The sequence below is a fragment of the Streptomyces kanamyceticus genome (assembly GCF_008704495.1).
Lineage (GTDB): Bacteria > Actinomycetota > Actinomycetes > Streptomycetales > Streptomycetaceae > Streptomyces > Streptomyces kanamyceticus.
This window is the reverse complement of sequence record NZ_CP023699.1, coordinates 8,903,530-8,957,438: the sequence shown is the minus strand read 5'-3', so window position 1 is coordinate 8,957,438 and position 53,909 is coordinate 8,903,530. Positions and strand designations below refer to the sequence as shown.

Sequence of the window (53,909 nt, the reverse complement as noted above, 5' to 3'; positions counted from 1 at the left end):
CACCGCGTACTCGGCGAAGCCGCCGTACGGCAGGGCGGGGTTGGCGATCACACGGCGGCCGCCCTCGGTCTCGCCGCAGATCTCCAGGCCGGGCGTGAACGGCAGCGGCGGCCTGATCTGGTACTGACCACGGCAGAGCAGCGCGTCCGGGAAGTTGATGTTCGCGGCACGGACCTTGAGGAGCAGCTGCCCCTCGCCCGGCTCCGGCCTCGCCACCTCCGCGAGGCGCATCACCTCGCCCGGCTCGCCGTTCTCGTGCACTTGCCATGCCTGCATGCGGGGCCTCCACGGGGCTGTCGTAGACCGGGCTCCACCGCATACTAAGCGGTCGCTTGCCCTTGGGGGAACAGCCGGAGGGAAACCGTCGAAGTCAGCCGGAAACCGTCAGTCCCCCTTCTCCTTACGGGTGGGTCGCGCCCGGACGTGCATCCGCTCCCCCTGGGGCCCGAACAGGCTGATGAACTCCGCTCCCCCGCCCCCCGTGGCCCCGAACCAGTGCGGTACCCGGGTGTCGAACTCCGCCGCCTCACCAGGGCCGAGCACCACGTCGTGGTCGCCGAGGATCAGCCGCAGCTTCCCGGAGAGGACGTAGAGCCACTCGTACCCCTCGTGCGTCCTCGGGTCGGGGGCGGGCGTCGTCCGCGGCGGCTCGACCACCTTGTACGCCTGCAGACCGCCCGGCTGCCGGGTCAGCGGCAGCATGGTGCGCCCGTGCCGGACGATCGGCTTGGCCCGTACGCGCGGGTCGCCGACCGGTGGCGCGCCGACCAGCTCGTCGAGGGGGACCTGGTGGGCGCGGGCGATGGGGAGCAGCAGTTCGAGGCTGGGCTTGCGGTGGCCCGACTCCAGCCGCGAGAGGGTGCTCACGGAGATGCCGGTGGCCGCGGAGAGCGCGGCCAGGGTGGCGCCGCGTTCCTTGCGGATGCGGCGCAGCCGGGGCCCCACCTCGGTGAGGACCTGGTCCATCTCCTCCGGGGCACTGGCCGCCCCCTCTCCTGCTTCTGCTTCGGCTTCTCTCATGCCGACATCATGGCGCAGTTCTTGCTGCTTCGGCAATCCCACTTGTCGATATCGCACTAGTGGAGTGATGGTGTCCGTGGAGGTGGTCACCATGACCCGAAAGAACAGCAGCCAGGACAACGCGTACGAGGTCGTCGTCGTGGGAGGCGGCGCGGCGGGCCTGAGCGCGGCGCTCGTGCTCGGCCGGTCGCGGCGCCGGGTCCTCGTCGTCGACGCGGGCGAGCCGCGCAACGCGCCCGCCGCGCACATGCAGGGCTATCTCTCGCGGGACGGCATGCCGCCTGCCGAGTTCCTCGCCGTGAGCCGCGGCGAGCTGGCGCAGTACGGCGTGGACGTCGTGCGGGACCGGGTGACCGCGGTGGCGCCGGACGGCGCGGGCGCGTTCACGCTCTCCCTCGCGGACGGCGCCCCGGTCCACGCCCGCAGGGTGATCGTCGCCACCGGACTCGTGGACGAGCTCCCCGAGCTGCCGGGACTCGCCGAGCGCTGGGGCCACGACGTGCTGCACTGCCCGTACTGCCACGGCTGGGAGGTGCGGGACGAGGCCTTCGGGGTGCTCGCGTCGGAGCCCTTCAGCAGCCACCAGGCCCTGCTCGTCACGCAGTGGTCCAAGGACGTCACGCTCTTCCTGCACACCGTGCGGGACGTGCCGGACGCCGACTGGGAGCGCCTCGCCGCCGCGGGCGTCTCCGTGGTGGAGGGGGAGGTCGCGGGCCTGGAGGTCGAGGACGACCGGCTGACGGGGGTCCGACTCGCCGACGGGCGCGTCGTAGCGCGCTCCGTCCTGTTCGTCGCCGCGCGGCCGGTGCCCCGGTCCGGCCTGCTCACGGCGCTCGGCGCCGACACCAAGGACACGCCGTACGGCCCGTACCCGGCGACCGACGAACTGGGCCGCACCAGCGTCCCCGGCGTCTGGGCGGTCGGCAACACGGCGAGCGCCATGGAGCAGGTCATCAACGCGGCCGCCATGGGCTACCGAGCCGGACTGACGATCAACGCGGAGCTCCTCATGGAGGACATCGACGCGACGGCGGAGCGGCGGCGGGCCGGGGTGTTCACGGCGGAGGCCGAGGCGGCGGTGTCGCGCGCGGTGACGGGCGAGCGGGCGCACGGTCTGCCGGTGTAGCGGTGCGAGCAGTGCATAGGCCATGGAGCTTTGGAGCCGTACGCGATATCGATGCGCACACCAGTAGCCCGGGCCCGTGAACGGGCCCGGGTACGAGGGAGGGATGCGCGGATGACGGATCACGCGGAGGGTGTGGCGGGGGCGGCGGGGGCGGCGGGGGCCGTGAGTGCGGAGGGAGCGGTGAGCTCGGCGGGCTCGCCAGGCACGCCGGGCGCGGCAGGCGCGGCAGGCGCGGCAGGCGCGGCCGGTGGGGCGGGCACAGCCAGTGCGCCACGCGCGGCGGGCGTGGCAGGCGTGGCAGGCGCGGCCGGTGGGGCGGGCACAGCCAGTGCGCCACGCGCGGCGGGCGCGGCGGGCGCGGCAGGCGCGGCAGGCGCGGCAGGCACAGCCGGTACGGCGGGCACAGCCGGTACGGCGGGCACAGCCGGTACGGCGGGCACAGCCGGTGCGCCACGCGCGGCGGGCGCGGCGGGCGTGCCGGGCGCGGCAGGCACCGCGAGCGCGGCGAGCCCGCCGGGTACGGCAGGCACGGCGGACGTGGCAGGCACTCCGAACACGGCACACACGGCCGGTACGGCGCGTACAGCCGGAACGGCGAGCACAGCCGGAACGGCGAGCACCACCGGAACGGCGAGCACAGCCGGTACGACAGGCTCGGCGGGTGCGGCGGGCACGCCGGGCACGCCGGGCACGCCAGGTGCAGCCGATGCGGCTGGCGCAGCCGGTGTCGCAAGCTCGGTGCCCCGCCGGGCCGTTGATGGGCCGCCCGGCCTGCCCTCCCCTCCCCCGCCCGGCGCGAGCGCCCTGCCGCCCGGGACGTTCGCCGGGACGGTCGTACTCGTCACCGGCGGCGGGACCGGTCTCGGCAAGGCCGTCGCCGCGGAGTTCGCGCGGCTCGGCGCCGACCTGGTGATCGCGAGCCGCAAGGAGGACCGGCTCGCGGCGGCGCGGGACGAACTGGCGGCGCTGGGCGGGCGGGTGACGGCCGCCGCGTGCGACATCCGCGACCCGCTGCGCGTCGCCGAGGTCTTCGACGCGGCCGAGGAAGCCCACGGCCTGCCGGACGTCCTGGTGAACAACGCGGCCGCCAACTTCCCCGTCCCCTCGGAGGACATGTCCCCCAACGCGTGGCGCTCGGTGGTGGACGCCACGCTCAACGGCACGTTCTACATGACGCGGGAGTTCGGCCGCCGCCACCTCGCCGCACGCACCCCCGGCTCGGTCATCAACGTCGGCGCCTCCTACGCCTGGACGGGCGGCCCCGGCTTCGCGCACAGCGCCGCGGCCAAGGCGGGCGTGAAGAGCCTGGTGGAGAGCCTCGCGGTGGAGTGGGGGCCGTACGGCATCCAGGTCAACGGCCTGGTGCCTGGCCTGATGCCGCACGACGACATGACCGAGGACATCCGCGGCAATCTCGACCGCGCCCACGACAAGGACGCCCGGCAGCCCGCTCTGCGCGTCGGCCGGCCGCGCGAACTCGGCTGGGCCGCCACCTTCCTCGCCTCGCCCTACGCCCGCTTCATCACCGGCCACACGCTGGTCGTCGACGGCGCCAACTGGCAGCGCCGCGCCCTGGTGAGCCCGCCCGTGGTGACGGTCCGCGAGCAGCTGGGGCGTGGCCCGTTCGCCGAGTGACCCGCCGCGCCCCGGCCGCTCACACCCGTTCCCCCTACTTCCCCTCGAACACGGCCGACCGCCCCGCCCCCTTCGCCCCGTACCCCTCACGGGAGTCCTCCGACGTGAGCGTGATCGCCGCGTTCATCGCGACCCGGTCGAGCGCCCCCGCCATCCCCGCGTCCGCGTACGCGTCGATGCCACGCTTGACGCCCTGCACGGCGAGCGGCGCGTTCGCGGCGATCTCGGCCGCCACCGCGCGGGCGGTCTTCGCCAACTCGCCGACGGGCACGACCTGTTGGAGCAGGCGTAGCCGCTCGGCCGTCGGCGCGTCGACGCGGCGGCCGGTGAGCGCGAGCAGCTTGGCCCAGCCCGCGCCCGCCTCGCGCGCGATGCGCAGATCGCCGCCCGCGTCCACGGCGACGCCGAGCCGCGCCTCGGGCAGGGCGAACACCGCGTCGTCGGCGGCGATCCGCACGTCCGCCATCAGCGCGAGCTCGAAGCCGAAGCCGAGGCAGTACCCCTGCACGGCAGCGACGATCGGCTGCGGCAGCTCGGCGAAGGTGCGGAAGCGCTCGTGGACCCAGCGCATCGCCTCGTAGTAGTTGCGGGCGCGCTCGGCGCCGGAACGGCCCGTGATCGCGCCGCCCGGTGCCGTGATGTCGATGCCCGCGCAGAACGCCCTGCCCTCGGCGCGAAGGAGCACCGCCCTGATCGAGTCGTCGAAGCGGATCCGGTCGGCGAACAGGCCGAGCTGCCGGGTGGACTCCCAGCTCCACGCGTTGAGCTTGCGCGGGCGGCAGAGCGTGAGGATGCCGAGGCCGTCCTCGACGTCGAGGCGCAGCCGCTCCTCACCGTCCGGGATGTCCGTGCCGATCGTGTCGATCATCGGGCCCCAACTCCTCCACGGTCATACATTTCTGATGACCCGTCAGAGTAGGGGCGGCGGCCTACCGGCTGAAGACCTCGAACGGCACCGCGGGCCGCCCGCCGAAGCGCGACGCCACCGACTGCGCGTTGCCCAGGAGGAACGTCCTGCAGTACGTCTCCGGGTCCTCGTCCGTCAACGCCTCGATGTAGGTGCGGTGTTCGAGCAGGGAGAGCACGGAGCGCTCGAGCCCGGCCGTGGCGTCCGCCGCGTGGGTCGGCGACGCGGACCCGGCGACGGCGACCCACCGCACGCCGTTCCACGGTTCGAGGCCCTGCTCCGCTATCAGCTCGGGGAAGATCCAGCGGTTGCCCGCGTCGGACGCCGCGTCGAGCGTGGCGCGGCCGACCGCCACGTGGTCGGGGGTGTTCCAGGCGACGCCGCCCCAGGTGTCACGGTGGTTGAGCGTGATGACGAGCTCGGGCCGGTGCCTGCGGATCGCGGCGGCGATGTCGCGGCGCAGCGCCGTGCCGTACTCGATCACGCCGTCCTTGTGGTCGAGGAACTCCACGGTCCGCACGCCGACGACGGCCGCGCTCGCCTGCTGCTCGCGCTCGCGCAGCGGCCCGCAGGTGGCCGGGTCGACGGTGTCGATGCCCGCCTCGCCGCGGCTCGCCAGGAGGTAGGCGATCTCGCGCCCGCCGTCGGTCCAGCCGGCTATCGCGGCCGAGCAGCCGTACTCCAGGTCGTCCGGGTGGGCGACGACGGCGAGCGCGCGCTGCCAGTCCTCGGGCATGGGCGTGAGGTGCGCGTGCGGTGCGGAAGTCTGCGGCTCGGTCATGATCCTCAGCCTAGCGCCGGGGTCCGACAACGGGCAGGGCTCGGGGCGCCTGCCCCTGGCGGACGGCCAGGGGCGGCACCGGGAGCGGCGCGTGCGTCACGCGTCCCCGCGGGCGAGCGCGAGCAGCCGGTCGAGCACCCGGGGCCCCTCGGCCCTGAGCCCGTCGTGCTCGAACTCGTCGGTGACCCAGGTGCGCAGGCCCCGGATGGCGCGGGCGGTGGCCAGGGAGTGGTCCGTGTCGACGTACATGTCGTCGTGGTAGATCGCCGCGGCCACGGGCACCTCGTTGGCCGCGAGCCGCTCCGGGTCGTACAGGCGCGGCCAGTCGGTGCGCGCGGCGAGCAACTCGGCCGTCTCGCGCAGCGGGCGAAGGGCCGGGTCGCTGTCGAACATCCAGCGCTGCACGGCCTCGCCGGTGAAGAGCAGCGGCGCGTTGTCCGCCAGGCTCTTGCCCGCGTCGAACCGCGGGAACTCGCCGCGCACGCGCTCCGCGGACCAGTCCGTGGGCCGCTCGCCCTGGCCGTAGACCGCCTCGTGCAGGACGGCGTAGAGCGGGCCCGCCGCGTAACTGAGGACCGAAAGGACGTTCTCCTGGAAGGCGTCGGAGAGCACGGGCCCCGACGGAGTCCGTACGAACGCGTCCTCGATGAGGTAGTGCAGCCGGTGGCTGCCGCTGCTCGCGCCCAGCAGGATGCCGAGCGACTGGAAGGCCGGGACGGTCAGCCGGTAGCCGCCGGGCAGGACCTGCTCGTGCTCGGCGAGGTACTCGGCGATCTCCCTGGCACGCTCGACGTCCTGCGGGTAACGGGCGTAGTGCGCGGCACTCTTGCGCTCCATCCGCGGGTAGGCGGCGCGGTACACGTCGTCCGCGTGGCCTTCGAGCGTGGGCAGACCGCCGGTGATGAGCGCGGTGTGCAGGCCTTCGGGGGCGTACGAGAGGTAGTGCGTCACGCAGAATCCGCCGAAGCTCTGCCCGAGGACGGTCCAGGGGGCGCCGCCGGTCACCTCGGGGCGGATCGCCTCGCAGTCGCGCACGATGGAGTCGGCGCGGAAGTGCGCCAGGTAGTCGGCCTGTTCGCGGGGTCCGCCGCGCAGCGGGAGCGTCTGCCGGTTGGCGGGCGTGGAACCGCCGGTGCCGCGCTGGTCGATCAGGAGCACCCGGAAGTCCTCCAGGGCGCGGCCGAGCCAGGACTCCTTGCCGTTGAAGCGGGTCGCGCCGAAGCCGGGGCCGCCCGTGAGGTACACCAGCCACGGCAGTTCCGCGCCGCCCGGGGCGGTGGACACCACCTCGCGCGCGTAGACCTCGATCCGCTCCCCCGCCGGTGCGTCGTGATCCAGTGGCACGCGGAAACGGCGGTCGGTGAGGACGACTCCGGGCTGGCGGTACGTGGCGGTCAATGCGGCTCCTGGGCCAGGTCGCGCGGGGCGACGTCGCGGACACGGGACGGTCGCCCCAGTTCAGCACACGTGCCGCGACGGCAGGCCGGGGGGCGTGCGGTCAGCGGCCCGGCAGGCTGGAGCGTCGTACGACGAGCTCGGGTGTGAACACCACGCGGCGGTGCTCGTGCGCCGCCGGGTCCCCCGACTCGGTCTCCTCCATGAGCAGTTCCGCCGCCATCGCGCCCATGGTGACGGCGGGCTGGCGCACGGAGGTGAGCGGCACGACGGCGGCCGCCGCGAACTCGATGTCGTCGTAGCCGACGATCGCGATGTCCTCGGGCACGCTCACCTCGGCCGCGTACATGGCCTGGAGCACGCCGAGCGCGAGCAGGTCGTTGGCGCAGAAGACGGCGGTGGGCCGCACGGCGAGGCCCAGGATGCGGGCGCCCGCGTCACGGCCCGCGGCCACGTCGAGCCGCTCGGTGGGCAGCTCCCGAAGGACCGACGCGGGCAGGCCCGCCTCGGCGAGCGCCCGCAGCGCCCCCACGCGCCGGTCCCTGACCTGCTTGAGCTCGGGCGGGCCGCTCACGTACGCGATGCTGCGGTGTCCGGTGTCGACGAGGTGGCGCACGGCGAGCCCGCCGCCCAGCACGTCGTCCACGGACACGGAGCACTCGGTGGTGCCCTCGGCAACGCGGTCGACGAGGACGAAGGGGATGCCGTGCCTACGGAAGGCTGCGATGTTCCGCCCGGTCGCGTCGGCGGGCGTCAGGAGCACGCCCCGCACCCGCTGCTCGGCGAAGAGCGACAGGTAGTCGGCCTCTTCGGCGGGGCTCTGGCCGCTGTTGCAGACCATGACGCAGAGCCCCGCCTCGCGCGCGGCGCGCTCGGCGCCCCGCGCGACGTCCACGAAGAACGGGTTGCCCATGTCCAGGACGAGGAGCGCCATGATGCGGCTGCGCCCCGCGCGCAGTTGGCGTGCGGACTCGCTGCGGACGTAGCCGAGCCGGTCGATGACCGCCCGCACCTTGTGCCGGGTCCCTTCGGAGACCGTGTCCGGGCGGTTGATCACGTTCGACACGGTGCCGACCGACACGCCCGCGTGCTTCGCCACGTCTTTGATCCCGACCATGCGTTCCCGCTGCTCCATCCCGCCGTTCGGCCGTCACCGGCCGTGAGGACAAGCCTACTTAAGGCTCGGAAGCCGTACGGGTACCCTGCATCCATCCGATGATCGACGAGGAGGAACCCGCGATGCGCGTCGCCCTGTTCCTGACCTGTGTCAATGACACGCTCTATCCGGACACGGGCCGCGCCGTGGTGAAACTGCTGACCAGGCTGGGAGTTGAGGTCGACTTCCCGATGGCGCAGACCTGCTGCGGGCAGGCCCACTACAACACGGGCTATCGCCATCAGGCGGAACCGCTGGCCCGTCATTTCTCCGATGTATTCGGTTCGGACGCGTACGACGCGATCGTGACGCCGTCCGGATCGTGCGGGGCGATGGTGCGCGAGCTCTACCCCCGCATGGGCGAGCGGGCCCGCGCGGAGGGCCGCGGCGACGGCCTGGCCCGCACCCTCGCGCCTGTGGTGCCCAAGACGTACGAACTCACCGAGTTCCTGGTGGATGTCCTCGGCGTCACGGACGTCGGCGCGTACTACCCGCACAAGGTCACCTACCACCCGACCTGCCACGGTCTGCGCTCCCTCGGCCTCGGCGAGCGGCCGACGCGGCTGCTGCGCGCGGTGAAGGGACTCGAACTCGTGGAGCTGCCGGGCGCCGAGGAGTGCTGCGGCTTCGGCGGCACGTTCGCCGTGAAGAACTCCGATGTCTCCGCGGCGATGGGCACGGACAAGGTGCGCCACGCCGAATCGACGGGCGCCGATGTGCTGTGCGCCGCCGACAACTCCTGCCTGATGCACATCTCGGGCACGGCGGCCCGGCTGCGCACGGCGGTGCGTCCCGTCCACATCGCGGAGATCCTGGCCAGCACGGAAGAGGAGCCCCTGTCATGAGCGGCGGCACATTCGTCGGCATGCCCGCCTTCCCCGAGGCCGCGCACGAAGCCGTGGGCAACACGACGCTGCGCGCCAATCTCCGGCACGCCACCCACACCATCCGCGACAAGCGGGCCCGCGCCGTCGCCGAGCTCGACGACTGGGCCGAGCTGCGCGCGGCGGGACGGCGCGTGAAGGACCACACGCTGCGCCATCTCGACCGCTATCTGGTGCAGTTGGAGGAGTCGGTCGTCCGCGCGGGAGGCACCGTCCACTGGGCGGCCGACGCGGACGAGGCCAACCGCATCGTCACGGACCTGGTCAAGGCGACGGGCGAGAGCGAGGTCGTCAAGGTCAAGTCGATGGCGACGCAGGAGATCGGTCTCAACGAGGCCCTCGAAGCGGAGGGCATCCACGCCTACGAGACCGATCTCGCCGAGCTGATCGTGCAGTTGGGCCGCGACCGGCCCTCGCACATCCTGGTTCCGGCGATCCACCGCAACCGCGGCGAGATCCGCGACATCTTCGCGAAGGAGATGGCGGGTTGGGGCCGCCCGGCACCGGAGGGACTCACCGACACCCCGGCCGAACTCGCTGAGGCGGCCCGTCTCCACCTCCGCGAGAAGTTCCTGCGCGCCAAGGTCGGCATCTCCGGTGCGAACTTCATGGTCGCCGAGACCGGCACCCTGGTCGTCGTGGAGTCGGAGGGCAACGGCCGCATGTGCCTCACGCTCCCCGAGACGCTGATCTCGGTGGTCGGCATCGAGAAGCTCGTGCCCACCTGGCGCGACCTGGAGGTATTCCTGCAGACGCTCCCCCGCTCCTCGACGGCGGAGCGCATGAACCCGTACACGTCGATGTGGACGGGCACCACCGACTCCGACACGGCCGACGGCCCCAGCACCTTCCACCTGGTCCTCCTCGACAACGGCCGCACCGACACCCTCGCCGACGAGGTCGGCCGTCAGGCACTGCGCTGCATCCGCTGTTCGGCGTGTCTCAACGTGTGCCCGGTGTACGAGCGGGCGGGCGGCCACGCGTACGGCTCGGTGTATCCGGGCCCGATCGGCGCGATCCTCAGCCCTCAACTCCGCGGCACCCAGAGCGAGATCGACGCTTCCCTCCCCTACGCCTCGTCCCTCTGCGGGGCCTGCTACGAAGTGTGCCCGGTCGCCATCGACATCCCCGAGGTCCTGGTGCACCTGCGCGAGCGGGTCGTACAGGGCGGCGAGGCCACCCGGCACGGCACGAAAGTGATGCTGAAACCCGCGAAGGGACACGCGGCGGAGCGGGCGGCGATGCGCGCCGCGGGCCTCGTGTTCGCCCGCCCCGGCGCCCTGCGCGCGGGCCAGCGCCTCGCGTCGCGCACCCGGAGGCTCCACCCGCGCACACTCCCGGGACCGGGCCGGGCCTGGAGCGCGACACGGGAGCTGCCCAAGGTCCCGGCGGAGCCGTTCCGCGACTGGTGGCAGCGCACGCAAGGCGCCAGGAGCAAGGGGAAGGGGAACGACGCATGAGCAGCAGGGACCGGATCCTGGGCCGGGTGCGGCGGGCGCTGGCCGACGTGCCGGACGGCGACACCTCGTACAAAGCGTACGAAGCGTCGATGGACCGCGGATACGCGCGCGAGCACGGCGACCGCACCACCGAGCAGACCGTCGACCTGCTCGCCGAGAACCTCGCGGACTACCGCGCCATCGTGCACCGCTGTGCCGCCGCGGATCTTCCGGAGCTGCTGACACGGCTGTTCGCGTCGCGCGGGTCCCGGAGCGTGCTCGTGCCGCCGGGGCTGCCGCCGCACTGGCTGGCCGCCGCCGATCCGGTGCGGATCCACGACCGGGCGGCGAGCACCCCGCACGAGCTCGACCGGGTCGACAGCGTCATCACGGGGTGCGCCCTCGCCGTCGCCGAGACCGGCACGATCGTCCTCGACGGCTCCCCCGACCAGGGCCGCCGCCGCATCACCCTGGTGCCGGACCATCACATCTGTGTCGTACGGGTCCCCGACCAGGTCGTCTCCTCCGTCCCTGTGGCCCTCGAACGGCTGGACCCGGCCCGTCCGCTCACCTGGATCTCGGGACCGTCCGCGACCAGCGACATCGAGCTGGACCGCGTCGAGGGAGTGCACGGGCCGCGCACTCTGGAGGTCGTCCTGATGAGCGAGGAGTGAGCGGCGCGGCTAGCGTGAACGCATGATCCGGTTCGAGCAGGTGACCAAGCGCTACCCGGACGGCACGACCGCCGTGGACGACCTCTCCTTCGAGGTCGCCGAGGGCGAACTGGTCACGCTCGTCGGCCCCTCGGGCTGCGGCAAGACCACGACGATGATGATGGTGAACCGCCTCATCGAACCGACGTCGGGCCGCATCTTCGTGAACGACGAGAACATCGCCGACGTCGACCCGGTACGCCTGCGCCGCCGCATCGGCTACGTCATCCAGCAGGTCGGCCTGTTCCCGCACCGGACCATCCTGGACAACACGGCGACCGTGCCCGCGCTGATCGGCTGGAAGAAGGCGAAGGCGCGGGCCCGCGCCGCCGAACTGCTCGACCTGGTGGGCCTCGACCCGAAGACGTTCGGATCCCGCTACCCCGAGCAGCTCTCGGGCGGCCAGCGCCAGCGCGTCGGCGTGGCGCGGGCGCTCGCGGCCGACCCGCCCGTGCTCCTGATGGACGAGCCGTTCGGCGCGGTCGACCCGGTGGTGCGCGAGCAGTTGCAGGACGAGTTCCTGCGCATGCAGGCGGCCGTGCGCAAGACGGTGCTGCTCGTCACGCACGACATCGAGGAGGCGGTCCGGCTCGGCGACCGCATCGCGGTGTACGGGCAGGGGCGCATCGAGCAGTTCGACACGCCGGGAGCGGTGCTCGGGGCGCCCGAGACGCCTTACGTCGCCGAGTTCGTGGGCGCCGACCGCGGCCTGAAGCGACTCTCGGTCACCGAGATCCAGTCCGACGACCTGGAGCAGCCGCCGCTCGCCCGCCTGGACGAGCCCGCCGCGCAGGCCGCGGCCCGGCTGCGCGCGGAGGAGGCCCGTTGGGCGGTCGTCCTGGACGAGGGCGGCGATCTGCACGGCTGGGTGGGCGTCGACGAGGTGGCCCTGGCGGGCGCGGGCGGCACGGTCGGCGATCTGGCGCACCGGATGAACTCCTGGGTTCCGATCGGCGCCCCGCTCAAGCAGGCGTTCGGCGTGATGCTCCAGCACGACGCGGGGTGGGTAGCGGTCCTGGACGGCGCCCGCTTCCTCGGCGTCCTCACCCCGGCGAAGCTGCACGAGGCACTGCGGCGCTCGGTGGACGCGGATGCGCAGGGCGTTGCACGGGACCAGGTGGAATTCGACTCGGTCGCGGACGCGTAGCCGGGCCCCGTTCGGGGCGCCCCGTAAGGGGCGCGGGGAACTGCGCGACCAGCCCAAGACGGCCCGCGGCAAAAGTCAAAGCAGTCCCTTGTCCTCCAGATAAGCCCGTGCCACATCCTCCGGGAGCCGGCGCCAGCTATCCACCTGCTCGTTCATGGACGCCAAGTCCCCCGTCGTCAGGACGGGATTGAGCCGCCCAAGCGCAGCCGCCACACGTTCACTGCCCGCCCGGGAGCGGTTGACCACGGGAACGATGTAGTCGGCGTTCTGGAGCTGCTTGTCGTCCTTGAGGAGCACGAGCCCGAAGTCGTCGAGCGTCGCGTCCGTCGACGTGGTCAGGACCATCTGGTCCTGACCGTCCTGCACGGCCTTCTTGGCCTGGGTGGTACCGACGCCCTTGGGGTCGACCCCGGTGACGTCGATGCCGTACACCTTCTTCAACCCCGGGGCGCAGTAAGGACGTTGCACGCACTCGTCGCCCGCGGCGAGCCGCACCTTCTGGCCCGATTTCCCGAGGTCGCTGAGGGTCTTGAGGTGATGCTCCCTGGCGTACGACGCGGCGACGGCGAAGGCGTTCTGGTCGACGGCCTTGCCGGGGTCGAGGACGGTCAGGCCGCGCGGGGCGGCCAGGGAGCGCAGTGCCTTCATGGTGGTGTCGAGGTCGGGCGAGCCGACCGGCGGGGCGTCGGCGCCGTTCTTCTTGGCGTTGAGCCAGTCCGCGAAGGTCGCCGCGTACTCGGGGACGACGTCGATCTGGCCGGACTCCAGAGCGGGTTCGTACAACTCGCGGTTGGCCACGGAGAGGATCTCGACGCCGTATCCGGCCTTCTTCAGGAGCAGCAGGTACATCTGGGCGAGCAGATCGCTCTCGGTGAATCCGGCCGAGCCGACGACGAGGTGCTTGCTGTCGCCCGGCGGCGCGGTGACCTCGCCCTGGTTCTCCAGGGAGGGGCCGCCGGTGCAGCCGGTGAGCAGGGCGAGGAGGACCGTCGCCGCCCCCGCGCGCCGCCTCATCCCGCGCTCCCCCGCGTCCGTGCCCAGCCGGGCGCGAGCCGCTCCGCGGCCTCGAAGACGCCCTCGACCAGCAGGGCGAAGACCGCGACGAGCACCGCGCCCGCGACCACCTGCGCGGTGCTCGCCAGGTTGAAGCCCGCGGTGATGATCCGGCCGATCCCGCCGCCGCCCGCGAGCGCGGCGATGGTGGCGGTGGCGACGAGTTGCACGGCGGCGATGCGGACCCCGCTGAGCACCAGGGGCAGCGCGAGCGGCAGTTCGACCCGCCACAGCATCTGCCGCCCGGTCATCCCCATGCCGCGCGCCGCCCGCACGATGCTGCGGTCGACGCCGCGCATCCCGACGTAGGCGTTGGTGAGCAGCGGGGGCACCGCGAAGAGGACGAGGGCGACGACGGTCGGGCCTTCGCCCCACTTGCCGAGCGGGGTGAGGAGCAGCAGGACGAGGACCGCGAAGGTCGGCACCGCGCGCCCGACGTTGGAGATGTTCACCGCCAGCGCGCCGCCCCTGCCGAGGTGGCCGAGGACGAGGGCGATGGGCAGGGCGATCAGGCAGCTGAGCAGCAGGCAGACGACGGTGAGGACGAGGTGCTGGGTGAGCCGGTGCCAGATGCCGTCGTCGCCCGCCCAGTGCGCGGAGTCGGTGAGCCACGCCCAGGCGTCGCCGAGTGTCTTCATGAGCGGACCGCCCTGGTCCAGGGAGTGAGCACCCGCTGCACGCCGAGCAGCAGCAGGTCGGCGGCGACGGCGATGACCACGCAGAGCACCGAGGCGGTGAGCACCTGCGCCTTGAAGTAGGTGTTCATGCCCGCGTAGATCAGATTGCCCAGGCCGCCGAAACCGACGATCGCGCCGACGGTGGCGAGGGAGACGGCGGAGACCGTGGCGATCCGCAGCCCCGCCATGGCGGCGGGCAGGGCGAGCGGGAGTTCGACGGTGAGCAGGAGGCGGATCGGGCCGTAGCCCATGCCGCGGGCGGCCTGCCGGGTGTCTTCGGGGACGGCGCGCAGCCCGGCGAGGATGTTCCGCACGAGCAGCGTGAGCGAGTACAGGACGAGCCCCGCGACGACGAGCGCGGCGGAGAGGCCGTACACGGGGAGCAGCAGCGAGAACATCGCGAGCGAGGGGATCGTGTACAGGATCGTGGTGAGCGCGAGGACCGGTCCCGCGGCCCACCCCCAGCGGCGGGCGAGGACGGCGAGCGGCACGGCGACGACGAGCGCGATGAGCACGGAGACGGCGGTCAGCTGGAGGTGCTGGACGACCGCGTCGATCAGGATCTGGCGGCGGGTGCTCAGATACTCACCACAGATCCATTCGTTGCGCGCGAGGCAGTCGTCGGGAATCGCGGTCACCCGTCCATTCAAGGCTCAGCTGCCGCGCGGCGGCGCGTTCTGGTGACCCGTACGGGGCCGACCCTGAGACATCCCCGATCTGACCCCGATCTGCCCCTGAGATGTGTCAAGAATCTATGACAGGTGGCACGAGGTGTGTCAGCTTTTCTTGACAGGCACGAAGGAGAGAGGCCGCGATGGCCGAGGAACCGGCTCGGGAGCCGACGGGCGACGAGTTGCTGAAGGCACTCACCGCGCTGGGCAATCCGCACCGCATGCGGATCGTCGCGGCGCTCACGGAGCGCCGCAATTACGTCAGCGCGCTGGCCCGCGAGATCGGCATGGGCCGCCCACTGCTGCACATGCACCTGAAGCTGCTCGAGGGCGCGGGGCTCGTCATCGGCACACTCGAAGTGGGCGAGGACGGAAAGAACATGAAGTACTTCGAAGTGGCGCCGTTCCTCTACGAGTTGACGCCACAGCTCGTCCACCGGGCGGTCCGCACCCTCACGGACACCCGAGAACAACCTGCGAAATCCGCGGTATCCACGGCATCCGAGACATCTGTGACATCTGTGACTTCCGTGAAAGAGGAAACGAAGTGAACGGACACCTGGTGACGCTCGCCGAGAGCTACTCAGGCGATTGGGCGAGCGCGGTCGGCGCGGGCGGAGTCTTCCTCCTGTTGATCGTCGTCGTCTGGCAGATCGCGGCCACCTGGCGGGCCCGGATGCTCGCCTCGCGCGAGGAGCACTACAAGCAGCTCGCCACGAAGTACGCCCAGCTCCTCGAGGACAACGTCGAGCTGCACAGGCGCTCGATCGACGAGCAGCGCCAGACCCGCGAGGAGCTGGCCCAGACCCGGCACGCGGTCGGCGCGATGGAGAAGATGATGCGCGAGATCGAGTAGCCCGAGCTCCCGAGGCCGGGACCGATACCGGGACCGATACCGAACGGTCACAGCCGCGGCGCGCTGGAGGGACTGACCAGCACCGGTGGCGTCATCACCTCGGCGGGCGTGGTGCTCGCGGCGACGTTCGCGGTCTTCGTGTCGTCGCCGGTCTCACCGTCGGTCTCGTCTACGTAGCGTCCGCCGCGTCGGGGATCCATGAACCGTGGATCCCCGCCGGCACCCGCCGGGGCAGTTCCACGGCGGCTATCGGGGGCCGGGTGATGTCCTTGGCGTCCAGGACGAGCAGCTCGGAGGAGTCGCGGGCCAGGTCGCCGACGAGGGTCAGCAGATATCCGTCGTCCTCCGCCGCTCCCTGGGCGGCGGGCACGAAGTACGGCTCCCCGTACATCCGTCCGGGCCCCGCGTCGGCGATCTGCCGTTCGCCGGTCGTCGCGTCGTACTTGACCAGGGCGTACCGCTCCAGGCCCGCGCCGGGGAAGGCGACCGTGTACGTGTACCGGTGGGCCGCGCCGGTCAACGCCTCGTTGATGGTGGCGAATTCGGTGACCAGGGAGTCCAGCGGTTCCTCGCGCACGGTGCCGGAGGCCGGGTCGAGGATCCAGCGGTGCCGCATCGAGCCGATCGCGGGCACGGCGGGGTGACCGGGCGCGCCGGTCCACCACTTCCAGCTGCTCTCCCAGGACGACCGGTCGTAGCGGGGCCCCTCGACGACGACGCGTCCCCGGGCGTCCTCGTAGGCGTTGGTCACATGGATCATCGCGCCCGCCTCGACCTCGAACCACATCGGTTCGACCCCTCCCCCGCGCGGCAGCACGCCGATGCGCGGACGGTGGGTGTCGCTCCAGCGGTACGGGATGCCGGAGGGCTCCGCGGGGTCGAAGACCACGGGCAGGTCGAGCCAGACCGTGTACCGAGGGGTGAGGCCGAAGTCGTGCATGAGCGTGGGTCCGGCGCCCGGCACGATCTGGCTGTGCGTCAACTCGCCCTTGGCGTCCGCCACGTAGTACGTCAGATAGGGCGGGATCGCCGAGTAGCCGAAGAAGTGCAGCTCGCCCGTGGCCGGGTCTTCCTTGGGGTGCGCGGTCATGGCGGTGGTGAGTCTGCCCCGGAAGTCGTACGCCCCGATCGTGTTGAGGTCCGGGCTCATCTCGAAGGGCAGATTGGCCTCTTGGAGGGCGAGGATGCGGCCCGCGTGCTCGATGACGTGGGTGCCCGCGATGCTGGCGGTGAGGTCGACGCTCCCGTCGTCGCGGAGCATCGGCGCGCCGTCCAGGGCCGGAGTGCGCACCCAGCGGTTCCGATACCACTCGGCGCGGCCGCCGTCGATGCGGATGCCGTGCAGCATGCCCGCGCCGCGGAACCAGTGGGTGGGGGTGTCGCCCGGCTTGGGATTGTGCCCGTTGCGGAAGTAGCGCCCCGACAGCTCCGGCGGGATCGCGCCCCGGACGGTCAGGTCACGGGCGGTGATCTCGCCGGGGACCGGCGTGAAGTGGCCGCTCAGGTAGGGGACTTGGCGGATGGTGTCGCTCATGACGGGGCACTCCTTGGGATGTCGGACCGACTCGGTCGCGGGACGAACTCACTTGCGCACGGCTCACGGCGTGAGCACGACCTTGCCGCTGACCGTGCCGGACTCGGCGAGCCGCATGGCGTCGGCGATGCGCGCCAGCGGCAGCTCGGCGGCGATGCCCGCGGTGATCTCGCCGCGCTCGAGCGCGGCGAACACCTGGCCCAGGTCCGCGCGGAGGCGGGCCCGGAAGCGGTCCTTGCCGAGCGCGCGCCCGGCCCAGACGTTGAAGAAGTACGCGCGGCGCCGGTTGGGCAGCGCGTGCCACACCCAGACCCGGCCGAGGATCTTGAGGACGGGCCACTGCTTGGAGCCCGTGTCGTCCCGGGTGGCGGCGCTGCCGTACGAGACGAGGGTCCCGCCGGGCGCGAGCAGCCGCCACGAGTCGGTGACGCTCCGGCCGCCGATGTGGTCGAACACCGCGTCCACACCGCCGGGCACGAGCTCACGCACCCGCCGCGGGACGTCCTCGGTCCGGTAGTCGACCGGGGTGACGCCCAGCTCCCGGAGGGCGTCGTGATGGCGGGCGGACGCCGTGCCGATCACCCGCACTCCGGCGGCGAGTGCCAGCTGGACGAGGAGCGAGCCCACGCCGCCGTTGGCTCCGTGCACCAGGATCGTCTGGCCTGCCCGCACCCGGGCCTTGCGGTGCAGCATCTGCCACGCGGTGATGCCGTTGACCACCGCGGTCTCCGCCGCCGCGGCGCCGACGCCCTCGGGCACCTCGACGACGTCCGCCGCGTCGAGCACCACGTGGCTGGCCCAGCCGCCGGTCTTGGTGAGCGCCGCGACGCGCTTGCCGACCAGGGCGGGGACCGCGCCGGGGCCGACCGCGATGACGGTGCCCACGAGGTCGTACCCGGGAACGAAGGGGAAGGGCGGCTGGTCGAAATAGCGGCCGCGGCGCATCTGCTGCTCGGCGAAGGAGATGCCGGTGGCCTCCATCGCGACGACCACCTGCCCGGCTTCCGCGACGGGGAGGGGGCCACGCCGGAACTGGAGCTCTTCCGGCTCGACCCGCCCCGGCAGGACGACCTCGACGCACTCGATGGATGCGGTACCGCTCATGACAGCCTCCGTTGACCCGGCCGACCCGTCCACTCGTCCGGGCTAGCGCTTCTTCCGACAGTTAGAAGCTATAACTCTCGCGAAGGCCCGTCAAGGGGTTGAGTGATACCTTCTAACGCAAGCGCCAAGACGTAAGCGACATGAAGCAAGCGAAGCGACACGACGAGCGGAGACCGGACATGGCCAAGGCCGCCGGCACGGCATCCCCCCGCGAGCGGTACCGCAGCCAGGTCCGCGCGGAGATCAAGGAACGGGCGTGGGAGCAGATCGCCGACGCGGGCGCCTCCGCGCTGTCGCTCAACGCGATCGCCAAGCGGATGGGCATGAGCGGCCCCGCGCTCTACCGCTACTACGGCAGCCGTGACGAGCTGATCACCGAGCTCATCAGGGATGCCTATCGGGGCCTCGCCGATACCGTCGACGCGGCCGCCAAGGACGGCGCGGGCCTCCCGGAGCTCGGGCACACCCTGCGCCGCTGGGCGCTCGACGACCCCCAGCGGTACCTGCTGATCTTCGGCACCCCGGTGCCCGGCTATCACGCCCCGGACGACGTCACCACGATCTCCTCCGAGATCATGTCCGCGCTGCTCGACGCCAGCGCGAAGCTGCCGGACGGCTCCCCGGGCTCCCCCGGCGCCCGCCCCGGCTCCCCCAGCCCCTCCGGCTCCCCCGAAGAGGAGTTCGAGCAGCACATCGACGCCCACCGCCAGTGGGCGGGCGACCACCCGGCCACCCCCGTCGAACTGCACCGCGCCCTGTCCTTCTGGACCCGTGTGCACGGCGTGCTCTCACTGGAGCTCGCGGGCCACTTCAGCGGGATGGGCTTCGACCCCGCCACCCTCTTCGAAGCGGAACTGGCCGCCCTGCTCAGGCGCTAGTAGTCCGCAGGTCCGCCGCGGCCGATCTGCGGCGTCACCCGGCGATACGCCGCGCGCGCACTCACGATGCGGCTCGCCACCGCACCCGCGAGCCCCGCGACGAGCAGGTAGACGAGCCACTCGGGGTCACGGTGCCCGGCCCAGCTGACCTCCCCCGTGGGGTGGGTCGCGAAGACGTTGAGCACCAGCCAGCACAGCACCGCCGTGCCCGGCGCCGCCGCGAACCTGCCGCGCGTGCCGAGCACCGCGGCGAGCGAACAGAGCACGGCGAGCGCCAGGCCCGTCCGGTCGAGCACCCCCAGCGCGTTGAGCACGCCGACGAGCAGCAGGGCGCCCGCACCCGCACCCGCCCAGACGACGAGGTTCGCGATCGGCCGCGGGACCGCCTTGGCCCCGCTCCTCATCTGCCGCCACTCCACAGCCACACCGGCCCCCACCCACCAGGGACGTGCTCAAAGGCGCACGTCTCCGTCTCTGCCGACCGGATTCTTTCATCGGTCGGGGGCACCATCCACCCCGGCCGGGCCTCGACGTTTTACGGTTCCTTTACAGTAGGTGTAGAAGCATTCGTGCTTCAGCCCCGCCGTTTCGTACGAGGACACCCTCGTACGAGGAGAAGAAGGAGCCCCGGCCCACAATGGGTGAGCCTCCCAGTACCAACCGTGCCGTCCCCTCACCGCCCAGCATGCGTACGGGATCGGGGGTGGCACGGTGACCGAGGTCCTGCTGCTGTTCCTTGCCCTGCTCCTCACGCTGGCCTGCGCGCTGTTCGTCGCCGCCGAGTTCTCGCTCACCACTGTCGAGCGAGCCGACCTGGAACGGGCCGCCGCCGCGGGTGAGCGGGGCGCGGCAGGCGCGCTGAAAGCCGTGCGCCGCCTGACGTTCCAGCTCTCCGGAGCCCAACTGGGCATCACCGTCACCTCCTTGGTGATCGGCATGCTCGCCGAGCCGTCGCTCGCCGCGCTGCTGCGCGGCCCGCTCGAAGCGGCCGGTCTCGGCGGCGCGGCCCCGCCCACCGCCACGCTCCTCGGTGTCGTCCTGTCCACGGTCGTCCTGATGGTCGTCGGCGAGCTGGTGCCGAAGAACTGGGCGATCTCGCGGCCGCTCGCGGTGGCGAAGGTGGTGGCGGCCCCGCAGCGCGGCTTCACCGCCGCGTTCGGCCCGTTCATCCGGCACCTGAACAACACCGCGAACCGGTTCGTACGCCGCTTCGGCCTGGAGCCCGCGGAGGAGCTGGCGTCCGCGCGCGGCCCCGAGGAGCTGGTCGCGCTGGCCAGGCACTCGGCAGCCGAGGGCGCCCTCGAGGCCGATTCGGCCGAACTGTTCGTCCGCACGCTGCACTTGAGCGAGCTGAGCGCGGAGAACGTGATGACGCCCCGGGTCGACGTCCAGGCCCTGGAAGCGCACGCCACCGCCGCCGACGCCGCCAACCTCACGTACGCGACGGGCCTCTCCCGCTTCCCCGTGTACCGGGACTCCCTGGACGAGGTCATCGGCACCGTCCACATCCGCGACGTCCTGGCCCTCGACCCGGACAAGCGCGCCGCGACCCCGGTCACCGCGCTCGCCACCCGGCCGCTCCTCGTGCCCGACAGCCTGACCGCCGACCGGCTCCTGGAGCGGCTGCGCACCACCCGCACCATGGCGGTCGTCATCGACGAGTACGGCGGCACGGCCGGGGTCGCGACCATGGAGGACATCGTCGAGGAGGTCGTCGGCGAGGTCCGCGACGAGCACGACCCGATGGAGCTCCCCGACCTGCTGCCCGCCGCCCCGACCGACGACGGCCGCAGGGCCTGGCGGGCCGACGGCAGCGTACGGATAGACCAGCTGGCCGGGATGGGCCTGGCCGTCGACGACGGTCCCTACGAGACGGTCGCGGGACTGGTCGCCACGCGACTCGCCCGCATCCCTGTGCAGGGCGACAGCGTCGACGTCAGCGGCTGGCGCATCGACGTCCTGGACGTCGAGCACCACCGCGCGGACCGGGTGCACATCACCGCGCCCGCGCACCCCAAGCTGCTGGAGGACGCCCGATGACCGCGCTCCAGCTCACCATCGGCGCCCTGACGCTGCTCACCAACGCGTTCTTCGTGGGCGCCGAGTTCTCGCTGATCTCCGTGCGCCGCAGCCAGATCGAGCCGGGGGCCCTCGCGGGCGACAAGCGCGCCCGGAGCACGCTCTGGGGGATCGAACACATCTCCGCGATGATGGCCACCGCCCAACTGGGCATCACCGTCTCCTCGCTGGTGCTCGGCGCGGTCGCCGAGCCCGCCATCGCGCACCTCATGGAGCCCGCCTTCGAGGCGGCCCAGGTCCCGCACGCGCTGGTGCACCCGATCGCGTTCGTGATCGCGCTGGCGGTCGCCACGTATCTGCACATGCTGATCGGCGAGATGGTCCCCAAGAACATCGCCCTGGCCGCGCCCGCCCGTACCGCCCTGCTGCTCGGTCCGCCGCTCGTCGCGCTCACCCGGGCGCTCAGGCCCGTCATCTTCGGCGTCAACGCCTTCGCCAACGCCCTGCTGCGGCTCCTGAAGGTCGACCCGAAGGACGAGGTCGAGGCCGCCTTCACCGATGACCAGCTGGCCCGGATGGTCGCCGACTCCAGCGAGGCGGGGCTGCTCTCCGCCGCGGACAGCGAGCGGCTGCGGGACGCCCTGGAGCTGGGGACCCGGCCGGTCGGCGAGATCCTCGTCCCCATCGTGCACATGCACACCGTGCACCACGCCGTCACCCCGGCCCGTCTCGAACGCGTGGCCGCCTCGGCGGGTTACTCGCGTTTCCCTGTCACCGGCCCGGACGACGCGCTGCTCGGCTATCTGCACATCAAGGACACCCTCGGCGTGGCCGACCGCGACGCGCCCTTCCCCGCCGACGCCCTGCATCCCGTCACGCGCGTGCGCATCGACACCGCGCTCGACGACACCCTGACCGCCCTGCGCGCCGAGGGCAGCCATCTGGCGGCGGTCCTCGGTGAGGGCGGCGCGGTGCTCGGCTTCGTGACCATGGAGGACGTCCTGTCCGAGCTGGTGGGACCGGCCCCGGCGGCCGCTTCCGCCACCGTCCCCGCCTGATCCGCCCGACCCGGCGCGGTCCCCCTCGTCCGCTGTGGCGGAGGAACCGCGCCGGGCCGAGAATCGTTCACTGAGTCCTCATACGAGAACGGAGCCACCCTGTGTCCGCCAGACCGACGGACCCTCCGGGGCACAGTCCCCGACCATCCCGCCCGAAGGGGCATGATCGCGGCACGCGACGGGGTGGTGTTCGATGAGTGCCGTACTGGGCCTGTTGGCCGTCCTGATCCTGACCGCGGGCACGGGCTACTTCGTCGCCCAGGAATTCGCCTACGTCGCCGCCGACCGGCTCGCCCTCGCGCGTGAGGCGGCCGCGGGCGACAAGCGGGCCGCCCGCGCCCTACAGGTGCTCGAGAGGCTCTCCTTCATGCTGTCCGGCGCGCAGCTGGGCATCACCGTCACCGGTCTGGTCGTCGGCTTCCTCGCCGAGCCGTCCGTGTCCGCGCTGCTCAGGCCCGCGCTCGATGGCACCGGCCTCTCCGACGGCACGGTCTCGGCCATCTCCGTAGTGGTCGGTTTCGTGGTCGCCACCGTGATCCAGATGGTCCTCGGCGAGCTGGCACCGAAGAACCTCGCCCTGGCCGTCCCCGAGCGCCTCGCCAAGTCCCTGGCCGCCTCCACGCTCGCGTACCTGAAGGTCGTCGGCCCGCTGGTGCGCGTCTTCGACGGCGCGGCCAACCGCATCCTGCGCAGGATCGGCATCGAACCGGTCGAGGAGCTGCACCACGGCGCGACCCTGGAGGAGCTCAGCCATCTGATCGGCGAGTCCCACAAGGAGGGCGAGCTGCCCCGGGAGATCGCCGAGCTGCTCGACCACGTCCTGGAGTTCTCCGAGCGCACCCTGGACGAGGTGATGGTGCCGCGCGCGGACGCCGTCTTCGTCCGCAAGGACGCCAGCGCCGCCGAGACCGTGGAGCTGATCGCCAAGCACGGCCACTCCAACTACCCGGTCCTCGGCGACCACCCCGACGACGTGGCGGGCGTCCTCGGCGTACGCGAACTGATGAGGCTGCCCACCGCCCGCTTCGAGCGCACCACGGCGGGCGACGCGGCCCGCCGCCCGCTCTTCCTGCCCGACACGCTGCCGCTGCCGGAAGCGGTGACGCAGATGCGCGAGCGCGACGACGAGTTCGCGGTCGTCCTCGACGAACACGGCGGCGTCGCCGGGATCGTCACCTACGAGGACATCGCCGAGGAACTCGTAGGTGACATCGCCGACGAGTCCGACACGGTCGTCGCCCGCGCCGTCGCCGACGGCGCGGGCTGGCTGGTGGCCGCGGGCCGCCGCCTGGACGAGATCGCCGACGCCACCGGCATCGAACTGCCCGAGGAAGAGGACTACGACACCGTGGCCGGACTGATCGTCGATCGGCTCGGGCGCTTCCCGACCGTCGGGGACCGACTCACCGTCGAGCTGCCGGACGGCGGCACGGCGGCCATCGCCGTACTCGCCCTGGACCGGCACGTGCCGGAGCGGGTGCGGGTGGAGCGGCTGCCGGATCCCGGTGGCGGGACGGACGCGGGCAACGCCGGCGCTGACGGAACCGACTCCGCGAGCAAGGGGGTCACCGCATGAGCTTCCCCATGGCTCTCTTCGTCACGCTGTTGCTCCTCATCGGCAGCGGGTTCTTCGTCGCCGCCGAGTTCGCCCTGGTCGCCGCCAAGCGGCACCGGGTGGAACAGGCCGCCGCCCAGGGGCAGCGCGGCGCGAAGTCGGCTCTCGCGGGCATGCGGGAGCTCTCCCTGATGCTGGCCGGTGCCCAACTGGGCATCACCGTCTGCACCCTGGGCCTCGGCTCCCTCTCCAAGCCCGCGATCTCGCACGAACTCGATCCGCTCCTGGAGAAGCTGGGCCTGCCCGCCGGACTCAGCTACGGCATCGCCTTCGCCCTCGCGATGATCGTCGTGGTGTTCCTGCACATGGTGGTCGGCGAGATGGCCCCCAAGTCCTGGGCCATCGCGCATCCCGAGCGCTCCGCGATGCTGCTCACGCCGCCGTTCCGGGCCGTGGTCAAGGTCGTACGGCCGTTGATCTGGCTCCTCAACAAGGTGAGCAACAGCCTGGTGCGGATGTGCCGGGTCACCCCGCGCGACGAGCTCGCCTCGGTCCACAACCGCGAGCAGCTCACCCACCTCGTCGCGGAGTCGGAGCGGCTCGGCCTGATCAGCGAGACCGACTCCGAGCTGATCACCAGCTCCCTGACCGCGCCGCAGAGTCCGGTGGGCGATCTGCAGATGCCCGCCGACCGGATCACCTCGGTGCCCGCGACGGCCGGTCTCGACGAGATCCTGGAGGTGGCGTCGGGCAGCGACCGCACCCGCCTCCTGGTCCGCGACGGCGCCACGGTCGTCGGCTCGGTGCACGCCCGCGACGTGCTGGTGGCCCGCGCACGGGGCCGGGCGGGCACCGCCCGCGACCTGGCCAGACCGGTGCCCGAGCTCTCCGCGCACGACTCGGTGGCCCACGCCGTCGAGACGCTCCGCCAGCGCCGCGCGACGCTCGCCGTGGTCGGCGACGACTCCGGCAGGCTCACCGGCCTCGTCAGCCTGGACGATCTGCTCGCCCGTCTGATGGAGCCGGGCCGGGTGGCATGACGTGGGACGGCGGCCGGTGGGACTCGTACTTCCGACCGGCCGCCGACTCGCCCCGCGGGCAAGGCCGTCCGCCCACAACACCAGCTGATCGCAGGGCTCCAGGCTTCACCCTTGCTGGCTGACCACGGTGTCTCAATCTGCCCCTGTGCCCACTGAGGTTGCCGCTTAGCATCGGTCGGAACATGACGACGCGGTTGAAGCGACCCGGGGACGGCACCGTCCGTGCGGCTCTGCTTGCCCTCGTTCTCCTCTGCCTCGTTCCGCTGTTCGGTGTCGCAGGGGCGGCGAACTCCCCTTCCACCGGACCGACGGCCGAGCGCGCCGCGACCGCCGTCGTATCCGCCTCCTGGGCTGACCCGCGCGTCGAAGACCGCGGCTGTCACGAGGGACAGCCGGGAGCGCCGGGCGGCGCGCCGGCCCTGAGCCCCGACCAGTCGGGGCCGCACGCCCCCAAGTCGGCACCCGCCCCGCCCCGTCCGCAGGACGACGTCCCGGCTCTCGCCGCCGCGTCGCCGCCGGACGCCACATCGGTCGACCTGCACAGAATCCAGATCTGCAGAACGTAGACGGGCCCTCTCCACCCGTCCACGGCCGACCGGGTCAGACAGACCCGGCCGGTACCGCTGTGCTGCGTGTCCACCTCCGCAGCCGCCACCTTCACGTACAGGAGAGACACCCATGTCCGTTTTCACCAGTGCGCGCACCGCTTCACGGAGCGATGCCACCTCCCTCGCCGCGTCCGCGCGGTCCGGCAGTGACCTCGGTCTGCTGGTCCTGCGCTGGGCGGTCGGTCTGACGATGGCCGCCCACGGAAGCCAGAAGCTCTTCGGCTGGTTCGGCGGTGGCGGCCTCGACGGCACCGAGGCGTTCTTCGCGAGCAGCGGCTACACGGCCGCGCAGACCATGGCGGTGGTCGCCGCGCTCACCGAGGTCCTGTGCGGCCTCGGCCTCGCCGTCGGCCTGCTCACACCGCTCGCCGGAGCGGGTGTCGTGGGCGTCATGCTCAACGCCATCGCCGTGAAGTGGGGCAGCGGCTTCTTCGGCCCCAACGGCATCGAGTTCGAGCTGTTGTTGCTGGTCGCGGCCGTGAGCCTGACCTTGGCCGGTCCCGGCAGGTTCGCGGCCGACCGGCTGCTGCCCGGACTGCGCACACACCGGCTCTCCCACGGCCTCGCAGCCGTGGCGCTCGGCGCGGCAGCGGCGGGCATCGTCCTGGTGACCCTTCGCAGCTGACCTTCCCCTGAGGTGGGCCGAGGGCTCGCCTTGAGTTCAGTGAGTGCCGTGGTCGGCCGCCTTGACGAGCTTTTCGAGCTCGTCGGGGTGGCCGACCGTGACCGGGTTCCCTCGATACTGGCCTGAGGTCCGCCCATCCCGGCAGCGCCCGAGCGACCCCGCTGCCGATATCACCAGGAGGTACCCATGAAGATGCTGATCAACGTGGCAGAGACCGTCGTCGCCGACGCGCTGCGCGGCATGGCGGCCGCCCACCCCGAGCTGGCGGTCGACGTCGAGAACCGGGTGATCGTACGCAAGGACGCCCCTGTCGCGGGGAAGGTCGGGCTCGTCTCGGGCGGTGGGTCGGGGCACGAGCCGCTGCACGGCGGGTTCGTGGGCCCGGGGATGCTGTCGGCGGCCTGTCCCGGTGAGGTGTTCACCTCGCCCGTGCCCGATCAGATGGTGCGGGCCGCGGCCGCCGTGGACAGCGGGGCCGGTGTGCTGTTCATCGTGAAGAACTACACGGGTGACGTGCTCAACTTCGACATGGCCGCCGAGCTCGCCGAGGACGAGGGCATCCAGGTGGCCAAGGTCCTGGTCAACGACGACGTCGCGGTCACCGACAGCCTGTTCACCGCGGGGCGGCGCGGTACCGGCGCGACCCTCTTCGTGGAGAAGCTCGCGGGAGCCGCCGCGGAGGCGGGCATGCCGTTGGAGCGGGTCGAGGCGATCGCCCGGCAGGTCAACGAGAACGCGCGCAGCTTCGGCGTCGCGCTGAGCGCGTGCACCACCCCGGCGAAGGGCAGCCCCACCTTCGACCTGCCCGCCGGGGAACTGGAGTTGGGCATCGGCATCCACGGCGAGCCGGGGCGTGAGCGGCGCCCCATGATGACCTCGCGGGAGATCGCCGACTTCGCCGTGCACGCCGTCCTGGAGGACCTCGACCCGCGCAACCCCGTCCTGGTCCTCGTCAACGGCATGGGCGCCACACCGCTCCTTGAGCTGTACGGGTTCAACGCCGAGGTCCAGCGCGTGCTCCTGGAACGCGGTGTGCCGGTGGCGCGCACGCTCGTCGGCAACTACGTGACCTCGCTGGACATGGCGGGTGCCTCCGTGACGCTGTGCCAGGTCGACGAGGAGATGCTGCGACTGTGGGACGCGCCGGTGCGCACGGCCGGGCTGCGCTGGGGTATGTGACCCGTCGACACCCACCTGTACGCACACATGCCCGAACACGTACAACGCTAGGAGATTCTGTGCTCGACGCCGACTTCTTCCGCCGCTGGATGACGGCCGCCGCGGCCGCCGTCGACCGTGAGGCGGACCGGCTCACTGAGCTGGACTCGCCCATCGGCGACGCCGACCACGGCAGCAATCTGCAGCGCGGCTTCACCGCCGTCGCGGCCGTCATCGAGAAGGACGCCCCGGACACGCCGGGCGCCGTCCTCACGCTGGCCGGGCGGCAGTTGATCTCCACGGTGGGCGGCGCGTCGGGGCCGCTCTACGGCACGCTGCTGCGCCGCACCGGCAAGGCGCTCGGCGACGCCGCCGAGGTCGACCGGGCAGCGTTCGCCGACGCGCTGCGCACCGGCGTGGACGCGGTGGCTGCGCTCGGCGGTGCCGCGCCCGGCGACAAGACGATGCTGGACGCGCTCGTCCCCGCCGTCGACGCGCTCGGCGACTCCTTCGCCGCCGCGCGGGACGCCGCGCGCGACGGCGCCCTCGCGACCACTCCCTTGCAGGCGCGCAAGGGCCGCGCCAGCTACCTGGGCGAGCGCAGCGTCGGGCACCAGGACCCCGGCGCCACCTCGTCCGCCCTGCTCTTCGAGGCGCTCGCCGAAGCCGCGGACGGCGGCAACGACACCCCGGAGGCCGACCGTGGCTGACGACAGGGACACGGACGGCGGCGACAAGCTGGTCGGCATCGTCCTCGTCTCGCACAGCGGCCCGGTGGCCGAAGCGGTCGCCGCGCTCGCGCGCGGACTCGCGGGCGGCGGCGTCACCGTGCCGGTGGCCGCGGCGGGCGGTACGGAGGACGGCGGGCTCGGCACCAGCTCCGACCTCATCGCGGCGGCCGCCGCCGAGGTGGACCGCGGCGCGGGCGTCGCGATCCTCACCGACCTCGGCAGCGCGGTCCTCACGGTGAAGGCGCTCATCGCGGAGGGCGACGAACTCCCGGACGGCGCGCGCCTGGTGGACGCGCCCTTCGTGGAGGGCGCGGTCGCCGCCGTGGTCACCGCGTCGGCCGGTGCCGACATCGCCGCCGTCGAGGCCGCGGCGGCGGAGGCGTACTCCTACCGGAAGGTGTGAGCCGCCGGGGCGGGGCGTTCCGCCAGGCGTACCGCTAGTTCTGTCGCACGAACCGCCGGGCCAGCGCCTCGCCCCGGGCGACCGCTGCCCGGTGGCTCTCGATGGGCGTCGCCTTGGGGCCCTTGAAGAAGAGGTACGTGACGCCGGAGTCCACGCCGCCGCTCCTCGGATCGGGCCGGATGCCGAGGGCCTTGGCCGTCGCGTACGACGCCTCGCCGATGAGGTCCGTGGGCCCGGTGTCGCCGACGACGGCGTACCGCACCCTGCCGCGGTGGATCACGGCGGCGACCGTGCCGCCGGTGATGCCGTGGGCGGCGTGCTTCCAGCGGCGGCTCGCGCCCGGCACCACGACGTAGGGCAGGTGTTCCGCGTCGAGCTGGCGGCCGTCGGACTGCTGGAACGCCGTGGCGTGGAAGAAGAGCGGGTCGGTGCGCCGGTTGCAGGCCCTGGTCGGCCGCCCGTCGCAGTCGATGTCCATGTCGGCCTTCCAGAAGACCGCGCCGCGCTTCGCGCACACGGGCACGGTCGCGCGGGCGCCGTCGTCCGTGCGGAACTTCCCGTGCGAGATCTGCCGGCAGGAACCGGTCCTGGCGAGCAGATCGGCGGCCCGCACGGAACCCTCCCCGGGCAGGGAGGCAGGGGCGGCAGGGACTGCCAAAGCGGGAACCCTCGGCGCTCCACTGAACCCGCGGCCCGAACTCGCCACCTCGTCGGGCGACTTGACGACCGGTTCGGCCGACGGCTGCTGCGCCGCGGCGGGGAACGAGGCGGGGGCCAGCAGCGCGGCCCCGGCAGCGGCGGCCAGGGCCGCCGTTCTGGTACGCACGAGAAGAAACCCTTCGTAGGGGACATGTGACGGCTCGTAGGCCAGATATCCCAATCTGCGCCCCGTCGTATGCCCCATCCGGCGTTCGAGGCCCGGACGGCGGACGCCCCGCCGCCGCGCGCGTCGGCACCAACCGGTCCACCCCACCTCTTGATGTGCCCCCGTCACCTGTGTCAAATAGGTCCGGACCAATGCCGTCGAGTGGAAGGCAGCACCGTGCGACGGACCCCGCACCTGTCCACCCCCCTGACCCTGCTGACCGCCCTGGCCGTCGCCGCTCTCGGCGGCTGCGCGTGGGGCGGCGGCGACAGCCACGACTCCAAGCCGCCCGCGGCGCCCCGCGGACTGACCGTGCAGGCGGGCAGCGCCACCACCGCCCACGTCATGTGGAACCAGGCCTCCGACGACACCGCGGTGACCGGGTACGAGGTGTACCGCGACGCCAAGAGGGTCAAGCGGGTGCCGGGCGGGCAGCACATGGTGGACGTCGTCGGCCTGAAGCCCGCCACCCGGTACTCCTTCACCGTCCGCGCCCGCGACGCCGAGGGCAACGTCAGCGAGGACAGCAGGAGGCTCTCCGTCACGACGCCCGCGGCGACCGCGGCCGACCACAAGCCGCCGTCGCGGCCCGGGAAGCTCCGGGGCGAGGCGGCGGGCAGCCGGGCGGCCTCGCTGTCCTGGGGGAAGTCGTCGGACAACCAGAAGGTGGCCTCGTACGAGATCTACCAGGGCACATCGAAGATCCACAGCGTCGGCGGGGCGCAGACCGCGACGCTCGTCACCGGCCTGCGGCCGAACACCACCTACGTCTTCACGGTCAAGGCGCGCGACGCGGCCGACAACTTCTCGCCCGCGAGCGGGCAGGTCCGCCTCACCACCGCGGCGGGCAAGGACGGCGGACGCGCCACCGCGCCGTCCGGCTTCCGCGCGACGACGCACCGCGCCGACGGGGCGTACTACATCGATCTGGCCTGGACCCCGCCGGACACGGGCGGTGCGGTGACGGAGTATCAGATCCAGCTGGACGGCCGCACCGTCACCTCGCTCGTCTTCGGCGGCACGGCGCCGCGCGACAAGGCCGAGCACAGCTTCTACATCGGCGAGAAGGCCGGGGAGAGGCACCGGATACGGATCCGTCCCAAGCTGCCCGACGGGACGTGGGGCGGCTACTCGCCCGAGCGGACGGTCACGACGGGGCGATCTTGACTCCGGATCCCGCCCGAGCCATGAGGATGTCCGCCGCGCTCCGGCACCAGTCGCGGGACTCCCGCTCGAAGGCCAGGCCGCGCAGACAGGTCAGATAGGGGCCGACGCGCTCCCCTGTGCGCAGGAAGTCCTCCTCTTCGACGCCGCCGCGCAACCGCGGCAGCAGCTTCTCCAGGACCTCGATCTTCGCGTCGGCGATCGCGGCCCGCTCCTGGAGCTGCTCGATCACCGGCGCGGCGGCGACGCCGTCCACGGCCTGCACCTTCACCAGGAGGTCGTCGCGGATGAACGACGGCTTCGCGGCGCGGGCGGCGAACCGCTCCATCTCGGCGAGTCCTTCGCCGGTCACCCGGAAGAGCCGCTTGTTCGGGCGCCCCTCCTGGACGACCTCACGCCCGGCGACAAGCCCTGCCGCCTCCAGCTTGGCCAGCTCCGCGTAGAGCTGCTGCGGCAGCGCGTGCCAGAAGTTGGCCACGCCGATGTCGAAGCCCTTGGCCAGCTGGTAGCCGCTGCACTCGCCGTCAAGCAGCGCGGCGAGCACCGCGTGTCGCAGAGCCATTGCCCGGTTCCCCTTCCCTTTCGCCGTCTCGTACCCCCATCATCATAGTCATCATTCTGACTACTCAGATTGATGACTATGGAACGATGGAGGACCCCATGACGCACCCCACCGCCGCCCGCTTCCGCGCCGTCGTCGAGGCGGGCGACCTCGACGCGCTCGAAGAGCTGTTCACCCCTGACATCCGCTTCTACAGCCCGGTGAAGTTCACGCCCTTCGAGGGGCGGCCGATGGTGCTCGGGCTCTTCGGCGTGCTCCTTCGGACCTTCGAGGACTTCCGGTACGTCGGGTCGTTCGCCGGGGAGTCGCGGACGAGCTCCGACGGCAGCGAGGCCGAGTCGGCCGTCCTGCTCTTCCGTACGACCGTCAACGGCAAGGAGATCCACGGCATCGACCTGCTGCACTTCGACGAGGAGGGGCTGATCAAGGAGTTCACCGTGATGGTGCGGCCGCAGTCCGCCGTCCAGGTGCTCGGTCAGGCCGTGTACGCGGGGCTGGTCGCCGACGGCCTCGTCCCTGCCCCCTAGTCACCCGGCCGGGTCGTGACGCCCGGTCAGCTCTCCGCCGTACGAAGGATTTCGTCACCTGCCCGGAGGCCGTCCGCATGCGGACCCCGCCGACGGCACGTTGGCTCTTCGTCAGGTAGCACGGGCGTTCCCCAATCCTCGGCGGCGCATGGGTTGTACCGCCTCCCGTGTCACCGGAGGGCAGACTCATGCGTACCACCCAGATATTCGTCCGCTCCGGCCTGATCGTCGCCGCCGCCGCGCTGCCGCTGACACTGGCCGCTCCCGCGTCCGCGGGCGGCGGCATCACCGTGACGGCCACCGGCTCGACCGTGCAGGTCACGGGGGCCTGCGCCGGTGGCACGGCCTCCTTGATGGGCGCCAACAACGCCAGCTTCGCCGGAGGCCAACAGGTGCAGATCAACAATGGCAGTGGTGCCTGGCAGAACGTCAGTCCAGGCACCTACACCGTTATGGTCAGCAACTGCTCGGGCGGCGGCGAATCCGGTCCTCAGACCGTCACCGTCGGCACCGCGCCGACGACCTCCTCGACCAGCGCGCCCTCGCGCGGCGTCCGGGGCGGGCTCGGGGGCGGTACGGAGGACCGGGGCACGCTGACGCTCGTCACCGGCGGGGCCCTGGTGGCCGCGGCGGCGACCGGCGGTGTCTGGTACTTGCGGCGCCGGGGCGCCAGCAGCCGGACCTGACGGCGGGTCACGGGCCACGAGCCACAGGCCACGAGCCCCGCAGAGCACACCGCACCACCGGCTGCCGCCCACCCGATTTCGCTCCGGGTGGGCGGCAGCCGCACGTCCGGGTTCCGGGCACGCCCTCTTCCGCCCGCGCCGGGGCACCCTTGCCCGCCCCGGTGAACCGACTTACCGTCCTCCCAGCCGACAGGGAGGGCGCGCTCATGCCACGACCGCTCAGCGTTCAGCTCTACACCGTGCGCGATCAGCTCGCCGAGGACTGGCCTGGGACGGTGCGCCGCCTGGCCGGACTCGGTTACGGCGCGGTCGAGCCGTACGACGTGCTCTCCGACCCCCGGGGCCACCGCCTGATCCTCGACGACCTCGGGCTCACCGTGTCCGGCGCGCACGCCGGGCAGCTGCTCGCCCCGGATCCGGGCCCCGCCCTCGACGCGGTGGCGACGCTCGGCACCGACCTCGCGATCGTCCCCGCCGGACTGCCGCCCGACGACTTCACCACGCGCGAAGGGCTGGCCAAGGCCGCCGACCGCCTCAACTCCCTGGTGGAACCGGCCCGTCGGCACGGCGTCCGCGTCGGCTACCACAACCACTGGTGGGAGATCGAGCCCCGCTTCGGCGACGGGGATGACGCACCGCTCCGGCATGCCGTCGAGGTCCTCGCCGAACTCCTCGACCCCGCCGTGTTCCTGGAGGTCGACACCTACTGGGCGGCCGTCGGCGGCGCGGAGGTGCCGCGCCTGCTGCACGGCCTGGGCGACCGGGTGGCGGCGCTGCACCTCAAGGACGGCCCCGGCACGAAGGAGGACCCGAACGTGGCCGTCGGCGGTGGCACCATGCCGGTGCCGGAGATCCTCGCCGCGGCGCCCGGCGCCCGGCGGGTCATCGAGTTCGACGCGTGCGCGGGCGGCACGGACGACCTCTTCGACGCACTCGCCGCGAGCCTCACCTACGTAAACTCCTTGGAGGCGGCGTGAGTTCGGGCCCCGTCGGCATAGCCGTCGTCGGCGCGGGTGTCATCAGCGCACAGTACCTGCGCACGCTCGGCGGCTTCCCCGACGTCCGGGTCGTGGCCGTCGCCGACCTCGACGAGGCGCGCGCGCAGGCCGCCGCCCGCTCCCATGGCATCCCGGTGTGGGGCGGCACCGAGACGGTGCTCGCGCTCCCCGAGGTCGAGCTCGTCGTCAACCTCACCGTGCCCGCGGCGCACGCGCAGGTGGCGACGGAGGCGCTGCGCGCGGGCAAGCACGTCTACGGCGAGAAGCCGATCGCCCTCGCGCCCGCCGATGCGGAGAAGCTCCTTGCCCAGGCGTCGGAGCGGGGGCTGCGCGTGGGCAACGCGCCGGACACGTTCCTCGGCGCGGGTCTGCAGTCGGCGCTGCGGGCCGTGGCGGCCGGGCACATCGGCACGCCCATGACGGCGACCACCGTGACGCAGAGCCTGGGGCCCGAGCGCTGGCATCCCGACCCGGCGTTCCTCTACCAGCCGGGCGCGGGCCCGCTCTTCGACCTCGGCCCCTACTATCTGACCTCGCTCATCGCCCTGTTCGGCAGCGTGGCGCGGGTGGCCGCGGTCTCGTCCCGCGCGCGCCGGGAGCGCTCCGTCGGGTCGGGCCCGAAGGCCGGACAGGTGTTCCCGGTGGACGTGCCGACGCACGTCTCCTCGCTCGTCGAGTTCGCCTCGGGGGTGCGGGCCAACTCGACGTTCAGCTTCGACTCGGCGCTCCCCCGCATCGGCTTCGAGATCACCGGCACCGAGGGCACCCTCGCCGTACCCGATCCGAACACGTTCGGCGGCCCGCTGAAGCTGCTGCCGGGCGGCTCCGACGACTGGCGCGAACTGCCCGTGCGCGGCCCTCTCGACGGGCGCGGCATCGGCGTGGTCGACATGGCGAGGGCCCTGCGCGGCGACACCGCCCACCGTGCCTCGGGCGCGCTCGCGCTGCACGTCCTGCAGACGATGACGGCGATCACGCACTCCGCGGACCACGCCGAGTTCACCCCGCTCGCCACCGAGGTCGTACCCCCGGAGCCACTGCCCGAGGAGTGGGACCCACGGGAGGCGACGCTCGGCTAGCGGTTCCCCGAGCGCTTGCGGTGGCCCCGGCCTCCTAATAGTTCATGGCCAGCACGACGCCGAGGCAGGCGAGAATGCCGACCAGGGTGGCGACGGCAACGGCAATCACGGCGCAGCCGAGCAATCCCGTGATGCCCGCGATCGCCGCCCACCCGACGCGTGTCGCCCGTTCCGCCCGCTCGACCGCGTCGCTCTCGGCACCGTCGTCGTACCACCCCGAGTCAGCCATGGATCACGGCGCCTCCAGCTCCTCGATCGTCCGTTCCAGCCACCGCGTCCAGAACGTCTCCAGGTCGATGCCCGCCCGAAGGACCACGTGCCGCAGGCGGTCCTCGACGGCGTCCCTGCCGGGCGGGAAGTCGCGCCGCTCGATCTCTTCGTACTCGGCCAACTGGTGGCGGTGCAGGTCGAGATGGCGGTGCAGGTCCGCCTGGATGCCGTCCGTGCCGACGACCGCGGCGGCGCGCAGGCGCAGCAGGAGCGTGTCGCGCAGTGGCTTGGGGTCCTGGCTCGTCGCGGTCCAGCGGGCCAGTTCGGCGCGGCCCGCCGGCAGGACCTCGTACTCCTTCTTCTGCCCGCGCGTCGCGCCCTGTCGCGGCAGGGCGCGAATGGCCCCCTCGCGCTCCAGCCTGCCCAGCTCGCGGTAGATCTGCTGGTGCGTGGCCGACCAGAAGTAGCCGATGGACTTGTCGAACCTGCGGGTCAGTTCGAGCCCGGACGACGGCTTCTCTAGGAGCGCGGTGAGGATCGCGTGCGGGAGTGACATGGCGCCAATCCTAGGGACGGCGCGCCTCACAGGGCGGCGGCGAGCTCCGTGCCCTGCTTGATGGCCCGCTTGGCGTCCAGCTCGGCCGCCACGTCCGCGCCCCCGATGAGATGCACGCTGCGGCCCGCGGCGAGCAGCTCCTCGTACAGGCCGCGGCGCGGTTCCTGTCCGGTGCAGAGCACGACGGTGTCGACGGGGATGACGGAGGAGACGCCGTCGACGGTGACGTGCAGGCCCGCGTCGTCGATCAGGTCGTAGCTCGCGCCCGCCACCATCGTGACGCCCCGGTGGCGCAGTTCGGTGCGGTGGATCCACCCCGTCGTCTTGCCTAGGCCCTGGCCGACCTTGGAGGTCTTGCGCTGCAGGAGGTGCACGCTGCGCGGCGGGGCGGGCCGCTCGGGCTTCGTCAGGCCGCCGCGCTCGCGAAACTCCATGTCGACGCCCCACTGCCGGAAGTACGTCGCCGGGTCGAGGCTGGCCTTCTCGCCGCCGTCGGTGAGGTATTCGGCGACGTCGAAGCCGATGCCGCCCGCGCCGAGGATCGCGACCCGCTCGCCGACGGGCGCCTCGTCACGCAGGACGTCGAGGTAGCCGACGACGCTGGGGTGGTCGATGCCGGGGATCTCCGGGGTGCGGGGCATGACGCCGGTGGCGATGACCACCTCGTCGTACGCCGCCCCGGCGAGCTCGTCGGCGGTGACGACGGTGTTCAACCGGACGTCCACACCGCGCAGTTCGAGCTGGGTGCGGAAGTACCGCAGGGTCTCGTCGAACTCCTGCTTGCCGGGGACCTTGCGGGCCACGTTGAGCTGCCCGCCGATCTCGGCGGCGGCGTCGAAGAGGGTGACGTCGTGGCCCCGCTCGGCGGCCGAGACGGCGAACGCAAGACCCGCCGGGCCCGCGCCGACGACGGCGAGGCTCTTCTTGGTGCGGGTCGGGGAGAGGATCAGCTCGGTCTCGTGGCAGGCGCGCGGGTTCACCAGGCAGGAGGTGATCTGCAGGTTGAACGTGTGGTCGAGGCAGGCCTGGTTGCAGCCGATGCAGGTGTTGATGGCCTCGGCCCGCTCGGCCCGCGCCTTGGCGACGAAGTCGGGGTCGGCGAGCAGCGGGCGGGCGAGCGACACCATGTCGGCGGCGCCGTCGGCGAGCAACTCCTCGGCGATCTCGGGGGTGTTGATGCGGTTGACGGCGACGAGCGGCACGGCGACCTCGCCCATCAGCTTCTTGGTCACGAAGCTGTAGGCGGCGCGCGGCACCGACGTGGCGATGGTGGGGATGCGGGCCTCGTGCCAGCCGATGCCGGTGTTGATGATGGTGGCGCCCGCGGCCTCGATCTCCTTGGCGAGGTGGACGACCTCGTCGAGGGTGGAGCCGCCGGGGATCAGATCCAGCATGGAGAGCCGGTAGATGATGATGAAGTCCGCGCCGACGCGCTCGCGGACGCGGCGGACGATCTCGACGGGGAAGCGGATGCGGTTCTCGTAGGAGCCGCCCCAGCGGTCGGTGCGCTGATTGGTCGGCGCCGCGATGAACTCGTTGATCAAGTAGCCCTCGGAGCCCATGACTTCGACGCCGTCGTACCCGGCGAGCTTCGCCAGCTCGGCGGCGCGCACGAAGTCCTCGACGGTCTGCTCGACCTCCTCGTCCGCCAGGGCGCGCGGCACGAAGGGGCTGATCGGCGCCTGGAGCGCGCTCGGCGCGACGAGCTTGTCGTGGTAGGCGTACCGCCCGAAGTGCAGGATCTGCATCGCGATCCTGCCGCCCTCGGCGTGCACGGCGGCGGTGATGACCTTGTGTTCGTCGGCCTCCGCCTCCGTGGTCAGCTTGGCGCCGCCGTCCCAGGGGCGGCCGAGCTCGTTCGGGGCGATGCCGCCGGTGACGATGAGGCCGACGCCGCCGCGCGCGCGGGTGGCGTAGAACTCCGCCATCCGCTCGAAGCCGTTCGGCGCCTCTTCGAGGCCGACGTGCATGGAGCCCATCAGGACCCGGTTGGGCAGGGTGGTGAAGCCCAGGTCGAGTGGGTTCAGCAGGTTCGGGTAACGGCTCATGCGGCCCCTCCGTACGCGGTGTCTACGGAACAGTTCTAGACGACGCGCACACGGTTGTGCAACTAGTTGCATAAACGCGATGGCGTGAGCGCCATGTCCGAATCCCGCCAGCCGCGCCCTCGCGCGAGACGCAGACTGGAGCCAGCAACCGAACGTTTGAGGAGAGTCCGATGACCGTCTACACGACGATCGACAGCCCGCTGGGCGAGCTGCTCCTGGTGGGCGAGGCATCGGCCACCGCCAAGGGCGGCACCGCGCTCGCCTCGCTGTCCATGCCCGGCCAGAAGGGCGCGGCCGTCGTCCAGGACGGCTGGTCCCGCGACGACGCGGCGTTCGACGCGATCGCCGCCCAGCTGCGTTCGTACTTCGCGGGGAGCCTGACCCACTTCGACATCGAGTACGCCACGGGGGCGGGCACCGACTTCCAGCGCAAGGTCTGGGAGGCCGTCGACACCGTGCCCTACGGCACCACGACCACCTACGGGCGACTCGCCGAACAGCTCGGCCTCTCCCGCGCCGCCGTCCGCGCCCTCGGCACCGCCATCGGCCGCAACCCGCTGCTCGTCGTGCGCCCCTGCCACCGGGTGATCGGCGCCGACGGCTCCCTCACCGGCTACGCGGCGGGCCTTGAGCGCAAGCGGCACCTCCTCGACCTGGAGACGGCATGACCACCACGGCGCGGCAGGCGCCCGCGGCGGTCGTCGACGCGGCGGACTGGGCGGCGCTCGCCACCGAGCTCGACGCGGACGGCTGCGCGCTCACGCCCCGGCTCATCGAACCGGACCAGTGCCGCGCCATCGCCGCGCTCTACGACGACCTCACGCTGTTCCGGTCCACGGTCGACATGGCGAGGCACCGCTTCGGCTCCGGGCAGTACCGCTACTTCGCCGAGGAACTCCCGCCCGTCGTCGCCGAGTTGCGGGCCGCGCTCTATCCGCACCTGCTGACCGTCGCGCGCGACTGGGCGGCCCGCCTCGGCCGCCCGGCGCCCTGGCCCGACTCCCTGGAGGAGTGGCTGGAGCGGTGTCGTGCGGCCGGTCAGACCAAGTCCTCGCAGATCCTCCTGCGCTACGAGGCGGGCGACTGGAACGCCCTGCACCGCGATCTCTTCGGCGACCTGGTCTTCCCGCTCCAGGTCGTCATCGGCCTCGACGAACAGGGCGTGGACTACACGGGCGGCGAGTTCCTGCTCGTCGAACAGCGACCGCGGGCCCAGTCGCGGGGCACCTCCACGGTCCTGCCCCAGGGCCACGGCCTGGTCTTCACCACCCGCGACCGCCCGATCCGCTCGACGCGCGGCTGGTCGGCGGGCCCGGTGCGGCACGGCGTGAGCACCGTGCGCTCGGGTCTGCGCAGGTCACTGGGGCTCGTCTTCCACAACGCCTGAGGCACCGCGGGGCCCTTCGTCGGCGAGCCCGCTGACGCGCAGGGTGATGTTCAGCCGCCCGGTGAGCCCGAGGTCGGGCGGCGCGGTGCCCGGGTGCACCCGCGGCACCCCGTGGTACGCGAGGCGCGAGGCCCCGCCGAACACCACCAGGTCCCCGCTGCGCAGCTCGATGTCCGTGTACGGCTTCGTCCGGGTCTCCGTGTTCCCGAAGCGGAACACACAGGTGTCGCCGAGACTCAGGGACACCACGGGGGCGCCGGACTTCTCGTCGCTGTCGCGGTGCATGCCCATGCGGGCGTCGCCGTCGTAGAAATTGATGAGCGCGATGTCGTAGTCGTACGCGCGCTCGTCGCCGTACGTGTTCTCGCCGCTGTACGTGTTCTCGCCGTCGTACGCCCGTGCCGCCCCCACGGCCGTACGGCCGAGTTCGGCGAGCCACCGCGGCATCGGCTTCACCGGCGCGCCGTCGCCGTCGACCGCGCTGCGCGCGTAGCCGTACGGGAACCAGTGCCAGCCGAGCCCGACCTGCCTGGCCGTCATCGTCCCACCGCCCGGCGTGCGCACGAGCCGCAGCCCGGCGGGCGGCCTGGCCCACGCGCGGCAGGCCTCGACCAGGCGCCGCTGCTCCGCGCTCCCCAGCCAGTCCGGCACGTGCACCGCCCCCGGGCCGATCACCGACGCACCACGGGGGAACAGCTCGTCACCCGTCGGCATGGGCGTCCTCGCGGCTGCGCTGCCAGTACGTGACCTCGGCGTCGAGCTCTTCGTACGGGGTCTTGCGGGGCAGTGCGACGGTCTCGGGCGCCCCCGCGGCGCGGCGTCCTTCGGCGTCGGCCGCGAAGGTCAGGGAGACCTTGTCGACGGTGACGTAGTCGTCGGGTTCCCAGGCGCTGAGGATGCCCGCGTACGCGGATTCACCGGGGCCCAGCGTCACCGGGGTGCCCGGCGCGGTGTCCCGGGACGGCGCGACGGCCGCCGTGGCGTCACCGAAGCGCAGGCGGGGCGCCCCGAAGGCGACGCAGGGCGAACCGCTCGTGTTGGTGGCGGTCAGCATGAGGTCGCCGTGGGGATCCTCGGCGACGCTCGCCTCCGTGGTGGCTCCGGTGCAGGCGGGGCCCCGGGCAGGGCGGGACGGCGGCGGCGTGGACGTCCGCGCGGGGGCGGTCGACGGCGTCGACGGCACGGACGTTGCCGAAGGCCGCGCCGCCCCCTTGGCTCCGCCGCCGTCGCCGGACGCCCCGCAGGCCGTGGCCGTCAGAGCCGCCGCCACGGCCAGCAAGGCCGCGAGTGCCCGGCAAGAGCCCGACGTCGTACGCATGGTTCCGCTTCCCCCTTCGCGCCGCTCCCGGCACGTGATCGTAGGGGAGTCAGAAGGGCCACGCCCAGTCGGCCACCTCGGGCAGGTCGGTGCCGTGCTCGCGGATCCAGGAGTGGTGGCAGGTGCGCGCGTCGGCCATGGCCTGGCGCACCGCTGTGGCGCGCACGGCGCGGCCGCCGACCGCCCTCGTACGACCCACCCCGCTCCCTGGCGCAGGGTGGGTCACCATCGCCCGTCGGCCTTCACCGCCCGCCGCGCTCGCCCTTCACCGCCCGTAGCACCACGAACTTCGGGTCGCTCGCCATGACCTGCGCGTTCCCGAAGAGCTTGCGCAGCTTCAGGTGGTAGCCCAGATGGCGATTGCCGACGACCCACAGTTCGCCGCCGGGGCGCAGGGCCGCACGGGCGCCGCTGAACATCCGCCACGCGGTCGCGCCGGTCGTCGCCTGGTGGCTGTGGAAGGGCGGGTTGTTCAGGACCAGGTCCACGGTGCCGGGCGGCACGGCGGCGAGCGCGTCCCCGGCCACGAACTCCGCCTCGGCGCCCTCGGCGGCGTTGGCGCGGAAGGTGGCCTCGGCGGAGGCGACGGCCTGGAAGGACTCGTCGATGAAGGTGACCGTGGCGTCGGGGGCGGCGACGGACGCCGCGGTGCCGAGCACGCCGTTGCCGCAGCCGAGGTCCACGACGTGCGCACCGGCGCGGGCGCGCGGCAGGTGCTTGAGGAAGAAGCGGGTGCCGATGTCGAGCCGTTCGGCGCAGAAGATCCCGGCGTGGTTGACGACGGTCAGGCCCGCGCCCGCCCCGGAGTCGGCGGGCAGCGTGTACGTGCGCGGCCAGGGGCTCGGCCCCGCCGCCGCTGCCGGATCCGGCGTGCTGAAGATGAGCCGCGCCTTCTGCCGGGCCAGCGACGTCTTCGTCGGCCCGATGATCCGCTCGAACAGCTCCAGGGTCGAGGTGTGGATCTCGGTGACCATGCCGGTGCCGATGACGACCGTGCCCGCGTGCAGGGCGGGCGCGATCCGGTGCAGCTGGTCCTCCAGGAGCGCGAGGCTCTTCGGTACACGGATCAGCAGCACGTCGACGCCGCCGCCCTCCGCACCGGATGCGGGCGGGGCGTCCCTGGTCGTCAGGAGCCGCGTCTCGTCCGGCGTGTGCCCTGCCCGGGCCAGATTGGCCCGGGTCGCCTGGCGGGCCAGGAAGGAGTCGGTGATCTGCACGGGCTCGTGCCCGGCGAGCGCGGTCGTCAGCGCGCCCCAGCGGTCGCCGACGACGACCACCGTCCCGGTGAGGTCGACGGCGGGCGCCCCCTCCTCCCCCGCGAGGTGCCGCAGCAGATAGGCGTCGGCGGCGGACCAGGCGCGCAGATGGTCCCGTGGGTCCGCGGGAAAGCGGGTGAGGTCGTACGCGCCCCATGACGTGCTCAAACGGTCGTTCATCGTGCCCCAAAGGCTAACGGAGCCGTCGGCTCAGCCCGCAAGGCGCACGAGCACCGTGAGCAGCGCCGCGAGGATCGCGCCCGTCACCAGCGGGTGGGCGCCCGGCGGCAGTCCTCGGGCGGGCCGCGACGCGCCGTGCGCGGCCTCGTCGTCGAGCAGCTGCGCGCGGGCCAGCAGGGGGCGCGGCGGGTCGTTCGGCAGGATCACCCGCCAGGGCTGCTCGGGGTCGTACTCGACGACGGCCCTGGTCCGGTGCAGCAGGCCTTGTACGTCGAGGGGGTGGCGCACGGCGACACGGAAGGCGGGGCCCTCGTCGGGGACGACCGTCAGGTCGAAGACGAAGACGCTGCTCTGCCGCTGCCCGTCCACGACGGCCGCCCCGGTGCTCCGGTGCACCGCGCGCACCCCGTGCACGACGGCGGGCGCGTGGGCGCGCGGCCCGCCCGACCGCAGTCCGGACGCGACGCCGGGCCCGTACCCGCTGTCGGCGAGGCTGCCCAGAAGGGCGAGGACGACGGCGGTGGCGGTGAGGCCGACCAGGAGCACCCAGGTGGTGCCACCGATGATGCCCTGGGCCAGCGTGGCGAGCGCGGCGGCCACGACGAGGGCGCCCGCGAGGGCGGGCGGCGCGACGAACCTGCGGACCGAGGACGTCAGGGAGGGAGTCGAAGCGTTCATGAGATGCGCAGCAGCCTCTTGCGGGGAACGGCGACCCTGGTGCGGTCGGGGTCGGCGGGGCGGTCGGCGTCGTACACGGCGAGCACGGGCCGGTCCAGGGCGATCCGTTCGACGACGGTGGGCACCTGGTGCTCCAGGCCCCCGGCGTCGGTGAAGACGACGACGGCCTCGCCGTACGAGCGGCTGACGGTGCGCCAGCCCTCCAGCTTGGCCTCCGCGGTGGTGTACCGGCGGGAGAGTCTGCGCAGCACGGCGGTGCGCCGGACGCTCACGGCGGCGCCCCAGCACGCGGCGAGGCAGCCCGCCCCCGCGACCGACCACAGGAAGGTCAGCCAGGCCGATACGGAAAGGGCCTTGATCGGCAGGACGAGGTGGAAGTCGGTCACCGTCGCGTACTCCACGCGGCCCGCGGCGACCGCGTCGTACCAGCCGACGGCCGCGGCGAGCGCGCAGAACACGACCACCACGCCCGCCGTGGCGCGCTGCAGGAACCGCGCCGAAAGGAAGCCGAGCAGGACCGCGGAAGCGATCCCGACCAGCGGCGCCACGCCCGCGAACTGGTCGCTGCCGCAGCTGCCCGTGCCGTCGCAGGTCCACTGGACCGTCGACGCGTCATAGGTGCTGATGTGCCACACCAGCCAGACCTGCCAGGCCATCAGGGCGCAGGCGAGCGCCCGCAGTCCCTGGGCGTAGACCCTGTGCCCCACTGTCCGACCTCCGCCTGCCCGAGTTCTTCGCACTCCCCGATCACTGTCGTCCGCGATCACTCCACGACGGCCGGCTCGAACCAGGTGGGCTCGTCCGACAGGGCCTGCTTGATCCGGTACGCCGAGAACTCGTGGAGCCGCGGCAGCGCGTCCACGTCGAACCACGCCACTTCGAGCGACTCGTCGTCATTGACGCGCGCCTCGCCGCCGACGGCACGGCAGCGCAGGGTGATGTCCATGAACTGGCAGGTGTCGCCGTTGGGGTAGGTGACGGGCTTCAGCGCCTGCACCAGGACCACCCGCTCCACCACGCAGCGCACCGCCGTCTCCTCGAACACCTCGCGCACGGCGCACTCGGCGGGCTGCTCCCCCGGGTCGGGGATCCCGCCGATCACCGACCACTTGCCGTTGTCGGAACGTCGTCCGAGCAGCACTCGTCCCTCGTCGTCGAAGACGATGGCGGTGATTCCGGGCAGCCAGAGCAACTGCTGCCCCGCGTCGGCACGGAGTGCGGTGATGAAGTCGGGAGTAGCCATGGACCGACCCTAACGGTGTCCCGTCGCCGCTCCCGCCGGCCTCCGGGGTCACGCCTGCCGGGCCCTCCTGGCGCGCGCCGCCGACGTCACGGCCCAGCCGAGTCCGGCGGCCGCGATCAGCACGATGATGCCCTCGGGCAGGACGCCGAGCTTGGTCGCGGGGGTCTGCGAGGAGCGCAGCGGGACGTCCTCGACGAGCGTGTCGGCGGTGAACCACTTCGTCTTCGCGACGACTTCGCCGTCCGGCATGATCACGGCGCTGACGCCGCTGGTCACCGGCACCGCCACGGCACGGCTGTGCTCGACCGCGCGGATCCGGGACATCGCGAGCTGCTGGTAGGTCATCTCGCTGCGGTCGAACGTGGCGTTGTTGCTCGGCACCGAGAGCACCTGCGCGCCGTGCGTGACGGTGTCGCGCACGGCCCAGTCGAAGGCCGCCTCGTAGCAGGTGGCGATGCCCACCTTGGTGCCCGCCATGGTGAAGACGCCCGGCTCGCTGCCCCTGCTGAAGTCCTGCCGCACCTTGCCGATGTCGCTGCTGAGCAGGCCGATGAAGGAGCGCAGCGGGATGTACTCGCCGAACGGCTGGATCTGCCGCTTGTCGTACGTAGAGGTGGGGCCCTTCTTCGGGTCCCACAGGATCTGCTCGTTGAAGAGCTTGCCGTCCTTGGTCTCGACGACGCCGCCTACGGAGAGGGGCACTCCGATGGCGTCGACCGCGTTGTCGATCTCCGCGCGGGCGTCGGGGTTGGTGAACGGGTCGATGTCGGAGGAGTTCTCCGGCCACAGGACGAAGTCGGGGCGCTTGACCTTGCCCTCCTTCACCTCGGCGGCGAGGCGCTCGGTCTCGCGCACGTGGTGGTCGAGGACCGCGCGGCGCTGCGCGTTGAAGGCGAGCCCCGCGCGCGGGACGTTGCCCTGGACGGCGGCGACGGTCGCCGTGCCGTCCTCGGCCTTGTCGCTGACGAGCGGGCGCGCCGCGAAGGCACCGGCGAGCGGAACGAGCACGCTGAGTACGGCCACGGCCGTCGCCCCGCGTCGTACGCCGCGTACGTCCAGTACGCCGTCGGCGTCGCGGGCGTCGAGGATCCGGCGCACGACCTCGTAGAGCCCGAATCCGCAGAGCACCACCGCGAAGCCGAGTACGGGGGTGCCGCCGAGCGCCGCGAGCGGCAGGAAGACGCCGTCGGCCTGGCCGAAGGCGACCTTGCCCCACGGGAATCCGTTGAACGGCACACGCGCGCGTGCCGCCTCCCCCGCGACCCACAGCGCCGCCGCCCACAGCGGGTAGCCGGGCAGCCGGGAGACGGCCGTGATGCCCGCGCCCACCAGGGCGACGAAGACCGCCTCGATGGCGGCGAGCGCCAGCCACGGTGCGGGGCCGACCTCGACGCCGGTCCAGACGAGCAGCGGCAGCAGGAAGCCGAGACCGAAGAGGTAGCCGAGGCCGAGTCCGGCCTTCCAGGTGCGGCCGCGCAGACACCACGCGAACACGGCGAAGGCGGGCAGGGAGAGCCACCACAGGGTGCGGGGCGGAAAACTTACGTAGAGCAGCACTCCGGAGAGGGCCGCCGCGGCGGCGGGCACGAGACGACGCAGAACGCGCGCGGCACGGGGGGCCTGCGCGGGCTCCGGGTCGAGCCTGCCCGGCTCGTCCACGGGAGTGGTGGTGGCGGTCACTCGGGGAGTGTACGGCGCCTCACCTGGGCGCCGACAGCGTGGTCGGCGGGGCCCGGCCGAGCCGTCCGCCGAGCCACCCGCCGTATCGTTCCTGCGCAAGTGACTCCCGCACCGCGGCGCCAGCCGTTAGCGTGTGGCCGAGTCCCGGACGAACGGCCGGTCCGCCGCGGCGGACCCGCCCGCGCCGACGGCGCCGTCCGGGGCCCGTCATACACCGGGGGGCGACGGGGTGGGGTCAATGGGGACGGCCGCTGCGGCCGGTCCGACAGAGGTGCACGAGCGGCGGGGCGCGTCCGACGCGACCGGCGTGGCGCTGCTCGGTGCGTGCGCCGCCTGGGCGCTGATCACCGCGGGGGTGCGCGGCGGAAGTCCCGAGGGTGTGCTGCTCGCGGTGCTCGCGGTGGCCGCGGGCTACGCGGGCGGCCGGATCTGCGGGGCGCTGCTCCCGGTCGCGGCCCCGTGCGCGGGCGCGCTCGTGGGGCTCGGCCTCGCCGCGGCCGCACCGCACGTCCCGCTCGGACTCACCTCCCCGCTCGGCCTGGCCGGTGCCACCGCCGCGCTCCTCGTCCTGGCCGCGGGCGCGGCCTGCTGTGCGGCGTGGGCGGCGCGGACTCCCTCAGCGTGCCTGGCGCTGCGGCTGCTCGCCGTGGGCATCACCGGCGCGGCCGCCGCGCTCGGCTCGCTGTTCGGCTTCGTCGGCTGCGCCGTCGTCCTGCTCTGCTCGCTCGCCACCGCCCTGACCCGGCGCAGGGCGCCCGCCCTCGCGGTCCTCGCGGTGAGCGCGCTCCTGGTGACCGGGGTGTCCGTGGCGGTGGCCGACGAGACGCTGCCGGACGGGCTCACGGCTCCCCTGGAGGGGCAGCTCGGCCGGCACCGTGTGCTGCTGTGGCAGGACGCGCTCGGCCTCGCGACGCGCGAGCCCGCCATGGGGGTAGGACCCGGCCGGTTCGGCGAGGTCAGCCCGGTGCACGCCGACGACGTCCTGGCCGACGGCAAACCGCATTCGGCGCCGCTTCAGCTGGCTTCGGAGCAAGGGGTGGTGGGAGCGGCACTGCTCGCCGCGGTGTTCTGCTGGCTGCTCTACGCCCTGTGGCGCTCGCCGCGCTCCACCCAGGTCGTCCTGTCGGCGGGCGCGGCCCTGACCGCGCTGACAGCCGTGGCCGCGGTGGGCAACGCGCTCAGCGTGACGGCGGTGACGACAGGCGCGGGTGTGCTCGCGGGGATCGCGACGGCGCGTCCCCTGACGGACGAACCGAGGGCACCTTGACGTGCGGGCCGGGGCGGCAGCGGCGCTGAGCCGCTGTGGGGCGCTGAGCCGCTGTTACGCCGCGTTGCCAGCGAGGCCCAGGCGGTACCTGATGGCGCGCACGGCCGATTCCGCGTTGTCGACGGTGACCGTGAACTTGTGGCCGTCGCCGAGGCTGAGCACCAGGCCCTCGCCACGGCGGACGACGACGGCGGTGCCCTTCTCCGGCCGCCAGCGATACCCCCAGCCGCCCCACTGACGGGGCGTGACCGCCGGCGCGAATTCGGCGCCGACGACGTGGGAGAGCGGGATGCTGCGGCGCGGCAGGCCCAGATGGCCGCAGCGCACTTCGAGCGAGTCCTTGTCGACCTTGACGGCCACATGGACGAAGGCGAGCGTCCCGAAGAGCATCAGGAGCCCGACGGCGATGCACCCGACGACGGACATGGCGAGCGGCGCTACGCCCGATGTCCACATGGAGTCGACCGCGAGCTCGATGCCGAGCGCGAGGCAGGCGGCGCCCGCGCAGGCGAGCAGCCACTGCACGCGGTTGGTCGCGCGGCCGGTCCAGACGTCGGGCGGGCTGTCGGCGGTGGCCCGCTCCTCGGGGGCGTGGTCCCTCATGCCTTCGAGACTACTCACGTTCCGCTGCGAAGGCACCGCGTCGCGGAGGGTTACTCCCTACGGCCGCGGTGCGGGGCCGCGGAGTCCGCGCGGGCTCAGAGCGCCGGGCTGACCGCCGCGAGCATGCGCCCCTCGGCGTACGCGAGCGCCGCCTGCGGGAGCTGCTCCTCGCGGCCGCTGAGCAGGACCGTCAGGCCCGGGAGACCGGCGGCGGAGTCTGTGCCGGGGCCCGTACCGGGGCGCTCGCCCGCCCTGCGCAGTGCCTGGGCGGCGACCGCTCCGGCTGAGCCGTGCAGGACGAGGGGCGGCAGGCCGGGCTGCTGCACGGCGGCGCGGATACGCTCCGCGACCAGCTCGTAATGGGTGCAGCCCAGGACGACGATCCTTACCTCGGGCGGGGTGAGGGCGGCCGCGGCGGCGATCGTCTCGTCGATGGCCCGCTCGTCGGCGTACTGCACGGCGTCGGCGAGCCCGGGGCAGGGCACCTCGGTGACGGCGGCGCCGCCCGAGAACTGTTCGATGAGGTTCCGCTGATAGGGGCTGCCGGTGGTGGCGGGGGTGGCCCAGATGGCCACGGGTCCGCCGCTGGCGGCGGCGGGCTTGATCGCGGGGACGGTCCCGATGACCGGGATGCCGGGCTCCAGGCGGGCGCGCAGCGCGGGGAGCGCGTGCACGGAAGCGGTGTTGCAGGCGACGATCAGCGCGTCGGGGCGATGGGCCGCCGCGGCCTCGGCGACCGTGAGGGAGCACCGGGTGATGTCCTCCGGAGTACGCGGTCCCCACGGCAGTCCGTCCGGGTCCGAGGAGAGAACGAGCTCGGCGTCGGGTCGCAGGCGGCGCACCTCCGCGGCCGCGGCGAGCAGTCCGATACCGGAGTCCATGAGCGCGATCTTCACCCGGTCACCATAGTCGATGGGCCCCACAGGCACCGTGGTGTGGGGCAGACTTCGGCGGATGAGCGCCGTTGCGTGGATCGCCGCCGGATCGCTTGCCGTGTGGCTGTGGCTGTTGTTGGGGCAGGGCTTCTTCTGGCGTACGGACGTGCGTCTGCCACCGCGCGGGGAACCCGCCCGCTGGCCGTCGGTCTGTGTCGTCGTCCCCGCCCGCGACGAGGCGGCCGTCCTCTCCGAGAGCCTGCCCTCGCTCCTCGCGCAGGACTATCCGGGTCGGGCCGAGATCTTCCTTGTCGACGACGGCAGTTCGGACGGGACGGGTGATCTGGCCCGCGCCCTGGCCGAGCGGCACGGCGGTCTGCCGCTGACCGTCGGTTCGCCCGGTGAGCCGCCGCCCGGGTGGACGGGCAAGCTCTGGGCGGTACGCCACGGCATCGGCCTGGCACGCGCGCGTGAGCCCGAGTACCTGCTCCTGACGGACGCGGACATCGCCCATGCGCCGGACAGCCTGCGGGAGTTGGTGGCCGCGGCGGGGACGGGCGGCTACGACCTCGTCTCGCAGATGGCCAGGCTGCGCGTGGAGAGCGTGTGGGAGCGCCTGGTGGTCCCGGCCTTCGTCTACTTCTTCGCGCAGCTCTATCCGTTCCGGTGGATCGCGCGGCAGGGCTCGCGCACGGCCGCCGCCGCGGGCGGCTGCGTGCTGCTGCGCACGGCGGCCGCCGAGCGGGCACGGATCCCGGACGCGATCCGGCACGCGGTGATCGACGACGTGGCACTGGCGCGGGCGGTGCAGCGCTCCGGCGGCCACATCTGGCTCGGCCTCGCCGAGCGCGTCGACAGCGTGCGCCCCTATCCGCACCTGGGCGATCTGTGGCGGATGGTGTCGCGCAGCGCGTACGCGCAACTGCGGCACAACCCGCTGCTGCTGGTCGGCACGGTCGCCGGTCTCGCCCTGGTGTATCTCGCTCCCCCGGTGACGCTGGTCTGGGGGCTCGCCGCAGGAAGCACGGAGGCCACGGTGGCCGGTGGTCTCGCCTGGCTGGTGATGACCGCGACGTACCTGCCGATGCTCCGCTACTACCGCCTGCCGCTCCTGCTCGCGCCGCTGCTTCCCGGCACCGCGTTCCTGTACCTCCTGATGACCGTGGACTCGGCGGTGCAGCACTACAGGGGGCGCGGGGCGCAGTGGAAGGGGCGTACGTACGCACGCCCCGACACCGCCGCTCAGGCCGCGCCCGAGCAGCGCTGAACCGTCACTTCCTGCCCGGCGTCCAGTTCATGCCCCAGCCGTAGGCGTGGTCGATGGTGCGCTGCGGGCTGACGCCGCGGTCGGGCACGAGATAGCGGACCTCGCGCTGGACGACGAGGTCGCTGCCGTCGCTCGTGAGCAGGGCGAGCGCGCACACGGTGGAGGGAACCGTGCACTCGTCGAGGGAGAACTCGACCGGTGCGCCGTGCTGCGGCTGGAGGGTGACCGTGGCGTTGAGATCGGCGAAGCTGCGCGCGCCTTCGTAGATGGTCACGAAGATGACGATGCGGCGGAAGTCCTTGATGTGGTCGAGGTTGATGGTGAGGTTCTCGCCGCTGCTGAGCGCGCCGGTGCGGTCGTCGCCGTCGAGCAGCATGTACGGCGGCTGGTGCAGCGCTCCGAAGGCGTTGCCGAGTGCCTGGACGACTCCCTTGCGGCCGTCGGCCAGTTCGTAGAGCGCGCAGAGGTCGAGGTCGAGGTCGGCGTGCATGGCGACGGCTCGGCCGAGTTTCGCGCCCCATCCCTTGAACTGCTTGCGCACCTGCCAGTTGAGGTTCACGCGCATGCCGCCCGACGTGCCGCCCTGCTTCCGGAGCGAGACGGACGGGGTCTCCTTCGTCAAGGTGACCTTGGTGAGGCGCACGGGCTCGGGCGCGGGGGCCGCCGGGGGCGGCGGTGCGGCGGGAGCTGCCGCCGTGACAGGCGGGGCGGGCGGCGCCTCAGGAGCTGCGGGGACACTGGCGGCGACGGGCGGCGCGGCGGGCGCCGACTGCTGCGGTTCGTCCACCGCGATGCCGTAGTCCGTGGCGAGCCCTTCGAGGCCGCTGCCGTAACCCTGGCCCACGGCACGGAACTTCCACGCGCCCTGGCGCCGGTAGAGCTCGCCGAGGACGAAGGCCGTCTCCACCGTCGCGTCGGCGCTGTCGTAGCGCGCGAGTTCGGCGCCGCTCGCCGCGTCGAGGACCCGGACGTAGAGCCCCGGGATCTGTCCGAAGGTGCCCCCGTCGGCGGACGCGGCGAGCACCACGGTCTCGATCTCCGGCTCCACGCGCGCGAGGTCGACAGCGAGCACATCGGTCACGCCGGTCGCGGTGCGCTGTTTGCCCTCGTGCCGTACCGCGCCCGAGGCGTGCTCCGGCTGGTTGTAGAAGACGAAGTCCGCGTCCGAACGGACCTTTCCGGAAGGACCCAGCAAGAGCGCGGACGCATCCGCGTCGGGCGCACCGGGACCGGCGCCCCACCCCAATTCGACCCGCACCGCAGGCGCGGGTACCGGAACATTCGATCCTTTAGGCATTGTCATGTCCGCCCCCATCACAAGTAGCCGCATCCGGCGGGGCCGCCGATCCGTTCATGACCAACCTATTACCTGGACCTCGAAGCGCCGCACGGCCGCCTTCCGAGGCTTTTCGATACCGCGTTCGATAGCTGACTCGCCGCCCTGGCGCCGACCGCGGGTAACCCGCCGGGAACTCGGCCTTTACACGATCCCTACGCGGTTCGGCGACCGATTTTCCCAAGTTCGCTCGCATTGGGGATCCGTAGTCACTGCCGACACGGAAAACAACCCTCTTATCGGTCTCCCCAACCAGCACATCAAGGGCTTAACTTATGGAGTATGACCTCCCCCCGCTCCACCTATGGCGGCGGTTACTACTCCGCGCCGTCCTTCCCGGACACTCCGATCTACGACTCTCTCGTCGCAGAGCGGGGCACTCCTCAGATCGCCCCGATTCGAGTTCCGTCCGCGTACGACACCGGCAGTCACCTGCCCGCCCTCCCGGCCGCGTTGCCCGCGCTCCCGGCCGCGCCTTCCCACCACAACCCGGCGTACGGCTACCAGTCGGCCCAGCAGCACGCCCCGCTGCAGCAGGCCCCCGCGCCGTACATCCCGCAGCAGGCCGCGCCGCCCCGCGGCTACCCGGGTGCCCAGCCCCAGCGTCCCGCCACCGGCACGGGCTACGAGGCGATGCGCCCAGCGGCGCCGCGCCCCGCGCCCGCGTCGTACGAGGATCCGTACAACCGCCCCTACCGCGGCTACTGATCGCCCGCGGCCTTCCCTGTCAGTGGCTGCTGGCAGGATGGCCGCATGTCGAACCCAGCACTTCGCTCGATCCACGTCCACCCGCTCAAGGCGGCCAGGGGGCACGCACCGCGTGAGGCCGTCGTGGAGCCCTGGGGGCTCGCGGGTGACCGTCGATGGCTGCTGGTCGACAGCGACGGGCGGTTCGTCTCGCAACGACCGCATCCGCGGATGGCGCTGGCCGCCGTCGAGCAACTGCCCGACGGCGGCATTCGCGTGTCCGCGCCCGGCCTCGAACCGCTGACGATCGCGGTGCCCGAGCCCCTCGAGACCGTCACGGTGGAGATCTGGCGGGACCAGGTCGAGGCGGTGCCCGTCGACGCCGCGGCGGACGCCTGGTTCAGCGCCCACCTCGACACGGAGGTGCGCCTCGTCCACCTCGACGACCCCGCCAAGCGCCGCCCCATCGACCCCGCGTACGCCAAGGACGGCGAGACGGTCAGCTTCGCCGACGGGTATCCGCTGCTGCTCACCACGCTCTCCTCGCTCGACGCCCTGAACTCACTGATCGCGCAGGGCGATCACGCCGACGAGGGCCCGCTCCCGATGAACCGGTTCCGGCCGAACGTGGTGGTGGACGGCACCCCGCCGTGGGCCGAGGACGACTGGTCGCGCGTCGCCATCGGGGACGTCACCTTCCGCGTCGCCAAGAAGTGCGGGCGCTGCGTGGTGACCACCACCGACCAGGACACCGCGGAGCGCGGCAAGGAGCCCCTGCGCACGCTCGCGCGCCACCGCCGCTTCGGCGACCAACTCGTCTTCGGGCAGAACCTGGTGCCCGAATCGACCGGTGTCCTGCGCGTCGGCGATCCGGTCACCGTCCTTGACTGACCTCCGTCCTGAATGATCACCGCCGAGTGGGGAACTCGAAGGCGGGGCACGGACGTTGAGCGACAGGGAATCGTGGAATCATAGAGAAGGGCGACCAGGAGCGACGTCGAAGGTGGCGCCGCTCTCTTCCCCCACCTGAGCGTGGGCCGTGCCGTCACCGGTCGAGACGGACGCGGAAGGGGGTGCAGGACTGTTGCGAGCGATCGCCGGACTCTGGCGCTGGCGGCACAATCCGCTGCGCCGCAGGACCGATCTGGTCGAGGCGTGGGTGGCTCTCGCCGCCCTGGTACTCATCCTGGTGGCCGTCCCGGTGGCCGCCGTCGTCACCACGGAGCTGACCCGCGAGGCCCTGCTGACCTCCATCCGGCACCAGCGCGAGAGCCGCCACGAGACCGTCGCCACGGTCACCAGGAAGGTCGCGGCTCCCCCGATCGACCCCGACCCGGAGACCTCCTCGGCGCGGGACGCGCACAGCCGCGTACTCGCCCACTGGATCGCGCCGGACGGCATCGAGCGCTCGGGCGTGGTCATGTCCGACCTCAAGGCCCCTGACCCGGGCGACCGTTTCACGATCTGGACCGACGCGAGCGGCCGCGTGGTCGGCAGGCCGCTGGACGGCGCGACCGCGACGACCCACGCGGTCCTCGCCGGATTCGGCGCGGCCACGGCCGCGGCGGGACTGGTCGAGGGGACCAGGAAGCTGATCCTCTGGCGCATCGCGCGCGGGCGTTATGCCCGTTGGGACCAGGCATGGGACAAGGCGGGCCCCGACTGGGGCAGGACCGGCACCGGCTCCTGAACGGCCCGCCCGCGCGGTCACGCAGGTGAGAGCCTGGGCATCGGGTCAACTCGCCTTGCCCGCGCGCGCTACGGTGGACCGGCCGAACTCTTCGGCTCCTCGCGCATCGACACCGCACGAAGCGGCCATCGACGCGAGATCCCGCGTACGACGAGGTGGGGGCAGAGCAACTCCATGGCACAGGGCACGGTCCAGGTGACGCACACCGGCACGTCGCGGTGGCGGCGCCGCACCGGCGAATACGCATCGCTCGCCGCTGCTTTGGAGGCCGCGAGCGACGGGGACGTACTGACCGTCAACGCCGGCACCTACCGCGAGAACCTCGTCATCCAGCGTGCGGTGACCCTGCGCGGCCCGGAGGGCTCCCCCGGCTCCGTGCGCATCGCGCCCTCCGAGGGAGTACCGCTCACCGTCCGCGCCTCCGCTCTCGTACAGGACCTGCACATCGAGGGCCAGGACTCCTCCGCGCCCGCGCTGCTCGTCGAGGACGGCGCCCCCGAACTCACCGACATCCGCGTGGTGACGCGCTCCGCGACCGGCATCGAGGTGCGCGGCGGCGCGCGCCCCACGGTGCGCCGCTGCACCGTCGACAACCCGGGCGGCATCGGCATCGCCGTGCTCGACGGGGGCGGCGGTGTCTACGAGGAGTGCGAGATCGTCGCGGCGGGCCAGTCCGGTGTCGCGGTGCGCGGCGGCGCGCATCCCCGTCTGGAGCGCTGCCGCGTGCACCACACGTCGGGCGCCGGGCTCTCGGTGACCGGTGAGCACACCGGGCTCGAGGCCATCGGCTGCGAGGTGTACGAGGTCAAGGGCGCCGGGGTGCAGATCGCCGGGCGCGCCACGGCGCACCTGACCGACTGCGACGTGCACCGCACCACGTCCGACGGAGTCACGCTCGACACGGACGCCGTGCTGACCCTCGCCGACTGCCGCATCCACGACATCCCGGAGAACGCGATCGACCTGCGCTCGCGCTCGGTGCTCACGCTGACCCGGTCCACGGTGCGCCAGTTCGGGCGCAATGGCCTCTCCGTGTGGGACCCCGGCACGCGCGTGGACGCCAACCAGTGCGAGATCCACGACAGTACGGGCGACTATCCGGCGGTGTGGGTCTCCGACGGCGCGACCGCCGTCCTGGAGTCCTGCCGGGTGCACGACGTGCCCGACGCCCTGTTCGTCCTGGACCGCGGCTCGCGCGCCGACGTCGTCGACAGTGACCTCTCCCAGGTGCGCAACACCGCGGTGTCGGTGAGCGACGGCGCGACGGCGCAGCTCGACGACTGCCGCATCCGCGAGGCCGCCACGGGCGCGTGGTTCCGCGACCACGGCAGCGGCGGCACGCTGGCCAACTGCACGGTCGACAGCGTGCAGACCGGCGTGATCGTCACCAAGGGCGCGGACCCCACCCTGGAACGCTGCACGGTCGACTCGCCCGCCGAGGCGGGCTTCTACGTCTCCGCGGGCGGCCGCGGCACCTTCCACGGCTGCCGGGTCTCCGGCAGCGGCGGGTACGGCTTCCACGTCATCGACGGCTGCCGTACGACCTTGCGCAAGTGTCGTACGGAACGGTGCGC

At 72.6% G+C, this 53,909-nt stretch carries 61 protein-coding genes (2 of these 61 only partly in view); 31 read left to right on the top strand and 30 right to left on the bottom strand.

Features of this window, described 5'->3' with window-relative positions:
* Positions 1-276, bottom strand: the 5' portion of a protein-coding gene (locus CP970_RS38940) for an NADPH:quinone oxidoreductase family protein (protein ID WP_055543505.1). Its footprint begins 693 nt before the window's first position; the window shows 276 of its 969 coding nt (coding positions 1-276); it begins with the start codon at positions 274-276; its stop codon lies beyond the left edge, outside the window.
* A 108-nt stretch (positions 277-384) separates the two neighbouring features.
* Positions 385-966 (bottom strand): helix-turn-helix domain-containing protein, encoded by a 582-nt coding sequence (locus tag CP970_RS38935; protein ID WP_055543506.1) that lies wholly within the window; start codon positions 964-966, stop codon positions 385-387.
* A gap of 145 nt (positions 967-1,111) precedes the next feature.
* On the opposite strand from CP970_RS38935, the gene CP970_RS38930 reads away from it, so the two are divergent.
* The gene (locus CP970_RS38930; protein WP_055543515.1) at positions 1,112-2,146 is read left to right on the top strand and encodes an NAD(P)/FAD-dependent oxidoreductase; all 1,035 of its coding nucleotides are present in this window, start codon (positions 1,112-1,114) and stop codon (positions 2,144-2,146) included.
* Between the two features lie 119 nt (positions 2,147-2,265).
* Here the strand turns inward: CP970_RS38930 and CP970_RS38925 are convergent, their stop codons facing one another.
* On the bottom strand, positions 2,266-2,829 hold the full coding sequence (locus CP970_RS38925) for a hypothetical protein (RefSeq protein ID WP_150494543.1): 564 nt from the start codon (positions 2,827-2,829) through the stop codon (positions 2,266-2,268).
* Between the two features lie 55 nt (positions 2,830-2,884).
* Here CP970_RS38925 and CP970_RS38920 point away from each other — a divergent pair, with 55 nt between their 5' ends.
* Complete coding sequence (locus tag CP970_RS38920) at positions 2,885-3,781, top strand: SDR family oxidoreductase (RefSeq protein WP_150494541.1); 897 nt, start codon at positions 2,885-2,887, stop codon at positions 3,779-3,781.
* 34 nt (positions 3,782-3,815) lie between these two features.
* On the opposite strand, the gene CP970_RS38915 is transcribed toward CP970_RS38920, so the two are convergent.
* From CP970_RS38915 to CP970_RS38900, 4 genes are all read right to left on the bottom strand, one after another.
* A complete protein-coding gene (locus CP970_RS38915; RefSeq protein WP_150494539.1) occupies positions 3,816-4,649 on the bottom strand; it encodes an enoyl-CoA hydratase/isomerase family protein in 834 nt (277 codons plus the stop codon).
* A 61-nt stretch (positions 4,650-4,710) separates the two neighbouring features.
* Positions 4,711-5,469: a PIG-L deacetylase family protein gene (locus tag CP970_RS38910; protein ID WP_055544075.1), complete on the bottom strand. Its 759-nt coding sequence runs from the start codon at positions 5,467-5,469 to the stop codon at positions 4,711-4,713.
* A gap of 96 nt (positions 5,470-5,565) precedes the next feature.
* The gene (locus tag CP970_RS38905) at positions 5,566-6,867 is read right to left on the bottom strand and encodes an alpha/beta fold hydrolase (protein WP_055544074.1); all 1,302 of its coding nucleotides are present in this window, start codon (positions 6,865-6,867) and stop codon (positions 5,566-5,568) included.
* Between the two features lie 100 nt (positions 6,868-6,967).
* Positions 6,968-7,981, bottom strand: a complete 1,014-nt coding sequence (locus tag CP970_RS38900; protein WP_398656572.1) for a LacI family DNA-binding transcriptional regulator — start codon at positions 7,979-7,981, stop codon at positions 6,968-6,970.
* Between the two features lie 122 nt (positions 7,982-8,103).
* Here CP970_RS38900 and CP970_RS38895 point away from each other — a divergent pair, with 122 nt between their 5' ends.
* The 4 genes from CP970_RS38895 to CP970_RS38880 are packed head-to-tail and all read left to right on the top strand — an operon-like array spanning position 8,104 to position 12,203.
* Complete coding sequence (locus CP970_RS38895) at positions 8,104-8,865, top strand: (Fe-S)-binding protein (RefSeq protein ID WP_055544077.1); 762 nt, start codon at positions 8,104-8,106, stop codon at positions 8,863-8,865.
* Positions 8,862-10,364, top strand: a complete 1,503-nt coding sequence (locus tag CP970_RS38890) for a LutB/LldF family L-lactate oxidation iron-sulfur protein (RefSeq protein WP_055544072.1) — start codon at positions 8,862-8,864, stop codon at positions 10,362-10,364. The genes CP970_RS38895 and CP970_RS38890 overlap by 4 nt, the downstream gene beginning before the upstream one ends.
* Entirely contained in the window at positions 10,361-11,017 is a 657-nt protein-coding gene (locus CP970_RS38885) for a LutC/YkgG family protein (protein ID WP_055544071.1), read from the top strand. Before CP970_RS38890 ends, CP970_RS38885 begins: the two co-directional genes overlap by 4 nt.
* 22 nt (positions 11,018-11,039) lie before the next feature.
* Positions 11,040-12,203 carry an ABC transporter ATP-binding protein gene (locus CP970_RS38880; RefSeq protein WP_055544070.1) on the top strand — a complete coding sequence of 388 codons (1,164 nt, stop codon included), beginning with the start codon at positions 11,040-11,042 and terminating at the stop codon, positions 12,201-12,203.
* Positions 12,204-12,278: 75 nt separating this feature from the next.
* Here the strand turns inward: CP970_RS38880 and CP970_RS38875 are convergent, their stop codons facing one another.
* Genes CP970_RS38875 through CP970_RS38865 form a run of 3 tightly spaced genes read right to left on the bottom strand, consistent with a single transcriptional unit; the run spans position 12,279 to position 14,571 of the window.
* Positions 12,279-13,217: an ABC transporter substrate-binding protein gene (locus CP970_RS38875; RefSeq protein WP_055544069.1), complete on the bottom strand. Its 939-nt coding sequence runs from the start codon at positions 13,215-13,217 to the stop codon at positions 12,279-12,281.
* Positions 13,214-13,894: an ABC transporter permease gene (locus CP970_RS38870; protein ID WP_055544068.1), complete on the bottom strand. Its 681-nt coding sequence runs from the start codon at positions 13,892-13,894 to the stop codon at positions 13,214-13,216. Before CP970_RS38870 ends, CP970_RS38875 begins: the two co-directional genes overlap by 4 nt.
* Entirely contained in the window at positions 13,891-14,571 is a 681-nt protein-coding gene (locus CP970_RS38865) for an ABC transporter permease (RefSeq protein WP_055544067.1), read from the bottom strand. Before CP970_RS38865 ends, CP970_RS38870 begins: the two co-directional genes overlap by 4 nt.
* Positions 14,572-14,747: 176 nt before the next feature.
* Here CP970_RS38865 and CP970_RS38860 point away from each other — a divergent pair, with 176 nt between their 5' ends.
* Both CP970_RS38860 and CP970_RS38855 read left to right on the top strand, forming a co-directional pair.
* Positions 14,748-15,155, top strand: a complete 408-nt coding sequence (locus tag CP970_RS38860; protein WP_055544066.1) for an ArsR/SmtB family transcription factor — start codon at positions 14,748-14,750, stop codon at positions 15,153-15,155.
* Complete coding sequence (locus tag CP970_RS38855) at positions 15,152-15,460, top strand: hypothetical protein (protein WP_055544065.1); 309 nt, start codon at positions 15,152-15,154, stop codon at positions 15,458-15,460. Before CP970_RS38860 ends, CP970_RS38855 begins: the two co-directional genes overlap by 4 nt.
* A gap of 47 nt (positions 15,461-15,507) precedes the next feature.
* Here CP970_RS38855 and CP970_RS44465 read toward each other — a convergent pair whose 3' ends face one another.
* The 3 genes from CP970_RS44465 to CP970_RS38840 all read right to left on the bottom strand — a co-directional run bounded on the left by CP970_RS44465 (position 15,508) and on the right by CP970_RS38840 (position 18,098).
* Positions 15,508-15,660 carry a hypothetical protein gene (locus tag CP970_RS44465; RefSeq protein WP_157877648.1) on the bottom strand — a complete coding sequence of 51 codons (153 nt, stop codon included), beginning with the start codon at positions 15,658-15,660 and terminating at the stop codon, positions 15,508-15,510.
* Complete coding sequence (locus CP970_RS38845; RefSeq protein ID WP_055544064.1) at positions 15,630-16,994, bottom strand: carotenoid oxygenase family protein; 1,365 nt, start codon at positions 16,992-16,994, stop codon at positions 15,630-15,632. The genes CP970_RS44465 and CP970_RS38845 overlap by 31 nt, the downstream gene beginning before the upstream one ends.
* 63 nt (positions 16,995-17,057) lie before the next feature.
* The gene (locus CP970_RS38840) at positions 17,058-18,098 is read right to left on the bottom strand and encodes a medium chain dehydrogenase/reductase family protein (protein ID WP_150494537.1); all 1,041 of its coding nucleotides are present in this window, start codon (positions 18,096-18,098) and stop codon (positions 17,058-17,060) included.
* A 179-nt stretch (positions 18,099-18,277) separates the two neighbouring features.
* Between CP970_RS38840 and CP970_RS38835 the strand changes: the two genes are divergently transcribed.
* The gene (locus CP970_RS38835) at positions 18,278-18,976 is read left to right on the top strand and encodes a TetR/AcrR family transcriptional regulator (RefSeq protein ID WP_150494535.1); all 699 of its coding nucleotides are present in this window, start codon (positions 18,278-18,280) and stop codon (positions 18,974-18,976) included.
* Here CP970_RS38835 and CP970_RS38830 read toward each other — a convergent pair.
* The gene (locus CP970_RS38830; RefSeq protein WP_055543823.1) at positions 18,973-19,380 is read right to left on the bottom strand and encodes a hypothetical protein; all 408 of its coding nucleotides are present in this window, start codon (positions 19,378-19,380) and stop codon (positions 18,973-18,975) included. The genes CP970_RS38835 and CP970_RS38830 overlap by 4 nt on opposite strands.
* Before the next feature lie 307 nt (positions 19,381-19,687).
* Here CP970_RS38830 and CP970_RS38825 point away from each other — a divergent pair, with 307 nt between their 5' ends.
* The 9 genes from CP970_RS38825 to CP970_RS38785 all read left to right on the top strand — a co-directional run bounded on the left by CP970_RS38825 (position 19,688) and on the right by CP970_RS38785 (position 28,173).
* Positions 19,688-21,016 (top strand): hemolysin family protein, encoded by a 1,329-nt coding sequence (locus CP970_RS38825; protein ID WP_055543822.1) that lies wholly within the window; start codon positions 19,688-19,690, stop codon positions 21,014-21,016.
* Positions 21,013-22,053 carry a hemolysin family protein gene (locus tag CP970_RS38820; protein WP_055543821.1) on the top strand — a complete coding sequence of 347 codons (1,041 nt, stop codon included), beginning with the start codon at positions 21,013-21,015 and terminating at the stop codon, positions 22,051-22,053. The genes CP970_RS38825 and CP970_RS38820 overlap by 4 nt, the downstream gene beginning before the upstream one ends.
* A gap of 193 nt (positions 22,054-22,246) precedes the next feature.
* Positions 22,247-23,629, top strand: coding sequence for a hemolysin family protein (locus tag CP970_RS38815; RefSeq protein WP_055543820.1), 1,383 nt, complete (start codon positions 22,247-22,249; stop codon positions 23,627-23,629).
* Positions 23,626-24,648 (top strand): hemolysin family protein, encoded by a 1,023-nt coding sequence (locus CP970_RS38810; protein ID WP_055543819.1) that lies wholly within the window; start codon positions 23,626-23,628, stop codon positions 24,646-24,648. The genes CP970_RS38815 and CP970_RS38810 overlap by 4 nt, the downstream gene beginning before the upstream one ends.
* 182 nt (positions 24,649-24,830) lie before the next feature.
* Positions 24,831-25,214 (top strand): hypothetical protein, encoded by a 384-nt coding sequence (locus CP970_RS38805; protein WP_150494533.1) that lies wholly within the window; start codon positions 24,831-24,833, stop codon positions 25,212-25,214.
* Positions 25,215-25,326: 112 nt separating this feature from the next.
* Positions 25,327-25,881, top strand: a complete 555-nt coding sequence (locus CP970_RS38800) for a DoxX family protein (RefSeq protein WP_055543817.1) — start codon at positions 25,327-25,329, stop codon at positions 25,879-25,881.
* Positions 25,882-26,067: 186 nt separating this feature from the next.
* The gene (gene dhaK, locus CP970_RS38795) at positions 26,068-27,060 is read left to right on the top strand and encodes a dihydroxyacetone kinase subunit DhaK (RefSeq protein WP_055543816.1); all 993 of its coding nucleotides are present in this window, start codon (positions 26,068-26,070) and stop codon (positions 27,058-27,060) included.
* A 59-nt stretch (positions 27,061-27,119) separates the two neighbouring features.
* On the top strand, positions 27,120-27,749 hold the full coding sequence (gene dhaL, locus CP970_RS38790; protein ID WP_055543815.1) for a dihydroxyacetone kinase subunit DhaL: 630 nt from the start codon (positions 27,120-27,122) through the stop codon (positions 27,747-27,749).
* Positions 27,742-28,173 (top strand): PTS-dependent dihydroxyacetone kinase phosphotransferase subunit DhaM, encoded by a 432-nt coding sequence (locus CP970_RS38785; protein WP_055543814.1) that lies wholly within the window; start codon positions 27,742-27,744, stop codon positions 28,171-28,173. The genes dhaL and CP970_RS38785 overlap by 8 nt, the downstream gene beginning before the upstream one ends.
* A 34-nt stretch (positions 28,174-28,207) precedes the next feature.
* Here CP970_RS38785 and CP970_RS38780 read toward each other — a convergent pair whose 3' ends face one another.
* Positions 28,208-28,999, bottom strand: coding sequence for a glycoside hydrolase family 75 protein (locus CP970_RS38780; protein ID WP_055543813.1), 792 nt, complete (start codon positions 28,997-28,999; stop codon positions 28,208-28,210).
* 216 nt (positions 29,000-29,215) lie between these two features.
* Here CP970_RS38780 and CP970_RS38775 point away from each other — a divergent pair, with 216 nt between their 5' ends.
* On the top strand, positions 29,216-30,205 hold the full coding sequence (locus CP970_RS38775; protein ID WP_055543825.1) for a fibronectin type III domain-containing protein: 990 nt from the start codon (positions 29,216-29,218) through the stop codon (positions 30,203-30,205).
* On the opposite strand, the gene CP970_RS38770 is transcribed toward CP970_RS38775, so the two are convergent.
* A complete protein-coding gene (locus tag CP970_RS38770; protein ID WP_055543812.1) occupies positions 30,186-30,764 on the bottom strand; it encodes a PadR family transcriptional regulator in 579 nt (192 codons plus the stop codon). The genes CP970_RS38775 and CP970_RS38770 overlap by 20 nt on opposite strands.
* A gap of 98 nt (positions 30,765-30,862) precedes the next feature.
* Between CP970_RS38770 and CP970_RS38765 the strand changes: the two genes are divergently transcribed.
* The 4 genes from CP970_RS38765 (at position 30,863) to CP970_RS38750 (ending at position 34,054) form a co-directional block, all read left to right on the top strand.
* Positions 30,863-31,291: a nuclear transport factor 2 family protein gene (locus CP970_RS38765; protein ID WP_055543824.1), complete on the top strand. Its 429-nt coding sequence runs from the start codon at positions 30,863-30,865 to the stop codon at positions 31,289-31,291.
* Between the two features lie 188 nt (positions 31,292-31,479).
* A complete protein-coding gene (locus CP970_RS38760) occupies positions 31,480-31,977 on the top strand; it encodes a hypothetical protein (RefSeq protein WP_055543811.1) in 498 nt (165 codons plus the stop codon).
* Between the two features lie 206 nt (positions 31,978-32,183).
* Positions 32,184-32,954 (top strand): sugar phosphate isomerase/epimerase family protein, encoded by a 771-nt coding sequence (locus CP970_RS38755; RefSeq protein WP_055543810.1) that lies wholly within the window; start codon positions 32,184-32,186, stop codon positions 32,952-32,954.
* Positions 32,951-34,054, top strand: a complete 1,104-nt coding sequence (locus CP970_RS38750; protein ID WP_055543809.1) for a Gfo/Idh/MocA family protein — start codon at positions 32,951-32,953, stop codon at positions 34,052-34,054. The genes CP970_RS38755 and CP970_RS38750 overlap by 4 nt, the downstream gene beginning before the upstream one ends.
* A gap of 34 nt (positions 34,055-34,088) precedes the next feature.
* Here CP970_RS38750 and CP970_RS38745 read toward each other — a convergent pair whose 3' ends face one another.
* Genes CP970_RS38745 through CP970_RS38735 form a run of 3 tightly spaced genes read right to left on the bottom strand, consistent with a single transcriptional unit; the run spans position 34,089 to position 36,868 of the window.
* Positions 34,089-34,283, bottom strand: coding sequence for a hypothetical protein (locus CP970_RS38745; RefSeq protein WP_055543808.1), 195 nt, complete (start codon positions 34,281-34,283; stop codon positions 34,089-34,091).
* A 3-nt stretch (positions 34,284-34,286) separates the two neighbouring features.
* Entirely contained in the window at positions 34,287-34,820 is a 534-nt protein-coding gene (locus CP970_RS38740) for a PadR family transcriptional regulator (RefSeq protein ID WP_055543807.1), read from the bottom strand.
* A gap of 26 nt (positions 34,821-34,846) precedes the next feature.
* A complete protein-coding gene (locus CP970_RS38735) occupies positions 34,847-36,868 on the bottom strand; it encodes an NADPH-dependent 2,4-dienoyl-CoA reductase (RefSeq protein ID WP_055543806.1) in 2,022 nt (673 codons plus the stop codon).
* A 170-nt stretch (positions 36,869-37,038) separates the two neighbouring features.
* Between CP970_RS38735 and CP970_RS38730 the strand changes: the two genes are divergently transcribed.
* Positions 37,039-37,536 (top strand): methylated-DNA--[protein]-cysteine S-methyltransferase, encoded by a 498-nt coding sequence (locus tag CP970_RS38730; protein WP_055543805.1) that lies wholly within the window; start codon positions 37,039-37,041, stop codon positions 37,534-37,536.
* Positions 37,533-38,255, top strand: coding sequence for a 2OG-Fe(II) oxygenase (locus tag CP970_RS38725; protein ID WP_055543804.1), 723 nt, complete (start codon positions 37,533-37,535; stop codon positions 38,253-38,255). The genes CP970_RS38730 and CP970_RS38725 overlap by 4 nt, the downstream gene beginning before the upstream one ends.
* Here the strand turns inward: CP970_RS38725 and CP970_RS38720 are convergent.
* Genes CP970_RS38720 through lnt form a run of 8 tightly spaced genes read right to left on the bottom strand, consistent with a single transcriptional unit; the run spans position 38,226 to position 44,610 of the window.
* Positions 38,226-38,969 (bottom strand): alpha-ketoglutarate-dependent dioxygenase AlkB family protein, encoded by a 744-nt coding sequence (locus CP970_RS38720; protein ID WP_055543803.1) that lies wholly within the window; start codon positions 38,967-38,969, stop codon positions 38,226-38,228. The two genes, CP970_RS38725 and CP970_RS38720, sit on opposite strands and share 30 nt — an antisense overlap.
* Positions 38,956-39,573, bottom strand: coding sequence for a DUF4232 domain-containing protein (locus tag CP970_RS38715; RefSeq protein ID WP_107098806.1), 618 nt, complete (start codon positions 39,571-39,573; stop codon positions 38,956-38,958). The genes CP970_RS38720 and CP970_RS38715 overlap by 14 nt, the downstream gene beginning before the upstream one ends.
* Before the next feature lie 49 nt (positions 39,574-39,622).
* Entirely contained in the window at positions 39,623-39,772 is a 150-nt protein-coding gene (locus tag CP970_RS44460) for a hypothetical protein (RefSeq protein ID WP_157877640.1), read from the bottom strand.
* Between the two features lie 43 nt (positions 39,773-39,815).
* Positions 39,816-41,009 carry a methyltransferase gene (locus CP970_RS38710; protein WP_055543801.1) on the bottom strand — a complete coding sequence of 398 codons (1,194 nt, stop codon included), beginning with the start codon at positions 41,007-41,009 and terminating at the stop codon, positions 39,816-39,818.
* A gap of 30 nt (positions 41,010-41,039) precedes the next feature.
* Positions 41,040-41,687: a hypothetical protein gene (locus CP970_RS38705; RefSeq protein WP_055543800.1), complete on the bottom strand. Its 648-nt coding sequence runs from the start codon at positions 41,685-41,687 to the stop codon at positions 41,040-41,042.
* A complete protein-coding gene (locus CP970_RS38700) occupies positions 41,684-42,394 on the bottom strand; it encodes a hypothetical protein (protein ID WP_055543799.1) in 711 nt (236 codons plus the stop codon). The genes CP970_RS38705 and CP970_RS38700 overlap by 4 nt, the downstream gene beginning before the upstream one ends.
* A gap of 56 nt (positions 42,395-42,450) precedes the next feature.
* Positions 42,451-42,930, bottom strand: coding sequence for an NUDIX hydrolase (locus tag CP970_RS38695; protein ID WP_055543798.1), 480 nt, complete (start codon positions 42,928-42,930; stop codon positions 42,451-42,453).
* 48 nt (positions 42,931-42,978) lie between these two features.
* Positions 42,979-44,610, bottom strand: coding sequence for an apolipoprotein N-acyltransferase (lnt, locus tag CP970_RS38690; RefSeq protein WP_150494531.1), 1,632 nt, complete (start codon positions 44,608-44,610; stop codon positions 42,979-42,981).
* A 238-nt stretch (positions 44,611-44,848) separates the two neighbouring features.
* On the opposite strand from lnt, the gene CP970_RS38685 reads away from it, so the two are divergent.
* Positions 44,849-45,877, top strand: a complete 1,029-nt coding sequence (locus CP970_RS38685) for an O-antigen ligase family protein (RefSeq protein WP_150494529.1) — start codon at positions 44,849-44,851, stop codon at positions 45,875-45,877.
* Between the two features lie 54 nt (positions 45,878-45,931).
* Here the strand turns inward: CP970_RS38685 and CP970_RS38680 are convergent, their stop codons facing one another.
* Together CP970_RS38680 and CP970_RS38675 are read right to left on the bottom strand one after the other, a co-directional pair.
* Positions 45,932-46,480: a hypothetical protein gene (locus CP970_RS38680; protein ID WP_055553347.1), complete on the bottom strand. Its 549-nt coding sequence runs from the start codon at positions 46,478-46,480 to the stop codon at positions 45,932-45,934.
* A 95-nt stretch (positions 46,481-46,575) separates the two neighbouring features.
* Entirely contained in the window at positions 46,576-47,376 is an 801-nt protein-coding gene (locus CP970_RS38675; protein ID WP_079043875.1) for a glutamate racemase, read from the bottom strand.
* Positions 47,377-47,434: 58 nt separating this feature from the next.
* On the opposite strand from CP970_RS38675, the gene CP970_RS38670 reads away from it, so the two are divergent.
* Positions 47,435-48,622 (top strand): glycosyltransferase, encoded by a 1,188-nt coding sequence (locus CP970_RS38670; protein WP_055553351.1) that lies wholly within the window; start codon positions 47,435-47,437, stop codon positions 48,620-48,622.
* Positions 48,623-48,626: 4 nt separating this feature from the next.
* Here the strand turns inward: CP970_RS38670 and CP970_RS38665 are convergent, their stop codons facing one another.
* Complete coding sequence (locus CP970_RS38665; protein WP_224058952.1) at positions 48,627-49,937, bottom strand: TerD family protein; 1,311 nt, start codon at positions 49,935-49,937, stop codon at positions 48,627-48,629.
* A gap of 303 nt (positions 49,938-50,240) precedes the next feature.
* On the opposite strand from CP970_RS38665, the gene CP970_RS38660 reads away from it, so the two are divergent.
* From CP970_RS38660 to CP970_RS38645, 4 genes are all read left to right on the top strand, one after another.
* On the top strand, positions 50,241-50,666 hold the full coding sequence (locus tag CP970_RS38660; RefSeq protein ID WP_055554087.1) for a DUF6643 family protein: 426 nt from the start codon (positions 50,241-50,243) through the stop codon (positions 50,664-50,666).
* A 45-nt stretch (positions 50,667-50,711) separates the two neighbouring features.
* On the top strand, positions 50,712-51,536 hold the full coding sequence (locus CP970_RS38655; RefSeq protein ID WP_055554085.1) for an MOSC domain-containing protein: 825 nt from the start codon (positions 50,712-50,714) through the stop codon (positions 51,534-51,536).
* Positions 51,537-51,729: 193 nt separating this feature from the next.
* Positions 51,730-52,335 carry an Rv1733c family protein gene (locus tag CP970_RS38650; RefSeq protein WP_055554097.1) on the top strand — a complete coding sequence of 202 codons (606 nt, stop codon included), beginning with the start codon at positions 51,730-51,732 and terminating at the stop codon, positions 52,333-52,335.
* 174 nt (positions 52,336-52,509) lie between these two features.
* Positions 52,510-53,909, top strand: partial view of a right-handed parallel beta-helix repeat-containing protein gene (locus CP970_RS38645; RefSeq protein WP_055554083.1) — the 5' portion only. Its footprint extends 1,009 nt past the window's final position; the window shows 1,400 of its 2,409 coding nt (coding positions 1-1,400); the start codon lies at positions 52,510-52,512; its stop codon lies beyond the right edge, outside the window.

Coding starts and splice junctions, on each gene's coding strand:
- CP970_RS38935 (WP_055543506.1), bottom strand. CDS start 966: ATGGACCAGGTCCTCACCGAGGTGGGGCCCCGGCTGCGCCGCATCCGC.
- CP970_RS38665 (WP_224058952.1), bottom strand. CDS start 49,937: ATGGGGGCGGACATGACAATGCCTAAAGGATCGAATGTTCCGGTACCC.
- CP970_RS38910 (WP_055544075.1), bottom strand. CDS start 5,469: ATGACCGAGCCGCAGACTTCCGCACCGCACGCGCACCTCACGCCCATG.
- CP970_RS38715 (WP_107098806.1), bottom strand. CDS start 39,573: ATGCGTACGACGTCGGGCTCTTGCCGGGCACTCGCGGCCTTGCTGGCC.
- CP970_RS38740 (WP_055543807.1), bottom strand. CDS start 34,820: ATGTCACTCCCGCACGCGATCCTCACCGCGCTCCTAGAGAAGCCGTCG.
- CP970_RS38895 (WP_055544077.1), top strand. CDS start 8,104: ATGCGCGTCGCCCTGTTCCTGACCTGTGTCAATGACACGCTCTATCCG.
- CP970_RS38670 (WP_055553351.1), top strand. CDS start 47,435: ATGAGCGCCGTTGCGTGGATCGCCGCCGGATCGCTTGCCGTGTGGCTG.
- CP970_RS38800 (WP_055543817.1), top strand. CDS start 25,327: ATGTCCGTTTTCACCAGTGCGCGCACCGCTTCACGGAGCGATGCCACC.
- CP970_RS38760 (WP_055543811.1), top strand. CDS start 31,480: ATGCGTACCACCCAGATATTCGTCCGCTCCGGCCTGATCGTCGCCGCC.
- CP970_RS38840 (WP_150494537.1), bottom strand. CDS start 18,098: ATGAGCGGTACCGCATCCATCGAGTGCGTCGAGGTCGTCCTGCCGGGG.
- CP970_RS38770 (WP_055543812.1), bottom strand. CDS start 30,764: ATGGCTCTGCGACACGCGGTGCTCGCCGCGCTGCTTGACGGCGAGTGC.
- CP970_RS38755 (WP_055543810.1), top strand. CDS start 32,184: ATGCCACGACCGCTCAGCGTTCAGCTCTACACCGTGCGCGATCAGCTC.
- CP970_RS38680 (WP_055553347.1), bottom strand. CDS start 46,480: ATGAGGGACCACGCCCCCGAGGAGCGGGCCACCGCCGACAGCCCGCCC.
- CP970_RS38890 (WP_055544072.1), top strand. CDS start 8,862: ATGAGCGGCGGCACATTCGTCGGCATGCCCGCCTTCCCCGAGGCCGCG.
- CP970_RS38830 (WP_055543823.1), bottom strand. CDS start 19,380: ATGAGGAGCGGGGCCAAGGCGGTCCCGCGGCCGATCGCGAACCTCGTC.
- CP970_RS38735 (WP_055543806.1), bottom strand. CDS start 36,868: ATGAGCCGTTACCCGAACCTGCTGAACCCACTCGACCTGGGCTTCACC.
- CP970_RS38820 (WP_055543821.1), top strand. CDS start 21,013: ATGACCGCGCTCCAGCTCACCATCGGCGCCCTGACGCTGCTCACCAAC.
- CP970_RS38745 (WP_055543808.1), bottom strand. CDS start 34,283: ATGGCTGACTCGGGGTGGTACGACGACGGTGCCGAGAGCGACGCGGTC.
- CP970_RS38730 (WP_055543805.1), top strand. CDS start 37,039: ATGACCGTCTACACGACGATCGACAGCCCGCTGGGCGAGCTGCTCCTG.
- CP970_RS38835 (WP_150494535.1), top strand. CDS start 18,278: ATGGCCAAGGCCGCCGGCACGGCATCCCCCCGCGAGCGGTACCGCAGC.
- CP970_RS38845 (WP_055544064.1), bottom strand. CDS start 16,994: ATGAGCGACACCATCCGCCAAGTCCCCTACCTGAGCGGCCACTTCACG.
- CP970_RS38930 (WP_055543515.1), top strand. CDS start 1,112: ATGACCCGAAAGAACAGCAGCCAGGACAACGCGTACGAGGTCGTCGTC.
- CP970_RS38815 (WP_055543820.1), top strand. CDS start 22,247: ATGAGTGCCGTACTGGGCCTGTTGGCCGTCCTGATCCTGACCGCGGGC.
- CP970_RS38725 (WP_055543804.1), top strand. CDS start 37,533: ATGACCACCACGGCGCGGCAGGCGCCCGCGGCGGTCGTCGACGCGGCG.
- CP970_RS38720 (WP_055543803.1), bottom strand. CDS start 38,969: ATGCCGACGGGTGACGAGCTGTTCCCCCGTGGTGCGTCGGTGATCGGC.
- CP970_RS38695 (WP_055543798.1), bottom strand. CDS start 42,930: ATGGCTACTCCCGACTTCATCACCGCACTCCGTGCCGACGCGGGGCAG.
- CP970_RS38805 (WP_150494533.1), top strand. CDS start 24,831: ATGACGACGCGGTTGAAGCGACCCGGGGACGGCACCGTCCGTGCGGCT.
- CP970_RS38660 (WP_055554087.1), top strand. CDS start 50,241: ATGACCTCCCCCCGCTCCACCTATGGCGGCGGTTACTACTCCGCGCCG.
- CP970_RS38765 (WP_055543824.1), top strand. CDS start 30,863: ATGACGCACCCCACCGCCGCCCGCTTCCGCGCCGTCGTCGAGGCGGGC.
- CP970_RS38875 (WP_055544069.1), bottom strand. CDS start 13,217: ATGAGGCGGCGCGCGGGGGCGGCGACGGTCCTCCTCGCCCTGCTCACC.
- CP970_RS38705 (WP_055543800.1), bottom strand. CDS start 41,687: ATGAACGCTTCGACTCCCTCCCTGACGTCCTCGGTCCGCAGGTTCGTC.
- CP970_RS38900 (WP_398656572.1), bottom strand. CDS start 7,981: ATGGTCGGGATCAAAGACGTGGCGAAGCACGCGGGCGTGTCGGTCGGC.
- CP970_RS38915 (WP_150494539.1), bottom strand. CDS start 4,649: ATGATCGACACGATCGGCACGGACATCCCGGACGGTGAGGAGCGGCTG.
- CP970_RS38710 (WP_055543801.1), bottom strand. CDS start 41,009: ATGAACGACCGTTTGAGCACGTCATGGGGCGCGTACGACCTCACCCGC.
- CP970_RS38810 (WP_055543819.1), top strand. CDS start 23,626: ATGAGCTTCCCCATGGCTCTCTTCGTCACGCTGTTGCTCCTCATCGGC.
- dhaK (WP_055543816.1), top strand. CDS start 26,068: ATGAAGATGCTGATCAACGTGGCAGAGACCGTCGTCGCCGACGCGCTG.
- CP970_RS38655 (WP_055554085.1), top strand. CDS start 50,712: ATGTCGAACCCAGCACTTCGCTCGATCCACGTCCACCCGCTCAAGGCG.
- CP970_RS38880 (WP_055544070.1), top strand. CDS start 11,040: ATGATCCGGTTCGAGCAGGTGACCAAGCGCTACCCGGACGGCACGACC.
- CP970_RS44465 (WP_157877648.1), bottom strand. CDS start 15,660: ATGGATCCCCGACGCGGCGGACGCTACGTAGACGAGACCGACGGTGAG.
- CP970_RS38870 (WP_055544068.1), bottom strand. CDS start 13,894: ATGAAGACACTCGGCGACGCCTGGGCGTGGCTCACCGACTCCGCGCAC.
- CP970_RS38860 (WP_055544066.1), top strand. CDS start 14,748: ATGGCCGAGGAACCGGCTCGGGAGCCGACGGGCGACGAGTTGCTGAAG.
- CP970_RS38685 (WP_150494529.1), top strand. CDS start 44,849: ATGGGGACGGCCGCTGCGGCCGGTCCGACAGAGGTGCACGAGCGGCGG.
- CP970_RS38885 (WP_055544071.1), top strand. CDS start 10,361: ATGAGCAGCAGGGACCGGATCCTGGGCCGGGTGCGGCGGGCGCTGGCC.